Source organism: Blastococcus sp. SYSU DS0533, from assembly GCF_054050775.1.
This window is the reverse complement of record NZ_JBJGZZ010000006.1, coordinates 170,008-216,409: the sequence shown is the minus strand read 5'-3', so window position 1 is coordinate 216,409 and position 46,402 is coordinate 170,008. Positions and strand designations below refer to the sequence as shown.

Annotated in this window: 49 protein-coding genes and 1 tRNA gene (1 of these 50 cut by a window edge); 12 read left to right on the top strand and 38 right to left on the bottom strand. The window is 74.4% G+C overall.

The genetic code is table 11. From position 1 onward, the window contains the following. Positions 1 to 110 precede the first annotated feature (110 nt). The gene (locus ACI79W_RS10480; protein ID WP_456562014.1) at positions 111 to 713 is read left to right on the top strand and encodes a Rho termination factor N-terminal domain-containing protein; all 603 of its coding nucleotides are present in this window, start codon (positions 111 to 113) and stop codon (positions 711 to 713) included. A 57-nt stretch (positions 714 to 770) separates the two neighbouring features. Here the strand turns inward: ACI79W_RS10480 and ku are convergent, their stop codons facing one another. The 5 genes from ku to ACI79W_RS10455 form a co-directional block, all read right to left on the bottom strand. After that, complete coding sequence (ku, locus tag ACI79W_RS10475) at positions 771 to 1,769, bottom strand: non-homologous end joining protein Ku (RefSeq protein WP_456562013.1); 999 nt, start codon at positions 1,767 to 1,769, stop codon at positions 771 to 773. Between the two features lie 50 nt (positions 1,770 to 1,819). After that, positions 1,820 to 2,671 (bottom strand): hypothetical protein, encoded by an 852-nt coding sequence (locus tag ACI79W_RS10470; RefSeq protein ID WP_456562012.1) that lies wholly within the window; start codon positions 2,669 to 2,671, stop codon positions 1,820 to 1,822. A 74-nt stretch (positions 2,672 to 2,745) separates the two neighbouring features. Further along, complete coding sequence (locus tag ACI79W_RS10465; protein ID WP_456562011.1) at positions 2,746 to 3,165, bottom strand: hypothetical protein; 420 nt, start codon at positions 3,163 to 3,165, stop codon at positions 2,746 to 2,748. Between the two features lie 11 nt (positions 3,166 to 3,176). Further along, the gene (locus ACI79W_RS10460) at positions 3,177 to 3,983 is read right to left on the bottom strand and encodes a TIGR02587 family membrane protein (protein ID WP_456562010.1); all 807 of its coding nucleotides are present in this window, start codon (positions 3,981 to 3,983) and stop codon (positions 3,177 to 3,179) included. Next, positions 3,980 to 5,233 (bottom strand): cation:proton antiporter, encoded by a 1,254-nt coding sequence (locus ACI79W_RS10455; protein ID WP_456562009.1) that lies wholly within the window; start codon positions 5,231 to 5,233, stop codon positions 3,980 to 3,982. Before ACI79W_RS10455 ends, ACI79W_RS10460 begins: the two co-directional genes overlap by 4 nt. 559 nt (positions 5,234 to 5,792) lie before the next feature. Between ACI79W_RS10455 and ACI79W_RS10450 the strand changes: the two genes are divergently transcribed. Both ACI79W_RS10450 and ACI79W_RS10445 read left to right on the top strand, forming a co-directional pair. Further along, positions 5,793 to 7,295, top strand: coding sequence for a phosphatase PAP2 family protein (locus tag ACI79W_RS10450; protein WP_456562008.1), 1,503 nt, complete (start codon positions 5,793 to 5,795; stop codon positions 7,293 to 7,295). Between the two features lie 9 nt (positions 7,296 to 7,304). Further along, positions 7,305 to 8,189, top strand: coding sequence for an alpha/beta fold hydrolase (locus ACI79W_RS10445; RefSeq protein ID WP_456562007.1), 885 nt, complete (start codon positions 7,305 to 7,307; stop codon positions 8,187 to 8,189). A gap of 4 nt (positions 8,190 to 8,193) precedes the next feature. Here ACI79W_RS10445 and ACI79W_RS10440 read toward each other — a convergent pair whose 3' ends face one another. From ACI79W_RS10440 to ACI79W_RS10420, 5 genes are all read right to left on the bottom strand, one after another. Then, complete coding sequence (locus ACI79W_RS10440) at positions 8,194 to 9,813, bottom strand: molybdopterin-dependent oxidoreductase (protein WP_456562006.1); 1,620 nt, start codon at positions 9,811 to 9,813, stop codon at positions 8,194 to 8,196. A 134-nt stretch (positions 9,814 to 9,947) separates the two neighbouring features. Then, a complete protein-coding gene (locus ACI79W_RS10435) occupies positions 9,948 to 11,165 on the bottom strand; it encodes a phospholipase D-like domain-containing protein (RefSeq protein WP_456562005.1) in 1,218 nt (405 codons plus the stop codon). A 5-nt stretch (positions 11,166 to 11,170) separates the two neighbouring features. Continuing rightward, positions 11,171 to 11,353: a hypothetical protein gene (locus ACI79W_RS10430; RefSeq protein WP_456562004.1), complete on the bottom strand. Its 183-nt coding sequence runs from the start codon at positions 11,351 to 11,353 to the stop codon at positions 11,171 to 11,173. A gap of 116 nt (positions 11,354 to 11,469) precedes the next feature. Then, positions 11,470 to 12,720: a cytochrome P450 gene (locus ACI79W_RS10425; RefSeq protein WP_456562003.1), complete on the bottom strand. Its 1,251-nt coding sequence runs from the start codon at positions 12,718 to 12,720 to the stop codon at positions 11,470 to 11,472. Between the two features lie 32 nt (positions 12,721 to 12,752). Continuing rightward, on the bottom strand, positions 12,753 to 13,052 hold the full coding sequence (locus ACI79W_RS10420; protein WP_456562002.1) for a hypothetical protein: 300 nt from the start codon (positions 13,050 to 13,052) through the stop codon (positions 12,753 to 12,755). A gap of 1,066 nt (positions 13,053 to 14,118) precedes the next feature. Between ACI79W_RS10420 and ACI79W_RS10415 the strand changes: the two genes are divergently transcribed. Continuing rightward, positions 14,119 to 15,177: an AI-2E family transporter gene (locus ACI79W_RS10415; protein ID WP_456562001.1), complete on the top strand. Its 1,059-nt coding sequence runs from the start codon at positions 14,119 to 14,121 to the stop codon at positions 15,175 to 15,177. Between the two features lie 5 nt (positions 15,178 to 15,182). Here ACI79W_RS10415 and ACI79W_RS10410 read toward each other — a convergent pair whose 3' ends face one another. Next, a complete protein-coding gene (locus ACI79W_RS10410; RefSeq protein ID WP_456562000.1) occupies positions 15,183 to 15,824 on the bottom strand; it encodes a hypothetical protein in 642 nt (213 codons plus the stop codon). A 142-nt stretch (positions 15,825 to 15,966) separates the two neighbouring features. On the opposite strand from ACI79W_RS10410, the gene ACI79W_RS10405 reads away from it, so the two are divergent. Both ACI79W_RS10405 and ACI79W_RS10400 read left to right on the top strand, forming a co-directional pair. After that, on the top strand, positions 15,967 to 16,302 hold the full coding sequence (locus ACI79W_RS10405) for a hypothetical protein (protein WP_456561999.1): 336 nt from the start codon (positions 15,967 to 15,969) through the stop codon (positions 16,300 to 16,302). A 57-nt stretch (positions 16,303 to 16,359) separates the two neighbouring features. Next, positions 16,360 to 17,637, top strand: a complete 1,278-nt coding sequence (locus ACI79W_RS10400; RefSeq protein ID WP_456561998.1) for a class I SAM-dependent methyltransferase — start codon at positions 16,360 to 16,362, stop codon at positions 17,635 to 17,637. Here ACI79W_RS10400 and ACI79W_RS10395 read toward each other — a convergent pair. Then, entirely contained in the window at positions 17,634 to 19,322 is a 1,689-nt protein-coding gene (locus tag ACI79W_RS10395; protein WP_456561997.1) for a flavin monoamine oxidase family protein, read from the bottom strand. The genes ACI79W_RS10400 and ACI79W_RS10395 overlap by 4 nt on opposite strands. Before the next feature lie 71 nt (positions 19,323 to 19,393). Then, the gene (locus tag ACI79W_RS10390; protein WP_456561996.1) at positions 19,394 to 19,765 is read right to left on the bottom strand and encodes a nuclear transport factor 2 family protein; all 372 of its coding nucleotides are present in this window, start codon (positions 19,763 to 19,765) and stop codon (positions 19,394 to 19,396) included. Positions 19,766 to 19,862: 97 nt separating this feature from the next. Here ACI79W_RS10390 and ACI79W_RS10385 point away from each other — a divergent pair, with 97 nt between their 5' ends. Next, a complete protein-coding gene (locus tag ACI79W_RS10385; protein WP_456561995.1) occupies positions 19,863 to 20,258 on the top strand; it encodes an MmcQ/YjbR family DNA-binding protein in 396 nt (131 codons plus the stop codon). A 91-nt stretch (positions 20,259 to 20,349) separates the two neighbouring features. Here the strand turns inward: ACI79W_RS10385 and ACI79W_RS10380 are convergent. Then, positions 20,350 to 20,422, bottom strand: a tRNA-Asn gene (locus ACI79W_RS10380). 139 nt (positions 20,423 to 20,561) lie between these two features. On the opposite strand from ACI79W_RS10380, the gene ACI79W_RS10375 reads away from it, so the two are divergent. Next, positions 20,562 to 20,771 (top strand): hypothetical protein, encoded by a 210-nt coding sequence (locus ACI79W_RS10375; RefSeq protein ID WP_236829519.1) that lies wholly within the window; start codon positions 20,562 to 20,564, stop codon positions 20,769 to 20,771. A 13-nt stretch (positions 20,772 to 20,784) separates the two neighbouring features. Here the strand turns inward: ACI79W_RS10375 and ACI79W_RS10370 are convergent, their stop codons facing one another. The 4 genes from ACI79W_RS10370 to ACI79W_RS10355 are packed head-to-tail and all read right to left on the bottom strand — an operon-like array spanning position 20,785 to position 24,369. After that, positions 20,785 to 21,339 carry a hypothetical protein gene (locus tag ACI79W_RS10370; RefSeq protein WP_456561994.1) on the bottom strand — a complete coding sequence of 185 codons (555 nt, stop codon included), beginning with the start codon at positions 21,337 to 21,339 and terminating at the stop codon, positions 20,785 to 20,787. Further along, the gene (dnaG, locus tag ACI79W_RS10365) at positions 21,336 to 23,225 is read right to left on the bottom strand and encodes a DNA primase (RefSeq protein ID WP_456561993.1); all 1,890 of its coding nucleotides are present in this window, start codon (positions 23,223 to 23,225) and stop codon (positions 21,336 to 21,338) included. Before dnaG ends, ACI79W_RS10370 begins: the two co-directional genes overlap by 4 nt. Further along, on the bottom strand, positions 23,225 to 23,734 hold the full coding sequence (locus ACI79W_RS10360; protein WP_456561992.1) for a hypothetical protein: 510 nt from the start codon (positions 23,732 to 23,734) through the stop codon (positions 23,225 to 23,227). The genes dnaG and ACI79W_RS10360 overlap by 1 nt, the downstream gene beginning before the upstream one ends. Positions 23,735 to 23,745: 11 nt before the next feature. After that, positions 23,746 to 24,369: a YdcF family protein gene (locus ACI79W_RS10355; protein ID WP_456561991.1), complete on the bottom strand. Its 624-nt coding sequence runs from the start codon at positions 24,367 to 24,369 to the stop codon at positions 23,746 to 23,748. A 165-nt stretch (positions 24,370 to 24,534) separates the two neighbouring features. Here ACI79W_RS10355 and aztD point away from each other — a divergent pair, with 165 nt between their 5' ends. Then, positions 24,535 to 25,839, top strand: a complete 1,305-nt coding sequence (gene aztD / locus ACI79W_RS10350) for a zinc metallochaperone AztD (RefSeq protein WP_456561990.1) — start codon at positions 24,535 to 24,537, stop codon at positions 25,837 to 25,839. Further along, complete coding sequence (locus ACI79W_RS10345) at positions 25,836 to 26,708, top strand: metal ABC transporter substrate-binding protein (RefSeq protein ID WP_456561989.1); 873 nt, start codon at positions 25,836 to 25,838, stop codon at positions 26,706 to 26,708. Before aztD ends, ACI79W_RS10345 begins: the two co-directional genes overlap by 4 nt. Before the next feature lie 53 nt (positions 26,709 to 26,761). On the opposite strand, the gene ppdK is transcribed toward ACI79W_RS10345, so the two are convergent. The 3 genes from ppdK to dusB form a co-directional block, all read right to left on the bottom strand. Continuing rightward, positions 26,762 to 29,461, bottom strand: coding sequence for a pyruvate, phosphate dikinase (gene ppdK, locus ACI79W_RS10340; RefSeq protein WP_456561988.1), 2,700 nt, complete (start codon positions 29,459 to 29,461; stop codon positions 26,762 to 26,764). A 147-nt stretch (positions 29,462 to 29,608) separates the two neighbouring features. Then, the gene (locus tag ACI79W_RS10335) at positions 29,609 to 30,049 is read right to left on the bottom strand and encodes an Rv0361 family membrane protein (protein WP_456561987.1); all 441 of its coding nucleotides are present in this window, start codon (positions 30,047 to 30,049) and stop codon (positions 29,609 to 29,611) included. Beyond that, positions 30,046 to 31,206, bottom strand: a complete 1,161-nt coding sequence (gene dusB, locus ACI79W_RS10330; RefSeq protein WP_456561986.1) for a tRNA dihydrouridine synthase DusB — start codon at positions 31,204 to 31,206, stop codon at positions 30,046 to 30,048. The genes ACI79W_RS10335 and dusB overlap by 4 nt, the downstream gene beginning before the upstream one ends. 350 nt (positions 31,207 to 31,556) lie before the next feature. On the opposite strand from dusB, the gene ACI79W_RS10325 reads away from it, so the two are divergent. Next, positions 31,557 to 32,453: a type IV toxin-antitoxin system AbiEi family antitoxin domain-containing protein gene (locus ACI79W_RS10325; RefSeq protein WP_456561985.1), complete on the top strand. Its 897-nt coding sequence runs from the start codon at positions 31,557 to 31,559 to the stop codon at positions 32,451 to 32,453. A gap of 104 nt (positions 32,454 to 32,557) precedes the next feature. Here ACI79W_RS10325 and ACI79W_RS10320 read toward each other — a convergent pair whose 3' ends face one another. The 8 genes from ACI79W_RS10320 to ACI79W_RS10285 all read right to left on the bottom strand — a co-directional run bounded on the left by ACI79W_RS10320 (position 32,558) and on the right by ACI79W_RS10285 (position 37,983). Further along, positions 32,558 to 33,955 (bottom strand): glycine--tRNA ligase, encoded by a 1,398-nt coding sequence (locus ACI79W_RS10320; protein ID WP_456561984.1) that lies wholly within the window; start codon positions 33,953 to 33,955, stop codon positions 32,558 to 32,560. 73 nt (positions 33,956 to 34,028) lie between these two features. Further along, on the bottom strand, positions 34,029 to 34,169 hold the full coding sequence (locus tag ACI79W_RS10315) for a hypothetical protein (protein ID WP_456561983.1): 141 nt from the start codon (positions 34,167 to 34,169) through the stop codon (positions 34,029 to 34,031). Positions 34,170 to 34,191: 22 nt separating this feature from the next. Next, complete coding sequence (locus ACI79W_RS10310; RefSeq protein WP_456561982.1) at positions 34,192 to 34,467, bottom strand: antibiotic biosynthesis monooxygenase family protein; 276 nt, start codon at positions 34,465 to 34,467, stop codon at positions 34,192 to 34,194. 73 nt (positions 34,468 to 34,540) lie between these two features. Continuing rightward, positions 34,541 to 35,182 (bottom strand): hypothetical protein, encoded by a 642-nt coding sequence (locus ACI79W_RS10305; RefSeq protein WP_456561981.1) that lies wholly within the window; start codon positions 35,180 to 35,182, stop codon positions 34,541 to 34,543. 77 nt (positions 35,183 to 35,259) lie between these two features. Then, positions 35,260 to 36,024 (bottom strand): isoprenyl transferase, encoded by a 765-nt coding sequence (locus ACI79W_RS10300; RefSeq protein ID WP_456561980.1) that lies wholly within the window; start codon positions 36,022 to 36,024, stop codon positions 35,260 to 35,262. After that, positions 36,014 to 36,802, bottom strand: a complete 789-nt coding sequence (gene recO, locus ACI79W_RS10295; RefSeq protein ID WP_456561979.1) for a DNA repair protein RecO — start codon at positions 36,800 to 36,802, stop codon at positions 36,014 to 36,016. Before recO ends, ACI79W_RS10300 begins: the two co-directional genes overlap by 11 nt. Position 36,803: 1 nt before the next feature. Beyond that, positions 36,804 to 37,718, bottom strand: coding sequence for a GTPase Era (gene era, locus ACI79W_RS10290; RefSeq protein WP_456561978.1), 915 nt, complete (start codon positions 37,716 to 37,718; stop codon positions 36,804 to 36,806). Between the two features lie 67 nt (positions 37,719 to 37,785). After that, on the bottom strand, positions 37,786 to 37,983 hold the full coding sequence (locus tag ACI79W_RS10285) for a hypothetical protein (protein ID WP_456561977.1): 198 nt from the start codon (positions 37,981 to 37,983) through the stop codon (positions 37,786 to 37,788). A 130-nt stretch (positions 37,984 to 38,113) separates the two neighbouring features. Between ACI79W_RS10285 and ACI79W_RS10280 the strand changes: the two genes are divergently transcribed. Beyond that, complete coding sequence (locus ACI79W_RS10280) at positions 38,114 to 38,701, top strand: hypothetical protein (RefSeq protein WP_456561976.1); 588 nt, start codon at positions 38,114 to 38,116, stop codon at positions 38,699 to 38,701. Here the strand turns inward: ACI79W_RS10280 and ACI79W_RS10275 are convergent. The 9 genes from ACI79W_RS10275 to ACI79W_RS10235 all read right to left on the bottom strand — a co-directional run. Then, positions 38,698 to 39,030 carry a cytidine deaminase gene (locus ACI79W_RS10275; RefSeq protein ID WP_456561975.1) on the bottom strand — a complete coding sequence of 111 codons (333 nt, stop codon included), beginning with the start codon at positions 39,028 to 39,030 and terminating at the stop codon, positions 38,698 to 38,700. The two genes, ACI79W_RS10280 and ACI79W_RS10275, sit on opposite strands and share 4 nt — an antisense overlap. A 6-nt stretch (positions 39,031 to 39,036) precedes the next feature. Continuing rightward, positions 39,037 to 40,395: a hemolysin family protein gene (locus ACI79W_RS10270; RefSeq protein WP_456561974.1), complete on the bottom strand. Its 1,359-nt coding sequence runs from the start codon at positions 40,393 to 40,395 to the stop codon at positions 39,037 to 39,039. Continuing rightward, positions 40,392 to 40,898 carry an rRNA maturation RNase YbeY gene (gene ybeY / locus ACI79W_RS10265; protein WP_456561973.1) on the bottom strand — a complete coding sequence of 169 codons (507 nt, stop codon included), beginning with the start codon at positions 40,896 to 40,898 and terminating at the stop codon, positions 40,392 to 40,394. The genes ACI79W_RS10270 and ybeY overlap by 4 nt, the downstream gene beginning before the upstream one ends. Before the next feature lie 5 nt (positions 40,899 to 40,903). Continuing rightward, positions 40,904 to 42,046: a PhoH family protein gene (locus tag ACI79W_RS10260; protein ID WP_456561972.1), complete on the bottom strand. Its 1,143-nt coding sequence runs from the start codon at positions 42,044 to 42,046 to the stop codon at positions 40,904 to 40,906. A gap of 109 nt (positions 42,047 to 42,155) precedes the next feature. Further along, the gene (locus ACI79W_RS10255) at positions 42,156 to 42,977 is read right to left on the bottom strand and encodes an enoyl-CoA hydratase/isomerase family protein (protein WP_456561971.1); all 822 of its coding nucleotides are present in this window, start codon (positions 42,975 to 42,977) and stop codon (positions 42,156 to 42,158) included. 49 nt (positions 42,978 to 43,026) lie between these two features. After that, the gene (locus ACI79W_RS10250) at positions 43,027 to 43,386 is read right to left on the bottom strand and encodes a histidine triad nucleotide-binding protein (RefSeq protein ID WP_456561970.1); all 360 of its coding nucleotides are present in this window, start codon (positions 43,384 to 43,386) and stop codon (positions 43,027 to 43,029) included. 91 nt (positions 43,387 to 43,477) lie between these two features. Next, positions 43,478 to 44,200 (bottom strand): ABC transporter ATP-binding protein, encoded by a 723-nt coding sequence (locus ACI79W_RS10245; RefSeq protein WP_456561969.1) that lies wholly within the window; start codon positions 44,198 to 44,200, stop codon positions 43,478 to 43,480. After that, positions 44,197 to 46,014, bottom strand: a complete 1,818-nt coding sequence (locus ACI79W_RS10240) for a branched-chain amino acid ABC transporter ATP-binding protein/permease (protein ID WP_456561968.1) — start codon at positions 46,012 to 46,014, stop codon at positions 44,197 to 44,199. The genes ACI79W_RS10245 and ACI79W_RS10240 overlap by 4 nt, the downstream gene beginning before the upstream one ends. Then, positions 46,014 to 46,402: the 3' portion of a branched-chain amino acid ABC transporter permease gene (locus ACI79W_RS10235; RefSeq protein WP_456561967.1), read on the bottom strand. It continues 487 nt past the right edge of the window; 389 of the gene's 876 nt are visible here — the last part of the coding sequence; its start codon lies off the right edge, out of view; the stop codon is at positions 46,014 to 46,016. Before ACI79W_RS10235 ends, ACI79W_RS10240 begins: the two co-directional genes overlap by 1 nt.

Sequence of the window (46,402 nt, the reverse complement as noted above, 5' to 3'; positions counted from 1 at the left end):
GCGGGGCGGCACCGTGCACGGTGCCGCCCCGCCAGCTCCCGCGCGTGCGGCGCGCACCTTCGGGTACGGCCCGGGTCGATGCCTGCACCGATCCCGGAGGAGGACCACGCATGACGAACGAGACTCCGAACAAGCCTGACCTGAGCGAGACCGAGCTCCGCGAGATGAAGGTCGACGAGCTGCGCGAGCGCGCCAAGGACGACGGCATCGAGGGCACCTCGTCCATGAAGAAGGAGGAGCTCGTCGACGCGGTCTCCGAGGCCCACCAGGAGGGCCGCGACTCCGGCGGCGGCGGCGGGGACGAGGGCGAGGCCGGTGCCCCGGGCGACCGCGGACCCGACGACGGCCACCTGCGCACCGGCGACCAGACGTCGCGGTCCCTGAAGTACTCGCAGGAGGTCACCTCGCTGGAGGAGGACCCCGAGCGCCCCGGCCGCAGCCTGGCCACCTCCAGCCACGAGGTGATCCGGCGCTGGGCCGAGGAGCGCGGCGGCGTCCCGGCCACCGTCGAGGGCACCGAGCACGGCGACCACCTCGGCGTGCTCCGCTTCGACTTCGGCGGCGAGAACGAGAACCTGCGCCACGTCAGCTGGGACGAGTGGTTCGCGACCTTCGATCACCGGAAGCTGAACTTCCTCTACCAGGAGGAGCGCAAGGACGGGAACCAGAGCACCTTCTTCCGGCTGGAGAGCCCGGACCGCGAGGACGCCTGACCGCACGTACCGGGTCGTCCTCGCCCCAGGGCGACGGCGACCCGGTGCAGGCCGGGCTCAGGAGGCCTTGCCCGACCCCAGGCGGGCGTCGGCCACGGCGCCGGCGAGCTCGTCGCGGGTCATCCTCGACCGGCCCGAGACGTCGAGCTCCTGCGCCATGTCGTACAGCTCCTTCTTCGACCTGCCCTCCAGGTCCTCCTCCGGCGAGCGCCCGCCCCGACGGTGCGCCTTGCGCGTCCGCAGCCCGGCGTCGCCCCCGGAGTTGCCCGGCCGGTGCTTCCCGGCGGACTCCACGCTGGCGCGCAGCGCCGACATCAGGTCGACGACGTTGGACGCGGTCTCGGGCGCCCCCTGGGTGACCACCTCCTCGCCGCGGCGCTTGGCCTCGATCAGCTCCTCGACCCGGTCGCGGTAGGTGTCGCGGTAGTTGGTCGGGTCCCACGCGGTCGTCATCGAGTCGATCAGCGAGACCGCCATGTCGAGGTCGCGCGACGCGAACGAGTGCCGCACGGGCAGCTGCTCGATCTCCTCGAGGGGGTCGCGCACCTCGTCGGCGAAGTACATCGTCTCCAGCGTGAGCACGTCGCCCTGCGGGCGGACGGCGGCCAGGTACTGCTTGGACCGCATCACGAAGGTGGCGATGGCCACCCGGCCGGCCCGCTCCATGGCCTGGAGCAGCAGCGCGTACGCCCGCTGCGCCTGCTCGTCCTGCGGGGCGAGGTAGTAGGTCCGGTCGTAGTAGATGGGGTCGATCTCGGCGACGTCGACGAAGTCGGAGATGTCGATGACCCGCGACCGTCCCGGCTCGATCTCCTCGAGCTCCTCGGGGGTGACGATGACGTACCGGCCGTCGCCGATGTCCTCGCCCTTCACGATGTCCTCGTAGTCGACCTCCTCGCCGGTGTCCTCGTTGATCCGCCGGTAGCGGATGCGCGACGAGGTGCCCCGCTCGAACTGGTTGAAGTGCACGGACTTGTCCTCGGTCGCCGAGTACAGGCCCACGGGGACGTTGACCAGCCCGAACGCCAGCGCTCCGGTCCAGATGGCTCGTGCCACGGCTCCTCCTCGCGACTGCTCCGGCAGGGGTACCCCGGCGCCCGCGTCCGTCACCCCGATCCGGCGGCGGGGTCCTCCTCGTCACGCTCCGCGGCCAGCCGGTCGACCCGTGCGCGGGCGCGGTCGCGGACCTCGCCGGCCCGGCGCGCCCGTCGTTCGCCGGCGTCCCGGCGCCGCTGCGCCGAGCGGAGCTCCTCGCCCGACGACGCGGCCTCCCGCTCGGCCTCGCGGAGCTGCTCGGCCAGCTCGTCGACCCGCGCGCGAGCGCGCTCGCGGCGGGCACCTGCCTGCTCGACCCGCTCCCGGTCGGCGCGCGCCTCCTCCTCTGCCTCGGCCGCGGCCGCCTCGGCCTCCCCGAGGTCGCGGCACGCCTTCGCCAGCGCATCCGGCCCCGTGCGCCGGCGCGCCGGCCGCTGCACCTGCGTGCCGGCCGCCGCGGCGCGCGGGGCCCCGCCGTCGCCGACGTCGGCGACCGCGCCCTCGACACCGACCCGGGCGAGGCCGTGGTGCGACAGCGGTGTCAGGAGGCGACCGGAGAGCACCGCCTGCCCGGCGGCCTCGTCGGCGATCGCCGCCCGGAGCGTGTCCTGCACCTGGCCTGCGACGGCGTCGCTCACCGGGTGGCCGAGCTCGTGGGCCAGCGAGCGTGCCTGCCGGGTCAGCGCCGCCACCACCCGGTGGCGCTGCTGGGAGAGCTCCCGGAGCTCGTCGCCGTCGAGGTCGCCCTGGGCCTCACGCAGCGCCGCCCCGAGCTCGACCAGCTGGCTGACCTGCGCGGGCTCCTGGCGGACCAGGGTGTTCACCACCCAGGCGGCGGTAGTCGGCTTGCGGAGCCCGCCGATCGCGCGGGCCAGCTCGCGGTCGCCGGCCGCACGGGCCTCCTTCCGCCGGGTCTCCCGCACCTCGACGAAGTCCCCTGGCGGAACCCCGTAGAGCTCGTCGGCGACGTCGGCGAGCCTGGGCGTGGGCGAGCGGGTCAGGGCGCGACGTACCCCGCCGGGCGGACCTCGAGCCGGCCGTCGCGCGGGTCCTCGGAGAACAGGAGGGCACCGCTGTGCCGGCTGTTCGGCGGGAGGTAGGGGACCGACGTCGAGGCCTGCTCGACCTCGCTGCCGTCGCGGGTGAGGCTGCCCGAGACCTGCACCTGCTCGGCCGTCCGGCCACCGCTGTTCGTGACCTCGAAGTGGACCGCGTAGCCGTCCCCGGCCGCACCGATCGAGCCGACGCTGACCGAGAGCACCGGGTCGGACTCCCGGACGGCCACGGCCTGGTAGGTGAGGAAGCCGAGGAGCAGCACGACGAGGAGGCCGCCGAGTGCTCCCAGCGCGTACTCGCCGGGGGTCGTGCTCTCCTGGTCGTCATCGTGCCGGTCGTCGGTGTGCTGGTCGTCGTCCACGTCGTCCTCCGTCACAGGATGAGCCGGGCTGCCGCCGCGCCGATGCTCGCCGGGAGCGCGAGCACCACGGTCTCGTTGACCGCCATGGCGAGGGCGGTGCCGTCGAATCGACCGAAGGTCCAGAGCAGGTAGGCCGAGATGGCGAGTGCGGCGACGTACCCCACGACGGTCAGGGTGAGGAACGACCGGACGAACCCGTTGGTGGACCTCTCCTGCCCGCCGAACCCCAGCGAGTACACGAAGCCGTGCATGAGCACGAGGCTGAGCACGGCCAGCAGCGCGATGTTGACCGTGCCGGCCTCGGCCGCGAGGAGCACGACCTCCTCGGTGGGCGCGATGTTCGCCGCGAAGACCACCGATCCGGCGGCCATCAGGAACAGCTCGTGGCCGTACCCCGAGATCCGGGGCCGCCGGCTGCCCTGCCCCAGCTGGCTCCGCGCGTACGAGGCCCCGATGGCGGCCGGCAGCGTCTCGATCGCCACCACCGACACCGCGGCACGCCAGTCCATCAGCGGGTCCACCACGCCCAGCACCGCCAGGACGACGGTCGCGGCGACGACGGCGGCCAGGACGGCGACCCCCGCGTCGGCCAGGTACCCGCCGGCACCGACCCCACCGGGCCCGGCCCCGAAGGCCCGGGAGAGCCCGATCACCAGCATCACCGCGGTCACGACCAGCAGGGCCAGCCGGTACCGCTCCACGCTGTGCGCCAGCCGCCAGAACTCCATCGTCATGAGGAGGGGCAGCGCGAACAGCAGCGAGCCCGCGAAGGCCCGGCCGACGCCCTTGGCGAGCTCGACGCTGCCGGTGCCGCTCACCCCGCACCGGTCTCGGTGCGGCCGGTGCGGGTCGCGGTCGTCCTGCGGGAGGGCTCGTCCCCCGGCGCGCCGGGGAGGTCCGGCTCCGGCCGCCCCTCTGCCCGGGCGAACGCGTGGGCGATCGGGACGTCGGTCGACGAGTGCGCCAGGATCGAGGCGAAGATGACCAGCGCCACCAGGTGGAACATGGCGTCCGCGCCGGGCACCCCGGCGTCGAGGATGAGCAGCCCGTAGACCACCGAGGCGAAGCCCTTGGGCCCGAACCAGGCCGCGGCGGCCTTCTGCGGGCCGGGCAACCCGCTGCGCAGCAGGGCCAGCATGATCGCCACCGGGCGGGCGAGCACCAGCGCCAGCACGGCGAACAGGTACCCGGTGAGCGGGATCTCGCCCAGGAACGCCGGGGAGATCAGCGCCCCGAAGACCAGGATCGCGGCCAGCTTGAGCAGTTCGGTGACGAGTTCCCCGAACTCGGCGAAGGACTCCTCCACGTCGGGCGCGAAGGTCGCGATGGTGATGCCGGCGGTGAAGGCGGCGAGGAACAGGTTGGCGTGGGTCAGGTCGGCCAGCCCCAGGACGACCAGGCCGATCGACAGCCCGCCCAGGGAGGCGTACAGCGGGGTCGCGGAGGTGAACCGGCTCCGGATGAGCAGGATCGCCACGGCCGGGACGGCGAAGCCGAGCGCCACGCCGAGGGCGAGCTCACCGGCGAGCGACCCGTAGTCGACCTGGTCCTGCGACAGCACCGACAGCAGCACCAGGACGACCGGGAGGGCCAGGCCGTCGTTGAGGCCGCTCTCCACGTTCAGCAGCGACCGCAGCCGACCGGGCACCTCGGGGCGCCCCACGATGGCGGAGGCGAAGACCGGGTCGGTGGGGGCGAGGACCGCACCGACGAGCATGGCCTGGATCCAGGGCAGGCCGGCGACGTAGTGCGCCAGCACTGCGGTGACAGCGAACGTGAGCGGCATGCCGAGCACGAGGGCCCGGCCCGGCAGGCGCCAGGCGCGGCGGAGGTCCGAGAAGCCCACCCGCATGCCGTCGGTGTAGAGCACCGAGAACAGGGCCAGCTCGGCCAGCCCCACGACGATCTCGTCACCCGGCTGCAGGGTGAGGACCCCCGTGACGCCGTCCCCGAGCACGAAGCCGGCGAGCAGGAAGAGCACCGCGGTGGACAGCACCGTGCGGTGCGCCAGGCCGGAGAAGAGCACGCCGGCGAAGAGCAGCACCGAGAAGGCGAGGAGGAGGTCCACCGGTCTGCCCTACCCCGTCGCACGCGATCGAGCCCGTTACGTTCCCCGGACGGAACCGCCGGTCGGCAGCCGATCGCGGTTGCGGGTGCCGCCGGTGGCAACCCCACCCGCATGCCGGCCACCTCCGCAGACGACAGCTCGGGTAGCGCGCCCGTCGCCGACGGCCCCGCCGTGGTGCACCTCGACGACGAGGCCGCCACCGACGAGGGGGTCGCAGGGGCGAGGGCGGCCGCGCTCGCGCGGGCGCGCCGCGCCGGCCTCGCCGATCGTGCCCGGCTTCGTGGTGACGACCGGGACCGTGGAGCGGCTCGCCGCCGGTTCGCCCCTTCCCGACGACGCGCGCGCCGCCTGGCGGGACCTCTCCGAGGAGGGCGGCACGCCCTGGTGGTGCGCAGCAGCTCGACGGTGGAGGACCTCGGCGACTCCTCCATGGCCGGGCGCTCCGGATCGCCACGGTGACCCCGGAGGACGCTGCCGCCCGCTGAGCCACCGGCAGCCGTCACCGGATCGTCAGCTGCCGGCTGGTGTGCCCGTGCACCGGCGGGTACCCGGAACGGGCATGAGCCGGGGGGACGAGCGCGCCGACGTCGACGCCGACCGCAGCACCACCGGGCTGGGACGCTTCGGGCTGCGGACCGTCCTCGGCCTGGTCGCCCTGCTCGCCGGTGCGGTCCCCTTCCTGCTCCTCCTCCTCCTGGTGCAGCGGGAGTGGTCGCCGCTGGCGGCGCTCGACGGTGAGGTCGCGGCAGGGCTGAACGAGGCGGCGGCCGGTTCCCCCGCGGCGGTGCGCGTGCTGCAGGCCGTCACCGACCTGGGCGGCGCACCCGCCTCGATCCTGCTCTTCACGCTCACGACGGTCTTCCTGCTCATCCGGGGGCAGCGGCGGCTGGCGGCGTTCACCGCGGTCACCGGTCTCTCGCTGCCCGTGCTGGTGCCGGTGACCAAGGCGCTGGTCGACCGCGCCCGCCCGGTGGTGGCCGATCCCGTCTCCGACCTGCCCTCGAACGCGAGCTTCCCCAGCGGGCACGCGACCGTCTCCCTGGTCACCTTCGGCGTGCTGGCGCTGCTGGTGCTGCCGGCGGTCCGCCGGGGGCTGCGGCCCTGGGTGGTCACCGCCGCCCTCCTCGTCGCCCTGGCCGTCGGCTTCACCCGGCTGGCCCTCGGCGTCCACTTCGTCACCGACGTCCTCGCGGGCTACGCGCTGGGCGCCGGGATCCTCGCGGTGACGACGGCGGCCTTCCGCGCCTGGCAGCACGACCGCGACCTGCCGGACGAGCCGATGGACCCGCTGGACGTCGACACCCGGGACGCGCCGCAGCTGGCGCCGGCCGGTCAGCCGGCGTTGCCGGCGGGACGTCGCACGGTCGTCCGGCTCCTGGTCGCGGCCGCGGCCCTCTCCGCCGTGCTCGTCGCGCTCGGGCTGCTCGTCACCGGCGTGCTGGGTGGCACCGCGCTCGGCCGGTTCGACCGCTCCGTGGTGGAGTCGTTCGTCGAGGCGCGCTCGCCGGCGCTCACCGACGCCACCGCCGTCGTGGAGCGCCTCTCGGGCACCGCGATGGTGATCGCGGTGCCGCTGACCCTCGCGGTCCTCGCTCTCGCGATCACCGGGAGCTGGCGGCCGGTGGCCTTCGTCCTGGTCACCGTCGCCGGTGAGCTCGGCACCTACTTCGTCGTCTCGCGCACCGTCGACCGCGCCCGGCCCGCCGTCGCCGACCTCACCGCCGGCCTGCCCACGGCCGCCAGCTGGCCCTCGGGGCACGTCGCGGCGGCCGCCGCCCTCTACGGGGCGCTGAGCGCGCTCGTCATCAGCCTGGCCCGGGGCCGCCGGCGGTGGGCGGTGCTGGCCGTGCCCGTCCTCGTCGTCCCGGCGGTGGCCCTCTCCCGCATCTACACCGCTGCCCACTACCCGACCGACGTCCTCGCCGGAGCCGCCCTCGGCACGGTGTGGGTCCTGGTCTGCGCCCGGTACCTCCTGCCCGGGGTCGCGGTGCTGCGCCGACCGGCGCTCGCGGGGGTGCGACCGTCACCACATCGACACAGCAGCGGTCGGGCGGCTGGGTAGGGGCCCGCCATGACCGACGTGACCTCCTTCGACGGCACCCGCCTGGCCCTCTACTCGTGGGGGGACGAGGACGCTCCCCTGGTCGTCCTCGTGCACGGGCTGGGGATGTCGGCGGACTCCTGGGGAGAGGTGCCGCGGCGGCTCGCCGAGCACTTCCGGGTGGTCGCCTACGACCTGCGCGGGCACGCGCAGTCCGGCGACGCGCGGTCCGGGAGCTACGGCCTCGCGTCGCATGCCGCAGACCTCGGCGCGGTCCTCGGCGCCGTCGTGCCGCGGGGCGGCTCCGCGGTCGTCGTGGGGCACAGCCTCGGCGGGGCCGTGCTCCTGCGGCACGTCGACGGCGGCGCGGACGACCGCATCGCCGGAGCGGTCTTCATCGGCTCCGGTGGCGCAGGGGTGACGGCGCCGGGGTTCCCCGGGCGCCACCTGCCGGGCTGGGCGCGGGCCCGGCTGGGCTCCATCTGGTTCGCGCTGCTGCGCACCGGCGCCCGGTGGGGCAGGCGGCTCCGGCCGGTCCGCGCGGTCTCCGATCGCGGCATCCGGCACTTCGCCTTCGCGCCGGGTGAGCCGCACGAGGCCGTGGCGCGCATGCGGGACGATTTCCTCTCCACCCGACCGCTGGCCATGGCCGGTACGGCCCTGGGTGCGCTGAGAGAGGACGGCGTCGCACGGGCGCGCTCCCTCACGGTCCCCACGCTGCTCGTGCACGGCGACCGTGACCCGGAGGTGCCGAACGCGGAGATCCACCGGCTCCTGTCCGCCCTGCCCGACGGGGAGCTGGTGCAGGTCCCCGGGGCAGGTCACATGCTGCCGCTGACCGACCCCGACGTGGTGGTCGAGCAGGTGTCGCGTTGGGTCGGCCGGTTCGGGGGAGACCAGGACGCCGTCGCCTGATGCCTCAGTCCTGGACGAGGACCTCGACCACCGGGTGGCCGGACGCGCCGTCGGGCGCCACCGGCGCGCGCTCGTCGGTCTGCACCTCGCCGAGCCCGTCGGTCGCCCGTGCGGTGATCACGTGCCGGCCGGGCGCCGCGTCCCAGGGCAGGTACCACTGGCGCCAACAGTCGACGTCGAGCGACTCGGCGAGCTCCGCCTCCTGCCACGGGCCGTCGTCGATGCGCACCTCGACCCGCTCGATCCCCCGCGTCGGCGCCCAGGCGACCCCGGCGATCGGCCGCCGCGCGGCGGGGACGGTGCTGCCGGACCTCGGGACGTCGATGCGGGCCTGCGTCTTGATCGGCCCCTCCTTGGCCCAGCCGCGCGGGATCCAGTAGCCGTCGACGTCCCAACCGGTGAGCTCGATCGTCGAGAGCCACTTCGTCGCCGAGACGTAGCCGTAGAGGCCGGGTACCACGAGCCGGGCCGGGAAGCCGTGCTCGGCCGGCAACGGCTCCCCGTTCATGGCCACCGCCACCATCGCCTCCTCGACGTCGAGCGCGGTGATCGTGGGAAAGCCCGCGGTGAAGCCGTCGACGGAGCGGCCGATCAGCTGGGTGGCACCCTCCTGCAGGCCGGCGCGTTCCAGCAGCGCGCGCAGCGGGACCCCCTGCCAGCGGGCGTTGCCGACGAGGTCGCCGCCCACCTCGTCGGAGACGCAGACGAGGGTGACGTCCGCCTCGATCTGCGGCAGCTCCAGGAGCTCGGCGTAGGTGAGGGTGAACGGGTCGTCGACCATCCCACGCACCTCCAGCTGCCAGCCGTCGGGGTCGACGGTCGGCACGCGCAGCGCCGTGTCGATCCGGTAGAACTCCGCGTTCGGGGTGAACAGCGGGGTGAGGCCGGGGATCTCCAGGTCCGCACCGTCGGGCACGGGCCCTGCCTGCCGCACCGGGACCGGCAGCCGGATGGCGGCCCGCAGCCCGTCGAGCCGCTCCCGGCCGGACAGCAGGTAGCCGCCGACACCGGCGAGCACGCCCAGCACGGTGGCCCCGCCGGTCACGGCCAGGAACCGCCGCCGGTCCAGCTCGCTGAGCGCGGGCACCGTCCCGGGCTCGGCCGGGTCGGCGGGGGCCGGGGCGCCCCCGCCCGCCAGGACCGCCCGGCGGGGCAGGAGGACGACGAGGAGACCCAGCACCGCGATGCCGGTGGCGGCCCCGACCAGCCCGACCGGCACGGTCGGGAAGACGGGGTTGCGGTCGTCGGCGAGGGCGGCGACGACGCCGAGCGTGGCGAACAGGGCGATCCCGCCCGCGGCCGGGACGACCCGGCGCCGGGCGAGCACGCCGAGCGCGGCCCCGATCAGCGCGGAGACGACCAGGACGCCGCCGAGGAGGACCGGCTTGTCCGCGGCACCCAGCGTCGCGATCGCCCACTGCTCGAGCCAGCCGGGCACGCTGTCGATGACCGCGTCCCCCACGGCGATGACCAGTGAGGGTGCCCCGGGGACCAGCCCGGCGACGAGTTCGGCCATCCCGAGGCCGGCGGACACCGCGGCCACCCCGGCCAGCGCCGCGCTGCCCCGCCGCAGCGGGTGGGCCCATCGCTCCCGCGCACCTGCCGACTGCGTCGTCTCCGCCACGTCGGACCCGTGACCCACCCGCGCAGGCGGGACACCGGCCCGGCGGGGATCGACGCAGGATCGTCATGCGCTGCTCAGGGAGTCCCGGCCTCGTCGTCCGGGGGAAGGCCGCAACCGGGCCACCCACGGCCGCCTCACGGCCGGCGCCCGGCCAGCCCGGCGGCCCCCAGGCCCCGGAGGGGACGCCCCACCACGTCCGCGGCCACCTCCAGCACCCGCCTGGCGGGGCTGCGGTGCCGCCACCGGCCGGCGTCCACCCGCTCGCTGAGCGCCAGGTCGTCGGCGAAGTGGCGGTCCAGCACCCCCACGACCGCGGGGTCGTCGAGCACCAGGCCCACCTGCTCGTTGAGCGCCAGCGACCGGGTGTCGACGTTCGTCGTCCCGACCAGGGCGACGGCGCCGTCGACGGAGACGACCTTGGCGTGGAGGAGCGAGGGCTGGTACCGCCAGATCTCGACGCCGGCGTCGAGCAGCGGCTGGAAGTCCAGCTCCGCCTGCAGGTGCACCGAGGGTCGCTCCACGTGCGGTCCGCTGACGAGCACCCGCACGCACACCCCGCGGCGGGCGGTGTCGCCGAGGAGCTGGCGCAGCCACCGGGGCAGCCGGATGTACGGCGTGGTGATCCGGACGTCCTCGCGCGCGGCGTGCAGGAGCGCGGAGATGGCGACGGCCGCCTCGCTCCAGCCCGGCTGCGACGACGTCCGGAGGACCTGGACGGCGGTCGCGCCCGCCGCCGGCAGCGCGGGGAACTCGTCGGCTGCAGCCAGCAACCCGCCTGGCAGGCGGACCTGCGCCTGCATCCAGGCGGACACGAAGGCCGCGCGGAGGCCCGCGACGGCCGGGCCCCGCACGCGGAAGGCGGTGTCCCGCCATTCACCGGGCCGCCGCCCGTCCCCGGTCCAGGCGGAGTCGATGCCCGTTCCCCCGGTGAACCCGACCTCCTCGTCGCACACGAGCACCCGGCGGTGCGTGCGCATGTTCCAGACGGTGGCCCGGAAGCTGTGCATCGGCCGGTAGAAGAAGACGGTGCACCCTGCCGCGCGCAGGGCCCGGAGGTCCTCCCGGTCCATGTGCTTGGCCCCGTAGCCGTCGAGCAGGATCCTGACGCGCACCCCCTCCCGTGCCCGCCCGGCGAGGGCTCCGGCGACCTCGTGGCTGATCTCCCCACCCCGCCAGGAGAACCAGAGGAGGTCGACGCTGCGCCGTGCGGCGGCGATCGCTCCCAGCACCGCCGGGAAGGTCTCGTCCCCGTTCCTCAGGACGTCGACCCGGTTGCCCTCGGTGAAGGGCACGCCCACCAGGGACTCGACCACCCGCCGGGTGGGGACGCCGTCGGTCGGATGAGCGGCCACCCCGGTCATCCCGCGCACCGGGTCCCGGCGACGCCGGCGCCGCCCTCCTCCAGCAGCACGTCGCCGTGCGCATCCCGGTGCCGGCGGGCGGTGGCCGGCCGGCCGGGCCCGGCCCCGGCGCTCTCGTCCACGGGCGGGGCGACCGTCGGGGTCGTCCGCTCCTCCACCACCACCTGTCCTGCGGGCACAGGGGCTCCTCTCGCTCACGTGCGGCCCGGTGCACGGCTATCCCGGCCCGGCCGGGGGAAACGACCCGGTGCGCCGCCGTCACCGGTTCGACACGGAGCACCGCGGCCGGCGCGGCTCAGGCCATGGGCCGGACCACGGTCAGGCGCATCCCGCTGGCCGGGCCCGCCGGCATCCGTGACAGGTCGACGCTCAGGTCCTGCAGGGGGAGCTCGTAGGTCATGGCCGTGGTGAGCAGCCGCACCGCGCGCTCGACGACGGAGATGGTGAGCCACTCCCCCGCACAGCGGTGCCCCGCGTCGAACTCCCCGCCCCCCTGCGGCACGAAGCTGTACGGGCCCCCGTTCCAGGTGGCGAACCGCTCGGGCCGGAAGGCGGCCGGCTCGTCCCACAACCGGCGGTCGTGGTTGGTGGCGTAGACGTCGAGGAGGAACCAGGCACCTCGCTCGAAGCGGCGGCCGCGCCAGTCGAACGGTTGCAGCACCCGGCCGCCCACGGCGGGGAAGAAGGGGTGGTAGCGGCGGACCTCCTGCACGAACCAGCGGCGGTACTCCCCGTCGGCGGCGGCGCGGGCCCGGGCCTCGGGGTGCTGGGCGAGCGCCAGGGCGGCGAAGACGACGTACCGCGCCACCGCCACCGTGGGGCGGAGCACGTTGATCAGCTCCACCCGCGCGACCTCCGGGTCCAGCAGCCGTCCCTCCTCGTCGCGGTGCGAGGCGATCACGCCCGCCGCCCGGCCCTCCTCCACCGGCAGCGCACCGCTGCGGATCCGATCGACCACCTCACCGGCCCAGCGCTCGGCCCGGTGCCTCTGGACCTGCCCGCAGAGGTTCCGCGGTCCCACCGCCCCGGCGCCCGCCACCATCGCGGCGAGCTGCCGGGTGCGCTCGCCCACCTCGGCCGGTGCCAGGGGGATCCCGGCCCACGCGCACACGGCCCGGCAGAGCACCTCGTGGACGGCGTCGAGCAGGACGACGTCCCCCGCGCCGGTCCACCGCGCGATCCCGTCCCGCCACTCCTCCTCCACCAGGTCGGTCAGCTCGCCCAGCGCGGCGGGGGTCATGAGCGACAGGAACATGCCCTTGCGGTGCCGGTGCGCCTGCCCGTCCAGCATCTGCACGCTGCCGAGGTCCTGCAGGAGCGTCAGCACCGTCGGTGGCAGCGCGCGGCGGCGGGTCATCCGGTCCGGTTCGTACAGCAGTCGCGCCGCCTCCTCGCCGTAGGCCACGACGGCCGGCCGGAGCATCAGGCGGGTCTCGAAGACATCGGTCCCCGTCGCCTGGAAGCGGTGGGTGCCGAACGCGTACCCCTCCCGGAGGAGGGCGAGGCTGCTGTCCGCAGCACCCAGGCGGGGGATGTCGTCGATCATGGGTGCGCTCCTCTCTCCTGACGACCGTGCCGCTACCGGCATCGCGCCCGGACGGCGGCCGGCGGGAGGTGACCCGCCGGGACGCGCGCGGCGGCCGCGGTGCGCAGCCGCTCGTCCAGCAGGTGGTCGACCATCCGCGACCTGCAGTCGATGGTCACGACCAGGGTGGCCTCGAGGTCGGCGAGCTCCTCCTGCCGCCGCCGGACCCCGGCGAGCTCCCGTGCCGCGTCGCTCCGGATGCGGTGGCAGGAGCGGAGGTCGTCGTCGACGGCGGCGAGGCTCCGGGGCAGCGGCGCGGCCGCGGTCGGGCGGGAGAGGACGGGCTGGGACACGGCGACCTCCGGGTGCGGGTGGGCGGCGGCCAGGGCGGCGGTGGCCGGTCCGCCGGGTGTGCCCGCCCGAGCGGCGCTCAGCGCGGCGCCCACCGTCCTGACACGGATCTGCAAGAGGACCGCAACAGAACGGCGGGCGGCCGCGACACGAGCGGCCGCGACGCAGAGGGGGAGGCACATGAGCACGAACGCCGCACGCACCAGACCACCGGCCGGCAGCGGGCGGGTCGCACCGCGACCGCCCTGGCCGCCGCCGTGCCCCGCATGGGCGGGCTGGCCGCCTGCAGCGACGACTCGGCTGCCCCCGAGGCCGGTGACGTCAGCGCCGACGACCTGCAGCAGGTCGAGGAGCAGCTGGCCGGCCTCGACGAGCGCGTGGGTGCGCTGGAGGAGGGGATGGGCGCGGACTCCGGCGGCGGTGACCGGATCGGTGCCGACGACGACACGGCCGCGATCTTCGAGGACGCCCAGTCCTTCGTCGGCCAGGAGGTCAGCGTCAGCGCAGAGATCTCGGAGCTGGTGACGACGACCGACGTCGGCAGCGCCTTCCGGAGCGCCGGCGAGCCGGGCGAGCCGATCGCCGTCGTCTCCGCCTCCCGGGCCGCGGAGATGGACGCCAACGACGTCGTCCAGGTCACCGGCACCGTGGTCCAGGTGCAGCGGGACACCTTCGAGCAGGACTTCGGCATCGCCGCCGACGAGCTGTTCGAGGACGCCGACGCGTGGTTCCAGGAGGAGGAGGGCTCGGCCGCCATCTCGGCCGACAGCATCGAGGTGCTGCAGAACAGGGCCGGAACGACTGACCCGCGCAGCGCCGGGCGGTGGTGGGGCACCGGTTCCCCCGGTGGTCCCCCACTGCCCCGTGCGGCTCGCCCGGCCGGTCGCGCCGCAGTGGCCCAGGATCGGGCGTACCCCTGGCCGCGCTGCGGCCCTCGATCTCCACGACCGGAGGAGCGACTGTGCGGACGGGACGGCGGCGGTGAGCTGGTGGTCGAGACGGGCGCCGGAGGACGGCGTGCCGTCCGCGGGAACCGCCGCGGCGCCACCCGGCGGTCAGCCGGTGCCCGTGCCCGTGGTTCCGGCCGCACCGGCCTGGGCGGTGCGGACACTCGTGGTCAGCGCCGCCCTCCTGGCGCTCGCCGCGACCGGCTGGCTGCTGTTCTGGATCCTGCTGCGGCTGCCGCTCGTCACGGTGACCGTCGCCGTCGCCCTGCTGCTGACCGCGATCGTCCAGCCGGTCACCCGGTGGCTGTCCAAGGGGCTCCCCCGGGCGCTCGCGGCGCTGCTGTCGGTGCTCCTGCTGTTCGGCGTCCTGGTGGGCGTCGGCTTCCTCGTGGGCTTCCGCGCCGCGGACCAGCTGCGCAACCTCACCCGCCCGCTGGCCGCCGGGATCGACCGCATCCGCGTCTGGCTGATCGAGGGCCCGCTGCGCCTGGACCCGCAGCAGGTGACCGAGGCGCGCAACGCAGTGGTGGACCGCATCTTCCGGCTCGCGCCCGACCCGACGGCCGCGGCCGGCATGGCGCTGTACCTGCTGGCCGCCGTCGTCCTGGTGGCCTTCCTGACGTTCTTCCTGCTCAAGGACGGCGCGTCGATGTGGGCCTGGGTCCTGCGGCTGACGCCCGACCGGCGGCGCGAGCAGGTCGACGGCGCCGGCCGGACGGCGTGGACGACGCTGTCGCAGTACGTCCGGGGCGTCATCATCGTGGCGCTCATCGACGCGGCCGGCATCGGCGCCGCGCTGCTGGTGCTCGGGGTGCCGCTGTGGCCCTCGCTCACGCTGCTGACCTTCCTCGGCGCCTTCGTCCCCCTGTTCGGCGCGACGGTGAGCGGGGTGGTGGCCGTCCTCGTCACCCTGGTGACCAACGGGCTGACCGACGCGATCGTCGTGCTGGTCGCCGTCCTGGTCGTGCAGCAGGTCGAGGGCAACATCCTCCAGCCGATCATCGTCGGCCGCGCCCTGCGGCTGCACCCGGTCGTCATCCTCGTCGCGGTGACCGCCGGCTCGATGCTCTGGGGCCTGGCCGGTGCGCTGCTCGCGGTCCCGCTCGTGGCGGTGGCCTACCGGGTGCTGGTCCACCTGCGCGAGCACCCGGTGGCGCGTCCGGGCGCCGCCGTCCGGTAGCGCGCTCAGCCCGAGGCCTGCTGCACGACCTCGATCTCGCGGGCCGCGACCGCGACGTTCCCGGCGAGAGCGGCGAACAGAACCTCCGGGTCCTCGGCCAGCACGTCGGCGGAGATCCCGAAGTCCGCCTCGAAGGAGCTGCGCTCGACGCGCTCGACCGGGCCGGTCACCCGGAGGACGTCGCCCACGTCGAGCTCGCCGGGCGGCGTCACGGTGATCACCCCGACGGTGCTCCCCGTCCCGTCCCCGAGGCGGAACGCGGCTCCCACCTCCGAGACGGAGACCAGGCTGACGACCTCGGCGGTCACGGTCACGTCCTCACCGACGAGGAAGCCGGGGTCCTCGAACAGGCCGGCGGGGTCGTCGAGCGGTGAGGGGTCCTCGTCCGGGGGCGGCTGCCCGCCGGTCGGCGGTGCGTCCGGCGTGGGGGTGGCGGGCCCGGCCGACGGCACCGGCCGCTCCTCCAGCGCCTCGACGCGGTCCCGCAGCGCGTCCAGCTCGTCGGCGAGCGCCGCCACCTCCTGCGCCGTCGGGCCGGTGGCTCCGCTCCCGCACGCGGTCACGCCCACGACCCCGAGGGCCACGGCGACGGCGACCCGACCCGCTCGGGCCCCGCTGCCCGCACGCGTCCGCCGCTGGGCGCGCATGTCCCTCCTCCGCTCGGCCGGGGCTCCCGCCCCCCAGCGTGGGCCCCTCGCGCACCGGGGGCAAACCGGTGGAGGTCACGGTCAGGACACCGGCCGGTGCGCCTGGCCGGCCGGGCGCCCGGCCGCAGTTACCGTCCCCGGCGTGCTCCCGCCCGACCCCGCGGACACCGCCGCCTGCGCGACCTGCGGCCGGCCCTGGGCGGACGTGGACGGCGGCCGGGGCTGGCTCCACCTGGAGGTCACCCGCTCCGACGACGTCGACGGGCTCCGCTTCCTGGATGCCGACTTCTGCACCCAGCAGCACGCCGCCCAGTGGCTCGCCCGGCCGCTGCCGGACCCGGTGCCCACGGCACCCCCCGCGACGACCTGGGACGACCGGCTCGCCACGGCCTGGGTGACCCTGCTGGTCCTGCTCGTGGCCGCACTGACCGGGCTGGGCGTCTGGACGGCCGGCCGCTTCCTCCTCGACGTGCTCTGAGACACCGACGGCGCACCCCCTCCCGGTGGGGGCGGTCGTTCTGCCAGGGTCGGGCGCATGGCGACGCGGGGAGCGAGCGGATTGGTCGACGAGCTGGCCAGGACCCTGCTGGGCGCCCCGCTCCCCCTGTCGGTGCGCTGCTGGGACGGGTCGGAGTCCGTCGTCGACGGCGCCCCGACCCTGGTGGTGCGGAACCGGCGGGCGCTGCGCCGCCTGGTGTTCGCGCCCGGGGAGCTGGGGCTCGCCCGGGCGTACGTCAGCGGCGACCTCGACGTCGAGGGGGACCTGTACGCGGCGCTGAGCTTCCCCGACGAGCTGCCGTCCCGCCCCGACCTGCGGCTGGACCGGCGGACCCTGGCCCGGCTGGCCGGCCCCCTGCTGCGGCTCGGGGTGCTCGGGCCGCCACCCGCGCCGCCGGCCGAGGAGGCCCGGCTGCGCGGGCTCCGCCACTCGCTGCGCCGCGACCGGAGCGCGATCAGCCACCACTACGACGTCGGGAACGACTTCTACCGGCTGCTGCTGGGCCCCTCGCTGGTCTACAGCTGCGCGTACTTCCCCGGGCCGGCTGCCTCCCTGGAGGAGGCGCAGGAGGCCAAGCTCGACCTGGTCTGCCGCAAGCTCGGCCTGGAGCCGGGGATGCGGCTGCTCGACGTCGGCTGCGGCTGGGGGTCGCTGGCCCTCCACGCGGCGTCGCGGTACGGCGTCTCGGTCGTGGGGGTGACCATCTCCGCGGCCCAGGCCGAGCTGGCCCGCCGGCGCATCGCCGACGCCGGGCTCGCCGACCGCGTCGAGATCCGGTTGCAGGACTACCGCGAGGTCGCCGACGGCCCCTTCGACGCGATCGCGTCGGTCGGGATGGCCGAGCACGTGGGCCACGCCCAGTTGCCCGCCTACGCCGCCCGGCTGCACGCGCTGCTGGCCCCCGGTGGGCGGCTGCTCAACCACGCGATCGCGCGGGGGCCCGCTGCCGGCCCCGACCGCCCCGACCCGGGGTCGTTCCTCACCCGGTACGTCCTCCCCGACGGCGAGCTGCAGCCCGTGGCCACCCACGTCCGGGTGCTCGAGGAGGCGGGTCTCGAGGTCGTCGACGTGGAGGCGCTGCGCCCGCACTACGCGCTCACCTGCCGGGCGTGGGTCCGCAACCTCGAGGCACGCTGGGAGGAGGCGGTCCGGTCGTCCTCGCCGGGGCGGGCGCGGGTGTGGCGGCTCTACCTGGCGGGGTCGGCGCTGGCCTTCGAGCGGCACCGGGTGGGTGTCAACCAGGTGCTCGCGGTGCGGCCGGGCGGTGCGGACCGGCTGCCGCTGCGCCGCCCGGACTGGAGCCGTTCGGGCTAGTCCGGCAGCGCGACGGGACCGATCTCGGCGAACACGTCGCCGGGGCCCGGGTTCTCGGGGTGGGTGCCGCCGCCGAAGTGCCGCATGATGCCCCACACCGCGTTGAGCGACGTCTGCACCGCGCCCTCCACCCAGGCCGGTGTCCACGAGACGTCGTCGCCGGCCAGGAAGATGCCCCGGTGCTCCGGCGGGAAGTCGTCCTGCACGAAGTGCGCGTACATCCGGTGGTTGTAGCGGTAGTGCCCCGGCAGTGCGCCCTTGAAGGCGCCGAGGAAGTGCGCGTCGGCCTCCCAGGAGACGGTGATCGGATCACCGATGATGTGCCGCGCGATGTCCAGGTCGGGGTAGATCTTCTTCAGCGCGCCCAGCGCCAGGCGCACGCGCTGGTCCACCGGGTACGGGAGCATCTTCAGCGCGTCGCTCATCCACGAGTACGTCAGGCAGATGACGCCGGGCTTGTCGTCGCCGTGGTCGAACAGGTACGTGCCGCGGGTGAGCCGGTCCGTGAGCGTCATGCTCATGACGTCGCGGCCGGTCGCCGGGTCCCTGTCCTTCCAGAACGGCCGGTCGACCATCACGAAGGTCTTCGACGACTGCATGTACCGGGTGCGGTCCAGCGCCGTCCACATCTTCTGGGCGAACAGGTCCTCGTCGCAGTCGATCGTCGTCGTCAGCAACCAGCTCTGGCAGGTGACCAGCACCGCCGGGTAGCGGGCGGTGTGCCCCCAGGCGTCCGTGACGGCGAAGCTGCCGTCGGCGGCGCGGGCGATCGCGGCGACACCCGCGCGCGGCCCGCCGGAGTGCAACTTGGCGAGCGTGGTCCCCGCCGGCCAGTGCGCGGGCGCATCCGGGGCGTGGTTCCACAGCCCCCACGGCACCTGCTCCACCCCGCCGACGACGAAGCGCTGGTCCTCGTCGCAGTTGGTCATCACGACGCGGAAGATCTCGAGCATCGAGTTCGGGAAGTCCGAGTCCCACCCGCCGGTGCCGAACCCCACCTGGCCGAAGACCTCGCGGTGGTGGAACGACAGCCGCGAGAACGCCTCCGAGCTCGCGATGAAGTCGTAGAAGGTGCGGTCGTCCCAGAGCGGCACCAGCTCGTCCCACAGCGACTTCAGCGTCGTGACGTCGCGTGCCCGGATCGCGTCCTGGATCTCGGCGAACCGCACGGTCCCCAGGGCGTCCGCCCACGCCGCCGCGACCTCCCGGAACAGCGGCGGCAGGGCGTCCGAGGACTCCGCGTAGTGGGTCTCGCCCTCGATGTCGATGACCGTGCTGCCCGACGCCGGCGTGAGCGGGTTGGGGAAGGGTCTGGTCTCCAGGCCGAGCAGGTCGACGTAGCGGTAGAAGGCGGTCGACGACACGGGGAACCGCATACCGCCCAGCTCGGCGACGATCTCCGGCGGCGCCCCCTCGAAGCGGGCCGACCGCAGCCGGCCACCCATCTGGGAGGCCTCGTAGAGGACCGGCCTGAGGCCCAGCTGCATCAGCTCGTAGGCGGCGACCAGGCCGGAGATGCCCGCGCCCACGATGGCGACCTCCTCGCCGTGGCGCTCCGGCGGGATCGCGCCCAGGCCCGAGGGGTGGGTGATCCAGTCGTCGAAGGCGAACGGGAAATCCGGGCCGAAGATCGTGACCGGACGCCGGTCGTCCTGTGCGATCTCGGGATCGGGACCGATCGTCATCGCGCCTCTCTCCTCCTGGCCTGCGGCGACTGCCCGCCGCACCCTACGGGGCCGGCCGGTGCCGGCCCGGCTCACGCGAGCAGGGCCGCCATCCGCTCGCGGAGGGCGGTCGCGGCCGAGTAGGGGCGGACCATCACGGTCAGCTCGGTGAGCACGCCGTCGCGGCCGCGCAGGATGTCCACCCCCTGGAGGGCGCGGTCGCCGACCCGGGTGTCGAAGGCGAGGACGTGCCCGCCGTCGCCCGCGTACGAGGCGGTGTAGCGGAACTCCTCGAACACCGACATCACGCCGGTGAGGATCGCGCGCAGCGGCCCGGTACCGCGGTAGGGCTCGTGCACGATCGGCGACAGGAAGACGCAGTCGTCGCTGAACAGCCGCACCGCCGCGTCGACGTCGCGGTTCTCGACGGCCGCCCGGAAGGCGGCGTAGGGGTCGGTCGGCACGGTCGTCCCTTCCTCCACGGTCTCTGCGGTCGTGCGGGCTCCGGCACCACCGCACGGCACCCTCCCACCCGCGCCCCGTCGGGACCACACTGCGGGAGTGGCCACCTGGGAGGACGTACGGCGGCTCGTCGCCGCGCTGCCGGGCACCGACGAGCACCCGTCGTACGGCGGGCACCCGTCGTGGCGGGTGCACGGCAAGGGTTTCGTGTGGGCGCGGCCGCTGCGGGGAGCGGAACGGGCCGCGCTCGGCAACGCAGCACCGGGTGAGGACGAGCCGCTGCTGGGGGTGCGCGTGGCCGACCAGGGCGAGAAGGCCGCACTGCTCGCCGCAGCGCCCGACGTCTTCCTCACCACCCCGCACTTCGACGGGTACGCCGTCGTCCTGGTGCGCCTCGAGCGGGTTCCGGATGCCGAGCTCGCCGAGCTGGTGGAGGACGCGTGGCGCGCGCGTGCGCCCCGGCGGCTGGCCGCGGAGTTCGACGGCCACGGCTGACCTGCTGGGCCCGGCCGTCGGCCGGCGCGCAACAGTCGCCCCCGGGGACGACGAAGGCCCGCGACCGGAGCGGTCACGGGCCTGGCGGGAGCTCCCCCGATTGGACTCGAACCAATAACCCTGCGATTAACAGTCGCATGCTCTGCCAATTGAGCTACGGGGGATCAGCGGGCGCGACCCGCTGGCGCCGACGAGACTACCCCACGTCCCGAGCGCTCCCGAGGGCGGCTCGCGGACCGCGGCGCGATGCTCGCCACAGGTACCGTGTCCGCTGTTCACCGCCCGAACACCTGGAGGTCACCCGTGGCCAAGCTGTCGTTCCTCGCCGGATTCGGCGCCGGCTACGTGCTGGGGTCGCGGGCCGGCCGCGAGCGCTACGAGCAGATCCGCCGCGCCTGGGAGCACGCCAAGGACGACCCGCGCCTGCAGAGCCTCGCGGGCATCGCGCAGGCCAAGGCCGACGACGCCGTCTCGACGCTCAAGTCCCAGCTGGGCAGCGAGCCGCAGCGCTGAGCCGCCGGCCGGTTCAGTCCGGCTGCTCGGCGGCGAGCGCCTCGGTGAGCTTGCGCCGCGCGATGTCGCGGGCCACCGGGTCGTCGCGGTCGGCGTCGTCGTCGAAGACGACGGTCCACTCGCGGGCCGCCTGACCCGGGACCCGCCGTGCCACCAGCAGCAGCCCGCCGCGGTCGGGGAGCGGGCTGCGCCGGCTGGTCACGATGGTCTGGTCGACGCGCCGGCGGACGGTCGCCGGGAGGTCGCCTGCGTCGGTGAGCACGTGCCGCACGGCGGGCAGCCGGGCCTGCACGCCCGGCTCCACCTCGGTCAGCGGCGTCACGGTGAACGACCCGCCGCCGTCGGAGGTCGACGCCCAGCGGGCGTGCCCGACCTCGTGCCACGGGAGCACCGCGGCGTCGGCGCCCGGGCCGGCCGTCCGCAGGCCGCGGGAGGTGGCCACCAGCCACCCGGCGCCGCGGGCGAGGACGCCCCAGGCGAGCACCCGCTCGTCGGGGTCGGTCACCGCGGCCCGGACCTCCTCGGGTGGCCGCGCGAACCGGCGCCGGAGGCTCTTCACCAGGCTCACGAGGCGATCCCGCCCATCGCACGCTCGCGCAGCGACCGCGCCTGCTGCTCCAGCGCGACCAGCTGCCCGAACACCTTGGTGTACTCCTCGGCCTGCTCCACCGGGTTCATCCGCTGCAGCCGACCCTTGAGCGCGGCGACCTGCCGCACGGTGGCCATCTCCTGGAGCCGGGCGAGGATCGCGTTCACGTAGGCGGGGTCGCACTCACCAGTGACCGAGCGCATCGGCTCGACCGCCAGCGCGGTCAGCAGCGCGCGGGCGCTCTCCCGATCGCAGTGCGCGGCCACCTGGTCCAGCCACGCCGGCCCGGTCACCGTCACGCCGCCGGCACCGCCCGCCCCGGCCACGGCCGCGGCGACGGCGGCGTAGTCGGGGTCGGTGTAGGCGCCCGGCGGGACGGCGTCGAACGCGGGCCCCGCGTACTCGGGAGCCTGGAGCGCGGCCTTGACCGCCTCCCGCTCGACGGCGACCGCGGCGTCGTCAGGGGTGCGCTTGGGGGCGCGCGGGCGGCCCCGCGAGGGCGGCCCTCCCCCGTCGCCGGTGAGCCGGCGCACCCGCTCCAGCACCTCGGCCTCGTCGGTGTTGCCGATCATCCCGGCGAGCTCCCGGGCGTAGGCGGGACGCAGCGCGTGGTCCTTGATGCCGGCGACCAGGGGTGCGGTCTTCTCCAGCGCGGCGACCCGTCCCTCGACGGTGTCGAGGTCGTAGCCGGCCAGCGTGGTGCGCAGCACGAAGGCGATCAGCGGCGTGCGCCGGGCGACCAGGTCCCGAACGGCGGCGTCGCCCTGCTCCTGCCGCAGCTCGCACGGGTCGCGCCCCTCGGACTCGACCGCGACGAACGTCTGCCCGACGAAGCGCTGGTCCTCGGCGAAGGTCTTCATCGCCGCCGCCTGGCCGGCCGCGTCGCCGTCGAAGGTGTAGACCACCTCGCCGCGGAACTCGTCCTGGTCCATGAGCAGCCGGCGCAGCACCCCGATGTGCTCGGCACCGAAGGCGGTGCCGCAGGAGGCCACCGCCGTCGTCACCCCGGCCAGGTGGCAGGCCATCACGTCGGTGTAGCCCTCGACGACGACCGCCTGGTGCCGCCGGGCGATGTCGCGCTTGGCGCGGTCGATGCCGTAGAGCACCGAGCTCTTCTTGTAGAGCGGCGTCTCCGGGGTGTTGAGGTACTTGGGGCCCGGGTCGTCGTCCATGAGCTTGCGGGCGCCGAACCCGATGACGTCGCCGGTGATGTCGCGGATCGGCCACACCAGCCGGCGGTGGAACCGGTCGATCAGCGTGCCGCGGGAGGACTCCTTCGCCAGGCCCGCCGTCACGAGCTCGGCCTGGGTGAAGCCCTTGGCCCGCAGGTGGCGGGTCAGCCCGTCCCAGCCGCCGGGGGCGTAGCCGCAGCCGAAGTCCAGCGCGGCCTGGCGGTCGAAGGCGCGGTCGGCGAGGAACTGGCGGGCGGGTGCGGCCTCCGGACTGCCCAGCTGCTCGGCGTAGAAGGCGGCCGCGGCGGTGTTGGCGGCGACCAACCGCGCGCGCTGGCCCACCGAGGCGCGGTCGGGGCCGGCGGTCGGCCGCCCGCCGTCGTCCTCGTACTTCAGCTCGATGTTCGCGCGGCCGGCGAGCAGCTCGACGGCCTCGGTGAACGACAGGTGGTCGATCTGCTGGACGAACGAGATGACGTCGCCGCCTACCCCGCAACCGAAGCAGTGGAAGAGGTTTCTCGACGGCGTGACCTGGAACGACGGGGTCTTCTCGTCGTGGAAGGGGCACAGGCCCTTCAGGCTGCCGCCGCCGGCGCGCTTGAGCTGCAGGTGCTCGCCGACGACCTCGTCGATCTTGCTGCGCTCGCGCACCAGCGCGATGTCCGCGGCGCGGATGCGCCCCCGGCCGGCCATCAGCTGCTCCCCCCGACCACGGCCACCCCGACCGCGCCTGCCACCACGGCCGTGTTGCGACGGGAGAGCACCAGCTCCACCCACAGCAGGAAGACCTGGTGGTGCAGCGGCAGGGACCCCTCGGCGTGGAGGGTCGGCCGCGGTGACCAGCCACCGGTCGTCCCGGTCCCGGCGACGGGCCGGCCCCCGGCGGTGTAGCGGTGGGTGCCCTTCCACATCGAGGCGGTCACCCGCTCGACGACGACGCCCTCGAGGTCGAACTCCCACGTGCCCTTCCAGACCGAGGTCTGCCGCGCCCGCAGCCGGGCCGTGCCGGCGGGGTCGACCTCCCAGCGGCCGATGAGCACGCTCTTCTCCTTGGTGAAGACCCAGGACCGGTCGCCGACCTGGGCGGTCGCCGCCTCGCGCCAGTTCTCCGCCCGCAGGCCCGCCACGACCGCGCCGTCCGACAGGACGGGCACCACGCCCCTCCCCGCGCCGGCGGTGCCGGCCTTGCCCAGTTCGAGCACCGCGTCCTCCCTCAGCCGATACCGGGTGCGCCGGCGACGCTCTCCCCGGTCACGCGGTAGAGCAGGTAGGCAGCAGTCTCCCGCAGGATGTAGCGGACCTGGGTGGCGCGGGTCTGCACGGCCGGGCCCTGGCGGGTCGGGGAGCTCTCGGCCTCCATCCCGGCGTCCTCGGCCATGCGCTCGGCCCGCATCGCGTGCCAGGGGTCGGTGACCAGGACGGCCCGCTCCCAGCCCCGCTCGGCGGACGCCGCGCCGACCACCCGCATGCTCTCCAGGGTGTCCACGCCCTCCGGCACGGCGAGCAGCGCCTCCGCGGGCACCCCGGCGGCGGCCAGGTAGTCGCGGCCGGCCTCGGCCTCGGTGAACTGGTCGCCGGCGGCCCTGCCGCCGACGGTGACGATCACGGGCGCGACGCCCTGCTCGTAGAGCGCCAGCGCGTGCTCCAGCCGCGCCTCGAAGATCGACGACGGCACGCCGTTGTACTGGGCGGACCCGAGCACCACGATCGCGTCGGACTGCGGCCGGGCGTCCTGCCGGGCCGTCCACCAGATGGCGAGGGCGGTCGAGGCCACGAAGAGCACGGCGGCCAGCACACCGGCCCCGAACACCCGCGCCAGCAGACTCCGCACACCCACCCGTCATGGGTACCACGCGGGGCCGACGTCCTGCGCCTCCCCGGCACCGTGCGCCACGCCACCCGGCGGACCCACCCGGGTGCCGGCTTCCCGCCCCCGTCGATGAGAATGATTATCGATCCGGTTAGGGTCCCGACGTCCCGTCCACTCCGCGAAGGAGCACCCGTGCGCCCCCTGGCCACCCTCCGAACGACCGTCCTCGCGGCGGTCGTCCCCCTCGCCGCCGTCACCGGCTGCGCGTCGACCGACTCCGGCGGCACCGCCGCGCCGGCCGCGGAGACGACGCCCGCCGCCGCCCAACCCACCGAGGTGGGAGCCAGCAAGCCGCGCCTGGCCGTCACCTACGACGGCGGGCTGCTGGTGGTGGACGCCACCACCCTGGAGGTGCTCTCCGACGAGTCCCTCGAGGGCTTCAACCGCCTCAACCCCGCCGGCGACGGCCGCCACTTCCTCGTCTCCACGCGGGGCGGGTTCCGCCTCCTCGACGGCGGCGCGTGGGCCGAGCCGCACGGCGACTACGCGCACTACTACACCGTCGACCCCCAGCTGACCGACGTGCTCTTCGAGGCGGCGCAGCCGGGGCACGTGGTGGCCCACGCCGGTCGCACCGTCCTCTTCGACGACGGCACCGGCGAGGTCACCGCCTTCGACAGCGCGCACATCGCCGACGAGGACGTCGAGCTCGACCAGTTCTCCACCCCGGAAGCCCACCACGGCGTCGCCGTCGAGCTCGAGGACGGCACGATGCTGGTCTCCGAGGGAACCGAGGAGTCGCGCAGCGGCGTCCGCATCCTCGACGCCGACGGGGAGGAGGTCGCCGCCCGCGACGACTGCCCCGCCGTGCACGGCGAGACCGTGGCCGCCGACGAGGCGATCGTCATCGGCTGCCAGGACGGCGCCGTGCTGTACACCGGTGGTGAGCTGACCAAGATCCAGAGCCCCGACGAGTACGGCCGCATCGGCAACCAGTTCGGCACCGACGAGTCCCCGATCGTGCTCGGCGACTACGAGCGGAGCGCCGAGAACCGGTCCAGCACCGTCGCGCTGATCGACACCACGACCGCGGAGCTGCGCCTGGTCGACCTCCCCGCGCCCTACTGGTACCGCTCCTTCGGCCGCGGGCCCGACGGCGAGGGGCTGGTGCTCACCTACGACGGCGCCCTGCAGGTGATCGACCCGGTCACCGGCACGATCACCCGCTCCATCCCCGTCACCGGCGCCTGGGAGGAGTCCCAGGACTGGCAGGACCCGCACCCGCAGGTGTTCGTGGTCGACGGCATGGCGTACGTGACCGAGCCCGCCACCCAGCAGGTCCACGCGGTCGACGTCGAGGGCGGCGAGGTGTGGAAGAGCGGCGACCTGGGGGTGACGCCCATCGAGCTCGCGGGGGTCTCGGGTGACGTCGAGGAGCACGCCGCCCACGAGCACGACGGCGAGGAGCACGACGAGCACGACGAGAGCGGCAAGTGAGCGGCGCCGGTGCCGCGCGGAGGGCAGCCCTCGCCGGGCTGCTCCTCTGCGCGGTCCCCGGTTGCGACGGGAGCCCCGCGGGGGCCTCGGGCGAGGCGCTCGACGTCCTCGTCTCCTCCTACCCGCTGGAGTACGTCGCCGAGGAGGTCGGGGGCGATCACGTGGCGGTCGCGAACCTCGTCCCGACCGGCGGCGACAGCCACGGGCTGGAGCCGGCCCCCCGCGACGTCGCGGCGCTGGGCGAGGCGGACCTCGTCGTCCACCTCTCCGGCGGGCTGCAGCCGGGCGTCGACGAGGTCCTGGAGCAGCAGCCCCCGGAGCACCTGGTGGACGCCGCCACCGTGGCCGACCGCGGGCCGGACCCGCACTTCTGGCTCGACCCGCTGCGGCTGGCCGACCTCGGGCGGCAGGTGGCCGACGAGCTGGGGGCGCTCGACCCCGACCACGCGGCGGACTACACCGCGTCGGCCGACCGGCTGGCGGACACCCTCGCCCGTCTGGACCAGGAGTACGCCGAGACCCTGGCACCCTGCCGGGGCGCCACGCTGCTGGCGACCCACGAGGCGTTCGGCTACCTCGCCGACCGGTACGGGTTGCGGCAGGTCGGCGTGGCCGGCCTCGACCCGCACGTCGAGCCGCCGCCGAGCCGGGTGCGGGCCGCGGCCGACGCCGTCCGATCGTCGGGAGCGCGCACGATCTTCTTCGAGACGGCGGCGGGCTCGTCGGTGGCCGAGGTGCTCGCCGCCGACCTGGGGCTGGAGACCGACGTGCTGCACCCCATCGAGCGGGTGACCGCCGAGGAGACCTATCCCGGGCTCATGGCCGCCAACCTGACCGCCCTGCAGCGCGGTCTCGTCTGCAGCGGCTGACCCACGCGCACCCCCGGCCGGTCCCGGCCGGCCGGGGGCTCCGTGTGCCGCTCTCAGGAGCCGGCGCGTTCCGCGCCGAGGGCGGCCCGCCCCGCCTCCAGCCGCGCCACCGGTACCCGGAACGGCGAGCAGGAGACGTAGTCCAGGCCCACCTCGTGGAAGAACTGCACCGAGTCGGGGTCGCCGCCGTGCTCCCCGCAGACGCCGAGCTTGAGGTCCGGCCGCGCCGCCCGGCCGCCCTCGGCGCCGATCCGCACCAGCCGGCCGACGCCGTCGCGGTCCAGGGACTCGAACGGCGAGATGCCGAAGATCCCCTTGTCCAGGTACTGGTGGAAGAACGCGGCCTCGACGTCGTCGCGGGAGAACCCCCACGTCATCTGCGTGAGGTCGTTGGTGCCGAAGCTGAAGAACTCGGCGTGCTCGGCGATCTCACCGGCGGTCAGCGCGGCACGGGGTACCTCGATCATGGTGCCGATCAGCGGGCGCAGGTCGATGCCGCACTCCTCGCACACCTCGGTGAGCACCCGCTCGGCCTCCTCCCGGATGGCCTCCAGCTCCTGCACCGCACCCACCAGCGGGATCATGATCTCCGGGCGCGGGTCGCCGCCGGCCCGCTTCCGCTCGCAGGCGGCCTCGGCGATGGCGCGCACCTGCATGGCGAACAGCCCGGGGACGACCAGGCCCAGCCGCACCCCGCGCAGGCCCAGCATCGGGTTGGACTCGTGCAGCCGCCGGACGGCGGCCAGCAGGCGCAGGCTGCCCTCGTCGGGCTCACCGCGCTCCTCGGCGACCGCCACCCGCACCGAGAGCTCGGTGAGGTCGGGGAGGAACTCGTGCAGCGGCGGGTCGAGCAGCCGGACGGTCACCGGCAGCCCGTCCATCGCCTCGAAGATCTCCAGGAAGTCCTGCCTCTGCAGCGGCTCCAGGGCGTCGAGCGCGGCCTGCCGCTCGTCGTCGCCGTCGGCCAGGATGAGCTTCTCCACCAGCTGCCGCCGGTCGCCCAGGAACATGTGCTCGGTGCGGCACAGCCCGATGCCGCGGGCGCCGAAGCGGCGGGCGCGGGCGGAGTCGATCGGGGTGTCGGCGTTGGTGCGCACGTCCAGCCGCCGCACCTCGTCGGCGTGGGTGAGGATCCGGTGCACGCTGCGCACCAGGTCGCCGGCGTCCTCGGACCCCGGGTCGAGCTCCCCCTCGAAGTAGCGCACCACCTCCGACGGCTCGACCGGTACCTCGCCGAGCCAGACCTTGCCGGTGGAGCCGTCGATGGAGACGACGTCGCCCTCGTTCACCACCGTGCCGCCGGGGGCGGTGAACCGCTTCGCCTTCGTGTCGACCTGCAGCTCCTCGGCGCCGCAGACGCAGGTCTTCCCCATCCCCCGGGCGACGACGGCGGCGTGCGAGGTCTTGCCGCCGCGGCTGGTCAGCACGCCCTCGGCGGCGATCATCCCGGAGAGGTCGTCGGGGTTGGTCTCCCGGCGGACGAGCACGACCTTCTCCCCTCGCTGCGCCCACTCCACCGCCGTCTCCGAGGAGAATACGGCCTTGCCCACCGCGGCACCCGGCGAGGCGTTCATGCCCTGGGTGAGCTGCTGGGCGTCGCCGCCGGAGACGAACCGCGGGAACATCAGCTGCGCCAGCTGGTCGCCGGTCACCCGGCGGACGGCCTCGTCCATGTCGATGAGGCCCTCGTCGACCAGCTGGGTGGCGATGCGGAACGCCGCTCCGGCGGTGCGCTTGCCCACCCGGGTCTGCAGCATCCAGAGCTTGTTGCGCTCGACGGTGAACTCGATGTCGCACAGGTCGCGGTAGTGCTGCTCGAGCCGGCTCATGATGCCCATGAGCTCCTCGTAGGCGCCCGCGTCGATGCGCTCGAGGTCCCGCAGCGGGACGGTGTTGCGGATGCCGGCGACGACGTCCTCGCCCTGGGCGTTCTGCAGGTAGTCGCCGTACACGCCCCCTTCCCCGCTGCCCGGGTCGCGGGTGAACGCCACGCCGGTGCCGGAGTCCATGCCGAGGTTGCCGAAGACCATGGCGACGACGTTGACCGCGGTCCCGGCGTCGCCCGGGATGCGCTCGCGGCGGCGGTAGAGGATCGCCCGCTCGGAGTTCCAGGAGTCGAAGACGGCGTTGATCGCCAGGTCCATCTGCTCGCGCGGGTCCTGCGGGAAGTCGCGGCCGGTGTGCTCGCGGACGATCGCCTTGAACCGGTCGACGACGTCGCGCAGGTGCCCGGCGTCCAGGTCGAGGTCCGACTCGGTGCCCTGCTCCTGCTTCACCGCGTCGAGCGCGTCGTCGAAGAGCTCGCCGTCGATCCCCTGCACGGTCTTGCCGAACATCTGGATGAGCCGGCGGTAGGAGTCCCAGGCGAAGCGCTCGCTGCCCGACTGCTGGGCCAGCCCCTGCACCGAGTCGTCGTTGAGACCGACGTTGAGGACGGTCTCCATCATCCCCGGCATGCTCGCCGCCGCCCCGGACCGGACCGACACCAGCAGCGGGTCGGCCGGGTCGCCCAGGGTCTTGCCCATCGCCTTCTCCAGCGCCGCCAGGTGCTCGCTGACCTGGTCGGCGAGCTCGGGCGGGGTGGCGCCGTGCTCCAGGTAGTGGCGGCAGGCGTCGGTGGTGATGGTGAAGCCGGGCGGCACGGGCAGGCCCAGGTTGGTCATCTCGGCGAGGTTCGCGCCCTTGCCGCCGAGCAGCTCCTTCTGGTCCTTGCTGCCCTCGCTGAAGTCGTAGACCCACTTCACGTCAGCCACCCGCGCACCTCCGCGCCCGCCCGTCGATCCACATGGAGACAATGCCGTGAGGGGCGGACGTCCTAAACGTCTACCCCCGCGGCGTCCGTCGATCGTGGCGTACGGGAGGCGTCGGCGCGAGCCCTGTGCGGCGTGGCGCGGCGGCGGTCAGCCGATCCCGCAGATGCGCGGGCCGTCCTCGTTGACCACGGCGAACTGCGCCGATCCGCCGTCGACCCAGCGGACGGTCACCTGCTGCACCCGGGCACCCTCGCCCGGGTCGTCCTGCACCCCGGCGACCTCGGCCGCACCCGGGCGCAGGTACTCGTCCGCCATACCGGTCACGTCCAGGCGCGCCTGCTCCTCCTCGCACAGCAGCCCGTACGCGGTCTCGGTGTCCCCGTTCGCCAGGGCGGCCAGGAACACCCCGGTGACCTCCTCGGCCTGGTCGGCGGGAGCACCGCGGACCAGGTACAGGACCCCGACCATGGCGAACGCGAGCACGACGGTGCCCGCGAGCAGGCCGATGAGCCAGCCCTGGCGGTTGCGCGGCGTGCCGGTGTGCAGCGGCGCCGGCCCGTCGTCGTAGAGGAAGGGCCCCTGGGTCATCCGCCGCTCGTCTCCAGTTCAGCCCCCGCCGGTGGGCGGGGGTCGTCGCGGTCGGCCAGCCAGCCCTCCGGCAGGGCGACCGGTCGCGGGGTGCTCGTGCGCCCGCGCGGCGCACCGAGGACGGCGGTCGGGTACGGCTGGTCGGGGATGCCGGCCAGCAGCTCGGCGAGCTCGTCGAGGCCGCTCACCATCGCCAGCGCCCGCCGGGTGCCCGACCCGACCGAGAAGCCCTTGAGGTACCAGGCGACGTGCTTGCGGAAGTCGGTGCACCCGTGCAGCTCGCCGTGCTCCGCGGCCAGCAGCTCGGCGTGCCGGTGCATGATCGCCGCCACCTCGCGGAAGCTCGGCAGGGCACGCTCGCTGCGGCCCGCGAAGGCCGCGGCGAGGTCGCCGAACAGCCACGGCCGGCCGAGGCACCCCCGGCCGATGACGACGCCGGCACACCCCGTCTCGGCGACCATGCGCAGCGCGTCGTCGGCCTCCCAGATGTCGCCGTTGCCGAGCACCGGGATGCCGACGGCCTCCACGAGCCGGGCGATGGGCGCCCAGTCAGCGGTGCCGCTGTAGAGCTGGTCGGCGGTGCGGCCGTGCAGCGTGATCGCCGCGGCGCCCTCGTCCTGCGCGATGCGGCCGGCGTCGAGGTAGGTGACGTGGTCGGCGTCGATGCCGATGCGGGTCTTGACCGTGACCGGGACGTCCTTCGCGGCACGCACGGCCGACCGCACGATGTCGCGCAGCAGCACCCGGCGCCAGGGCAGGGCCGAGCCGCCGCCCTTGCGGGTCACCTTGGGCACCGGGCAGCCGAAGTTGAGGTCGATGTGCGCCGGGCGGGTGCCTACGACCCCTTCGTCGACGAGCATCTCGACGGCGCGGCCGACGGTGGTCGGGTCGACGCCGTAGAGCTGGACGGAGAAGGCGTCCTTCTCGTCAGCGGTCGCGCGGATCATCCGCAGCGTCTTCTCGTTGCGCTCGACCAGCGCCCGCGTGGTGATCATCTCGCAGACGTAGAGGCCGGCGCCGAACTCGCGGCAGAGCGTGCGGAACGCCGGGTTGGTGATGCCCGCCATCGGCGCGAGCACGACCGCGGGGTCGACGCTCAGCGCGCCGAGCCGCAGGGGCGGCAGGGCCGTCGTCGTCGGCTCGAGCGTGCTGGTCACGCCACCCAGGGTAGGCGGCGACCCGCGTCACCTCCGCCGCCCGGCGACAGCGGGCGCGGCTGGCCCGCTACCGGGTCGACCCGCGCAGAGCAGGGTGGAGCCTCGGGCACCCGCGGCTCCACCTCGCCGCACGCGGCTGGAGCCGCGCCAGCAGAGCCGCGCCGCCACACGCCCGGCGCCGTCCACAGGGAACCGGGTGACCGAGCCCGGTCGACGCCGGCTCGGGCTCATGCCCACCGCCGAGCTCACCGCGGCCGGCGTCACGAAGGCCGAGATCGCCGGCGCCGTGCGCAGCGGCACCTGGATACTGCTACGACCTGGCATCGGTATCCGCGGTCGACCTCGCCGAGGTGGAACGCACCGGACGACGCCCCGGCCTCGACGCGCTGGCCGTGATCACCCGCCTGGCGCGTCCGTCCGCCGTCCTCAGCGGTGCGACGGCCGGCTGGGTGTGGGGCCTGCCCCGGCCCCGATCGACCACCTCGGTCGTGGAGCTGACGGACCCGCACCGGTGGCGGCGAGGTCAGGGCTGGTTGATGACCCGGGCGGGCCTTCCGGACGACGAGGTGACCGTACGCGGCGCCTACCCGGTCACGACGGTGGCCCGCACCCTGGTCGACGTCGCCCGGGCCTGGTCGGAGGTGCACGCCGTCGCGGCGACGGATGCGGCCCTGCTGCGCGGCCTGACGACCCGCGACGAGGTGCGCCGCGTCCTCGACCGGCAGGTGAACGTGCCGGGGATCCCACGTGCGGTCCGCGCGCTGCACCTCGCCGACGGCCGAGCCGAGTCGTGGCTGGAGACCTCCGGGCGGCTGACGTTCGCCGCGCTCGGGCTACCACCCTTCGTCCCGCAGGTCGAGCTGTGGGTCGGCGGGCGGCTGGTGAAGGTCGTCGACGGCTGGTACCCCGAGGCAGCCCTGGCCGTGGAGTTCGACGGACGGGTCGAGGACGAGCGACCGGCGTTCGGGCGGACCCCGGCCGAGGAGCTCTGGCGGGAGGAGCGTGACGAGGACCTGCTGAGGTCTCTCGGCGTCGCGTTCGTCCGGGTCGCCGCCGACGACCTCTCTGGCGGCCGGCGGGCGCTTGAGCAACAGGTCCGGCGCTCACTCGCCCGCGGGGCCCCCTCGCTGCGCGAGTTCGAGGAGGCGCCCCGGCCGGCGGGCCGGCCGCGCAGGGAGGTAGCGATCGACGACGGCTGGCTGTCCCGGGTCGACGACCGGATCGGCGCCGCCCCGTCACCGGCGTGACCCAGCTGCGGCAAGGCCGAGCCGCGTGCGCACCCGGCTCGACCCCGTCCCGTCCGGCTCGAGCCGGGCGGGACGGGGTCGGTGGGGTGGAGGCTTGCGGCGGCTCAGCAGCCGGGGAGACGCGCCCCCAGGTAGGACTCGACCTGGTCCAGGGCCACGCGCTCCTGGCTCATCGAGTCCCGCTCCCGGACCGTCACGGCCTGGTCCTCCAGGGTGTCGAAGTCGACGGTGAGGCAGAACGGCGTCCCGACCTCGTCCTGACGCCGGTACCGGCGGCCGATGGCACCGGCGTCGTCGAAGTCGACGTTCCAGTTCCGACGCAGCGCGGCCGCCAGGTCGCGGGCCTTGGGCGAGAGGTCGGCGTTGCGGGACAGCGGCAGGACGGCGGCCTTCACCGGGGCCAGCCGCGGGTCCAGCTTGAGCACCGTGCGGGTGTCGACGCCGCCCTTGGCGTTGGGCGCCTCGTCCTCGGTGTAGGCCTCGATGAGGAAGGCCATGAGGGAGCGGGTCAGCCCGGCCGCCGGCTCGATGACGTACGGCGTCCAGCGGGTGTTGCTGGCCTGGTCGAAGTAGGACAGGTCGGTGCCCGAGTGCTGGGTGTGCGTGGACAGGTCGAAGTCGGTGCGGTTGGCGATGCCCTCGAGCTCACCCCACTCCGAGCCCTGGAAGCCGAACCGGTACTCGATGTCGACGGTGCGCTTGGAGTAGTGGGAGAGCTTCTCCTTGGCGTGCTCGTAGTGCCGCAGGTTGTCCGGGTCGATGCCCAGGTCGGTGTACCAGCGGGTGCGCTCGTCGATCCAGTACTGGTGCCACTCCTCGTCGGTGCCGGGCTCGACGAAGAACTCCATCTCCATCTGCTCGAACTCGCGGGTGCGGAAGATGAAGTTGCCGGGGGTGATCTCGTTGCGGAAGGACTTGCCGATCTGGCCGATGCCGAACGGCGGCTTCTTGCGCGCGGCGCCCATGACGTTGGCGAAGTTCACGAAGATGCCCTGCGCGGTCTCCGGGCGCAGGTAGTGCAGCCCGGACTCGTCCTCGACCGGGCCGAGGTAGGTCTTGAGCATCATGTTGAAGTCGCGCGGCTCGGTCCACGCGCCCTTCGTGCCGCAGTTCGGGCAGGTGATGTCGGCCAGCCCGTTCTCCGGTGCCCGGCCCTTCTTGGCCTCGAACTCCTCCTCGAGGTGGTCCGCGCGGAAGCGCTTGTGGCAGCTCTGGCACTCGGTGAGCGGGTCGGTGAAGACGCCGACGTGGCCCGACGCGACCCACGTCTGGCGCGGGAGGATCACCGAGGAGTCCAGGCCGACGATGTCGTCCCGGCTCTGGACGACGGTGCGCCACCACTGCCGCTTGATGTTCTCCTTGAGCTCGACGCCCAGCGGGCCGTAGTCCCAGGCGGAGCGCGTACCGCCGTAGATCTCCCCGGACGGGAACACGAAGCCCCGTCGCTTGCAGAGGTTGACGACCTTGTCGAGGCGGGCGGCGTCGTGCTTGGCGGTGCTCACGGGGAGGGGGCTCCATCCGGCTGGCGGTCGGCGGTTGACCTGCCCACGGTAGTTGGCCGGGAGAGCGCGCCCGTCAGTCGGTGGCCCCGGCAGGCTCCGGGCCGAACAGCAGCGCGAGGGAGGCCCGGACCTCGGCGTGCCGGACGAGGAAGGCCCGATCGTGCAGCCGCTTGCACCGGCGGGCGCACCGGGCGGTGCGGGTGCGGCTGACCACGGCCGACCGTAGGCGCCGACCGTCACTCGGTGAGGTAGGCGCCCGGCTCGTCGAGGGCGTGCACCCAGACCGGCGCACCGGCGATCTTCACCTCGGCCGCCGAGAGCCCCCGCCGGTAGGCCCCGACCCCCTCCCAGCGGGTCACCAGCGCCCACAGCGTGGGGTCGTCGGTGGACCGGCCCAGCTCGCCGCCGCGGAAGCCGGGCCGGGCGCCCAGCGCCGCCAGCAGCCCGGCCACCGCGTCGGTCAGCGCCCCCGCCTGGTCCGCGGTCACCCGCAGCCGCGTCACCGCGAACACCCCGTGCCTCCCCGTCCGGCCGTCGCCGGCTCGCTCCGTCACCGTCCCGGTCCGGGCGGCGTCCCCCCGCCGGTCAGTAGAAGTCGCAGACCGTCCCGTCGGCGTCGACGTGCACGAGCAGGAGGAACGGCTCGCCCTCGTCGAGCTCCAAGGTGAAGGAGGCGATGTCGGTCGCGGACTCCGCGTGGTGCTCGACCCCGTCGAAGGTGCCGCCGGTGAAGCCCTGGCCGCCCAGGGTGCCGGAGTAGAAGTAGTCGCCGAGCACGTACGCCGGGTCCTCGTCGGCCGCCGCGGCGGCGATGGCCGCCTCCTGCACCTCGGCGCAGGAGAAGTCGTACGCGGTGTCGAAGTCACCGCGCCCCATCGCCTCCACCCAGGCCAGCGCGACCTCGCCCGAGCCGGGATACAGCCCCTCGCCCGCCGGCACGGGCCCGTCCACCCGGGCGCCGCCGGTCAGCTGGCCGGTGCCGCCCGCGGGCGACGTCGACGACCGGGCGGGCTGCTCCTGATGCGCGGTGCTCAGGACGGCGCCCTGCTCGGCGCCGAGCCCGTCACCGGCGTCCCCGTCCAGCAGGAAGAGCAGGAGCGTCCCCAGGCCGGCGACCAGCAGGACGGCCGCACCGATCAGCCAGGGCAGCAGCGTCCGCTTCCGCGGGCGCCGAGCGGGCCCACCCGGCGGGCCGGCGCGGTGGCTCGCGGAAGGTGGCTGCGTCATGGCGGTCGCTCAATCTGCTCGGTACCTCGGCGGGCCGGTCGCCCCCCGGATGAGCCGAAACCTACGTGCCGGCGGCGTCAGGCGGAACCGAAGCGGCGCTGCCGGGAGGCGAACTCCTCGCACGCCGCCCAGAGGTGCCGGCGGTCGAAGTCGGGCCAGAGCGTGTCGAGGAAGACGAACTCGGCGTAGGCCGACTGCCACAGCAGGAAGTTGCTGGTCCGGTTCTCCCCCGAGCTGCGCACGAAGAGGTCGACGTCCTCCATGTCGGGCTCGTCGAGGAACCGGGCGACGGTGGACTCGTCGACCCTGTCCGGGTCCAGCCGCCCGGCGGCGACCTCGCGGGCGATCGCGGCCGCGGCGTCGGCGATCTCCGCCCGCCCGCCGTAGTTCACGCACATGGTGAGGGTGAGGACGTCGTTGTCGCGGGTGAGCTCCTCGGCGATCTCGAGCTCCTTGATGACGCTGCGCCACAGCCGCGGCCGGCGCCCCGCCCAGCGGACCCGGACCCCGAGCTCGTGCATCTCGTCGCGGCGCCGGCGGATCACGTCCCGGTTGAACCCCATGAGGAAACGCACCTCCTCGGGGCTGCGCCGCCAGTTCTCCGTGGAGAAGGCGTACGCGCTGATCGCCTTGACGCCCAGCTCGATCGCGCCCTCGACGCAGTCGAACAGCGAGGACTCCCCCGCCTCGTGCCCGGCGGTGCGGGGCAGGCCGCGCTGCTTGGCCCAGCGGCCGTTGCCGTCCATGACCAGCGCGATGTGCCGGGGCACCTTGTCCTCCGGCAGCCGCGGGGGCCGGACGCCGGACGGGTGCGGATTGGGGGCCTTGACCTCACGCCTCATGCAGCAGGCTCATCTCCCGGCGGGGCGCCGACTCGGTGCGGTCCACCAGCGGCAGCGAGCGCAACCCGCGCTCCAGGTGCCACTGCAGCAGCGCGGCGACCAGGCCGCTGCCCTCCCGCCGGTTGGTGCCCTGGCTCGCCTCGGCGCGGGGCCAGTCGCCGGTCAGCAGTGCGTCCAGCAGCTGGATGGTGACCGGGCTGGGCATGGCCGAGCCGGTCGGGCGGCAGGTCGGGCAGACGGTGCCGCCGGCGGGCACGGAGAAGTGCCGGTGCGGGCCGGCCTCGCCGCAGCGGGCGCAGTCGGCCAGCGCCGGCTCCCAGCCGGCCACCGACATCGCCCGCAGCAGGAAGGCGTCGAGCACCAGCGGCGCGGGGTGGGTCCGCTCCCCCAGCGCCCGGAGCGCGCCGACGACGAGGAGGAACAGCCGCAGCGAGGGCTCCTTCTCCTCGGCGGTGAGGCGGTCGGCGGTCTCCAGGACGGCGGTGCCGGCGGTGTAGGCCGGGTAGTCGGCGACGATCTCCTGGCCGTACGCGCGGATCGACTCGACCTGGCTCACGATGTCCAGGTTGCGCCCGGTGTAGAACTGCACGTCGACGTGGGTGAACGGCTCGAGCCGGGCACCGAACTTGCTCTTGGTCCGGCGCACGCCCTTGGCCACCGCGCGCACCTTGCCGTGCCGGCGGGTGAGCACGGTGATGATCCGGTCGGCCTCGCCCAGCTTCTGGGTGCGCAGGACGATGCCCTCGTCCCGGTAGAGCGCCTTGGGGGTGCTGCTCACGTCAGTACCCGAGCCTGTTCAGCTTCTTCGGGTCGTCCTGCCACTCGCCGAGCACGGTGACGTGCAGCTCCAGGTGCACCCGGGCGCCCAGGAGCACCTCCATGCCCTGGCGCGCCTCGGTACCGATCGCCTTGATGACCGAGCCGCCCCGGCCCAGCAGCATCGGCTTCTGGCTGGGCCGCTCGCAGTGCAGCAGCGCGTGCACCTCGACCAGCTCCCGCCCGGCCTGCTTGGGGTCGGGACGGCGGTTCAGCTCCTCGATGGTGACCGCGAGGGAGTGCGGCACCTCCTGGAACACCTTCTCCAGCGCCGCCTCGCGCACCAGCTCGGCCAGCTGCCGCTCGGTGTCCTCGTCGGTGGTCTGCTCCTCCGGGTAGAGCGGCGGGCCCTCCGGCAGCAGGCCGACCAGCAGGTCCTCCAGCAGCTCCACCTGCTCGCCCTTCACCGCGCTGACCGGCACCACCTCGGCCGCCTCGACCAGCCGGCTGGCCGCCACCAGCTGCTCGGCCACGTGCTTCTTCGCGGCGGCGTCGGTCTTGGTGACGACGACGACCACCGGCGCCTTCACCTCCTGCAGCTGGCGGGCGATGAAGCGGTCACCGGTGCCGACGGGCTGGTCGGCCGGGACGCAGAAGACCACCACGTCGACGTCGGCCAGCGTGTCGCGCACGACGTCGTTGAGCCGGCGACCCAGCAGGCTCTTGGGCTTGTGCAGCCCCGGGGTGTCGACCAGCACGACCTGCCCGCCGGGCCGGTGGACGACACCGCGGATGGCGTGCCGCGTGGTCTGCGGCCGGTTGCTGACGATGCCGACCTTCTCGCCGACCATCGCGTTGGTCAGCGTGGTCTTGCCGGCGTTGGGGCGCCCGACCAGGGCGACGAAGCCACTGCGGTAGGGCTGGTCAGGGTCGGTCACACCGGTCAGTCTCCCACCGGCGGCCGACAACGCCGCGCCCCGGCGGGCGACGGCACGGCGGAGGCGGTCAGGACCAGGGCCGGCCGATCCGGTCGCGCCGCCCCGCGTCGAGCCGGCCGAGCGTCCGGGCGCCGGCCAGCACCTCGCGGGCCAGCCTGCGTCCGGCGTCGGCCCAGGAGGCCGCCGGCGCACCACGCCCCCCGGCGGGACCGGCCAGCGCCCGCAGCACCAGGAGGACCAGCAGCAGGAACAGCAGCGTCGTCACGGCTCGACGGTCCCTCACCGCGCCCGTCGGCGGAAGTGGCAGGGACGACGACGTGCGCAACGTTCCCGCCACCGACGCGGCCGTCCTCCCCCGGGGCCGTCCGTGCGCTGCGCCTGGGAGGATCACGCCCGTGGCAGGACGACAGCGGAACAGGGCGCGGCCACCCCGCGCGGCGGCGGACCGCGCCCGGCGGGCGCACGTCGAGCAGGTGCGCGGGCACCGATTCATCGCCGGCTGGGGCCCGAAGCGCACCGCGACCGTCATCCCTGCACCGCTGCGCTACTGGCAGTACCGGCCCGGCGGCCTGTTCGCGGCCGGCGCCGCGGTGCTCGTCGTCGTCCTGTGGCTGGGGCTGTTCGGCTGGCTCGCCGGCTGGCCGGCCGTCCGCGAGGAGCTGCCGCTGGCGGTGGTCGCGGGCGTCGCGGTGTACGTGCTGAACACCCGCCGCGTCACCGTCTCCGACCACGGGCTCTCGTTCGACGTGGCCGGGAGCCGGACCGACCAGGCCGACGTCATCCCCTCGGTGCTGGTGCAGGAGGTGCACGTCGGTCCCGCCCCCGCCGACTGGCCCGAGGCGGACAGGCGCGGTGGGTGGTGGCCCGGGCGCACCCGGGTCGCCGTCCGCCACCTGGGCGACGAGGGCGAGCAGGCGCTCACCGTGTGGGTGCGTGACCCGGCCGCGTTCGCCGACGCCCTCGGCGTGCCGCTGACGCGTTAGGCGGAGGCGCGCAGGGTGCCGTCGGGCCCGGCCAGGTGCACGGGCGCGCCGGCGGTGAGGTCGCGGACGGCGGCCAGGCCGGCGGGCTCCACCGCCTCGGCCGCGGAGACGACGACGGCGGCCTCCAACCCCTCGACCCCGCTGGAGACGGCCGCGGCGACGGCGGCCTGGAGCGCGGTGAGGGTCAACGACGGCAGGGCCACGCTGGCCGCGACGTAGGTGCGGCCGTCGGTGTCGCGGACCGCGGCGCCCTCGGTCGCGCCGGTGCGGGCGCGCGCCGACCGGGCGAGCGTGACGAGCTTCGCGTCCTCGGGGTGCAGGTCAGCCACAGTGGTTCAGCTTTCCACGCCGGCGGGCAGCTCCGCGCGGGTGGCCCCCGACGCCTGCGGCTCGTCGGTGCCCTCCTCGCCGTCCTCGGACGGTTCCGGCAGCCGGCACACCAGCATGGTGTCGATCCGGTTGCGCCGCCCGCCGGTGCTCTCGGCGACCAGGCGCAGGCCGGCGACCTCGGCCGCCGCCCCCTCGATCGGCACGCGGCCCAGCTCGCGGGCGAGCAGGCCGCCGACGGTCTCGACGTCGTCGTCCTCGGGCAGCTCCACCCCGGGGAACAGCTGGGCGAGGTCCTGCACCGGCAGCCGGGCGGTGACCCGCGCCGAGCCGTCCTCGAGCTGCTCGATCTCCGGCCGCTGGAAGGCGTCGTGCTCGTCGGCGATCTCCCCGACGATCTCCTCCAGGATGTCCTCGATGGTGACCAGGCCGGCGAACCCGCCGTACTCGTCGACCACGATCGCGATGTGGATGCGCTGGGCCTGCATGTCCCGCAGCAGCTCGTCGACCGGCTTGGACTCCGGGACGAACGACGGCGGGCGCATCAGCTCCTCGACCTTGGGCCCGGTGCGGTCCTGCGTGTTCTGCGAGCGGCGGACCAGGTCCTTGAGGTAGACGACGCCGACGACGTCGTCCACGTTCTCGCCGATCACCGGGATGCGGCTGAAGCCGCTGCGCAGCGCCAGGGCGAGCGCCTGGCGGACGGTCTTGCCGCGCTCGATCCAGACGACGTCGGTGCGGGGCACCATGACCTCGCGGGCGATCGTGTCGCCCAGCTCGAACACCGAGTGGATCATGTTGCGCTCGCCGGACTCGACGACCCCGCGCTCCTCGGCCATGTCGACCAGCTCGCGCAGCTCCACCTCCGAGGAGAAGGGGCCGTCGCGGAACCCGCGCCCCGGGGTGATCGCGTTGCCGACCAGGATCAGCAGGCTCGCCACGGGGCCGAGCACCCGGCCCAGCAGCCGGATGACGCCGGCGGAGGCGAGCGCCGTGCCGTAGGCGTGCTGGCGGCCGAGCGTGCGCGGCCCGACGCCGATCAGCACGTAGCTGACGACGGTCATCCCGCCGGCGGCGGTGAGGAAGGTCCGCCAGCCGCCGCCCCACAGGTCGTAGAGCAGCACCGTGACCAGCACCGCGGCGACCATCTCGCACAGGATGCGCAGCAGCAGGAGCAGCGCGACGTGCCGCGCCCGCTCGGCGACGACCTCCTCCAGGCCCGCGGCCCGCTTCACGCCGTCGCGGCGCAGCTCCTCGACGCGCGCCTTGGAGACCCGCTGCAGGGCCGACTCCATGGCGCCGAAGACCCCGGCGAGCGGGACCAGGCAGACAGCGACCACGAGCATGGTGATCGCAGCGGAGCTCATCGGGACCCGCTGTCCTTCGCCTGCGCCGGGGCGCCCGTCACCGGCTCGCGCGGAGCCGCCCGCCAGGCGTCGATCAGCTTGCCCTGGAGGCCGAACATCTCCTTCTCCTCCTCGGGCTCCATGTGGTCGTAGCCCAGCAGGTGGAGGACGCCGTGGGTGGCCAGCAGCACCAGCTCGTCGTCCATCGAGTGCCCGGCCGCGCGGGCCTGCCGGACGGCGACGGCGGGGCAGAGCACGATGTCGCCGAGGAGGGCGGGCCCGGGGTCGGGGTCGTCGGGCCGGCCGCTGTCGAACTCGTCCATGGGGAAGGCCAGCACGTCGGTCGGGCCTTTCTCGCCCATCCACCGCTCGTGCAGGCTGCTCATGTAGTCCGGGTCGACGCAGAGCACGGAGAGCTCGGCCATCGGGTTGATCTTCATCTCGCCGAGCACGAAACGGCAGATGCCGGCCAGCTCGGCCTCGTCCACCGCGATCTCGGACTCGTTGGACACCTCGACGGGCACGGTGGTCAGCTCCCCTGCCGGCGCGGCCGGGCGGTGCGGGCCGGCGGCGCGCCGGCGGCCGATCGGGTCGTGGGTGCCTGCCGGGTGGCGTCCCAGCGCTCGTAGGCGTCGACGATGTCGCCGACCAGCCGGTGGCGGACGACGTCGGTGCTGGTCAGGTTCGCGAAGTGCACGTCCTCGATGCCGTCGAGGATCTCGCGGACGATCTTCAGCCCGCTCTGCGCGCCGCCGGGCAGGTCGACCTGCGTGACGTCACCGGTCACCACGATCTTCGACCCGAAGCCGAGCCGGGTGAGGAACATCTTCATCTGCTCGGCGGTGGTGTTCTGCGCCTCGTCGAGGATGACGAACGCGTCGTTCAGGGTCCTACCGCGCATGTACGCCAGCGGCGCGACCTCGATGGTGCCCGACTGCATCAGCCGCGGGATCGACTCCGGGTCGACCATGTCGTGCAGCGCGTCGTACAGCGGCCGCAGGTAGGGGTCGATCTTCTCGCTCAGGGTGCCGGGCAGGTAGCCCAGCCGCTCCCCCGCCTCGACCGCCGGACGAGTCAGGATGATGCGGTTGACCTGCTTGGTGGTCAGCGCCTGCACCGCCTTGGCCATGGCCAGGTAGGTCTTGCCGGTACCGGCCGGGCCGATGCCGAAGACGACGGTGTGCTGGTCGATGGCGTCGACGTAGCGCTTCTGGTTCAGCGTCTTGGGCCGGATGGTGCGTCCGCGGCGGCTGATGATGTCGAGGCTCAGCACGTCGGCGGGGCGCTCGGCGCCCCCTGCCTTGAGCATGCTGATGACCCGGCGCACCGAGTCGGGCCGCAGCACCTGGCCGGTGCCGAGCAGGGCGATCAGCTCGTCGAAGACCCGGACGGCGAAGGCGTTGTCGGCCGGCTGCCCGGTGACGGCGATCTCGTTGCCGCGCACGTGGACGTCGGCGTCGAGCTCGCCCTCCACGAGCCGGAGGAGCTCGTCGCCCGATCCGAGGAGGGCGACCATCGAGACCCCGTCGGGGACGGTGATGGTCGCCCGGACGGGCGCGGTGGACGGTGGAGGCGGACCGGCGAGCGAGCCGTCCGCCGCGGCGGCCTGTGCCGAGGCCTCACGCGACGTGGGCGCTCCGGGCACGGGGACGTTCGGGGAGGTGTCGGGCAAGAACCCTCGACCCTGCCTTCCTGCGACGGCGAGGTGCGGGGATCCGCACCGGTGACCTGCTCGACTCTACCCGCGCGGGGCCACGCGGAACCTGCGTCGCCCGAAGGGGTCAGCGACCGGTGTAGGTCGCCTTGCCGGGCCCGTCGGCCAGGAAGGACGCGACGGCGCCGCGGAGGTCGTCGGTGGCGAACAGCCGGCCGGAGATGTCCGGCACCAGTGCGTCGGCCGCGCGGGCGCCCTCGCGGACGGCGACGGTCGCCAGCCGCTTGGTGGCCGCGTGCGCCACGGTCGGCCCGGCGGCGACCCGGCGTGCGTAGTCCCGCGCCGCCTCGGCGAAGCCCTCGTCGGGCAGCACGCGGTTCACCACGTTCCACCGCTCCAGGACGGCGGCCGGGTAGCGCTCGCCGGTGTAGATCAGCTCCTTGGCGCGGGCGGGGCCGGCTCGCTCGGCGAGCCGCTGGGGGCCGCCCATCGACGGCGTGAGGCCCACGACGATCTCCACGAGGCCGAAGGAGGCCTTCTCGGCGGCCAGCAGGATGTCGCAGGACAGCGCGAGCTCGAAGGCCGCGGTGAGGCAGAGCCCGTGCGCGGCGAAGACGGTCGGGACGGGGAGGTCCTCGAAGGTGTTCGCCACGCGCAGCAGCCGGGTCCACAGCTCGCCGCCGCGCCGGGCCGGCTCCGGCCCCTCGGCGATGTCGCGGAAGTAGGTGACGTCCACCCCGCCGGAGACGACCTTGCCGCGGGCCTCGACGAGCACCGCGCGCGCCCGATCCGCCCGGGCCGGGTCGGTCAGCTCCACGAGCTCGCCGGCCACCTGCTCGACCGCGTCGAACACCGCCGCGTCGAAGAGGTTGAGCGGCGGGTTGTCCAGCACGACGACGGCGACGTCGCCGTCCCGCTCGATCCGGACGGGGGCTGCGGCGTCGGTCATGCGCCCACCCTCTCAAGCCGCGCCGCGACGGGCAGCACGGCCCCGTCGATCAGCCGGGTGGCCAGCCGAGATCGCGGCCGCCCAGCACGTGCAGGTGGACGTGGTCGACCGACTGGCCGGCCTGCGGCCCGGTGTTGGTGACGACGCGGTAGCCGGGTTCGTCGCCGTCGCCGGTGACGAGGCCCTCCCCCGCGGCCACCGCACGGACCCCCGACACGACCTCGCCCAGCAGCACCGGGTCCGCCGTCGCCAGCGCTCCGATGTTGCGGTGGTGCTCCTTCGGGATCACCAGCACGTGCGTCGGCGCCTGGGGGTTGATGTCGCGGAAGGCGAGCACCCGGTCGGTCTCGTGGACGACGTCGGCGGGGATCTCACCGGCGACCATGCGGCAGAACAGGCAGTCGGTCACGCCCCGCACCCTAGAAGGACCCCCGTGCCACCCACCACCCGCTCCACCCGCAGCGGGCCCCTGCACGGGAGCCGTTCCAGCCCGTCGGCCGTCAGGTGCCGCTCTCGACCCCCAGGTAGGCCTGCACGATGCGCTCGTCGGCGAGCAGCTCGGCCGCCGGGCCGGAGTGCACCACCTCACCGCTCTGCAGGACGTACCCGTGCTCGGCGGCGCGCAGGGCGCGGCGGGCGTTCTGCTCCACCAGCACGACCGTGGTGCCCGACGCGCGGATCTCCTCGATGACGCGGAAGACCTCGTCGACGATCTTGGGTGCCAGCCCCATCGAGGGCTCGTCCATGAGCATCACCGTCGGCCCGGCGACCAGGGCGCGCGCGATGGCGAGCATCTGCTGCTCCCCGCCGGAGAGCGCCCCGGCCGGCAGCGATCGCCGCTCGGCCAGCACCGGGAACCGGTCGTACATCGCGTCGACGCGACGCGCGCCGCCGGTGCCCGAGTGCCACGTGCCCATCTGGAGGTTCTCCTCGATGGTGAGCGTGGCGAGGATCTGGCGCCCCTCCGGCACCTGCACCAGCCCGCGGCCGACCAGCTTGTGGGCGGGGGTGCGGGTGATGTCCTGGCCCTCGAACGTGATCCGCCCGCCGGCCGGCCGCAGCATGCCGGAGACGGCGTTGATGACCGAGGACTTGCCCGCGCCGTTCGCCCCGACCAGCGTCACGAGCGACCCTCGCTCGGCCCGGAAGGAGACGTCCCGGACCGCCTCGACCCGGCCGTAGGTCACACGCAGGTCCTCCACGGTGAGGATCGGGTCGCTCATGTCGCATCCCTCGAGGTGTCGGGCGTGTCCAGGGTGCCGGCGGCGCCGGGCCGGAGGTTCGCGACGGCGTCCGGAGGCGCTTCGCCGGCACCGGCGGCGGTGGCGCCGGAGCGGGCTCCCTGCGCAAGCGGGCCGTCACCCGGCTCGTCCTCGGCCGACCCCAGGTAGGCCTCGATGACGGCTGGGTCGGCGGCGACGTCGTCCGGCGCACCGCTGGCGATGACCTCGCCGAAGTTCAGGACGACGACACGGGTGCAGGTCTGCAGGACCATGCCGACGTTGTGCTCGATGAACAGGATGGTGAGCCCGTCCCGCGCGAGCGACCTGATCAGCTCCGACAGCCGGGCTGCCTCGACGTGGTTCATGCCCGCGGCCGGCTCGTCCAGGATCAGCAGGGAGGGATCCGAGGCGAGCGCACGGGCGATCTCGAGCCGGCGCTGGTCGCCGTAGGAGAGCGCCTCCGCCCGGCTGGTGGCGAGCTCGCTCAGCCCCACCCGCTCCAGGCAGCGAGCCGCCTGGCGCAGCGCCGCCCGCTCGTCCCGCCGCGCCGAGGGGAGCCAGAGCAGCCGCCGCAGGAAGGTGGGCCGGCTGACCAGGTGCGCTCCGACGAGCACGTTCTCCAGCGCCGAGAGCCGGTTGAACAGCTTCGAGTGCTGGAAAGTGCGGCTCACCCCGGCCGCCGCGATGCGGTGCACCGGCGTGCTGCCGATCGTCGTCCCGAGCACCGTCGCGCTCCCGGAACTGGGTGGGACCAGCCCGCTGATCATGTTGACCAGCGTGGTCTTGCCGGCGCCGTTGGGGCCGATCAGGCCGACGACCTCGCCGGCGCGGATCTCCAGGTCCACGCCCCGGACGGCGTGCACGCCGCCGTACTCCTTGCCCAGGCCCGCGAGCGTGACCACCGGCTCACCCGCGGCCGGGTGGCGGCGACCGGCGAGGCCGGTGGTGGTGCCGTCGTCGTCACCGGAGGGCATGCGGGTCCGTCGCGGGATCAGGCTGGCGAGGCCCCCGGGAAGGAACAGGATGACGACCAGCAGGAGCAGGCTGGCGAGGAACGGCCGGATCCAGCCGGCCTCCACCCCGACCGCCCGCTGGATCTCCGGGACGATCGTCTGGAACCCGCTGCCCAGCAGCGGGCCCAGGAACATCGTGGAGCCACCGACCACCGCGGTGACCAGGCCCTCGACCGCCGCGGTGAAGTCGAAGTCGTTGGGGGCGATGAGCCGGACGTAGTAGGCGTAGAGGACGCCGTACAACCCGGCGACCGCGCCTGCGGTGATGAACGCGGCAAGCCGGTGGCGCCCCACGTCGATGCCCATCGACCGGGCGGCCAGCTCGTCCTCGCGGATGGCTTCCAGGGCGCGGCCGTACCGGGAACGGCCCATCCGCCAGAACCAGTAGGCCACCAGCGCCAGCGCGGTCCAGGCCATGCCGACGGTGAGGATCCGGGAGACCCCCAGCCCCTGGGCGCCGCCGGTCCACTCCTGGTTGAGGAGGACCACGCGGACCGCCTCGGCGAAGCCGAGGGTCGCGATGGCCAGGAAGACCCCGCGCAGGTGCATGGTCGGCAGGCCGAGGACGACGGCGCCGAGCGCCCCGACCGACATGCCGATCGCCACGGCGATCAGCAGGGCGGGGACGTCACCGACGTCGCCCCCGCTGGGTGCCAGGTAGGCCCCCGAGAAGGCGGCCAGGGATGCGAAGCCGGCCTGGCCGAGGCTCAGCTGCCCGGCGATCAGGACGGCGTAGAAGGAGTAGGCGAATATCGCGCCGAGCGCGATGAAGGTCAGCGTGGTGGCGTACTGGTCCAGCATCAGACCTCACGGACCTTCCGTGCACCGAGCAGCCCCTGCGGGCGCAGCAGCAGGATCACGAACAGCAGGCCGAAGGCGATGACGTTCACCCACGACGAGCCGATGTACTGGACGGCGAAGACCTCCGCCAGGCCCAGCAGCAGCCCGCCGATGAGGGCCCCGGGCAGCGACCCCATGCCTCCCACGATGATGACCGCCAGGCCCTTGAGCTCGATCGCGGCGCCCATGCCCAGCTGGGCGGTGTTCACGTTGATCGCGAACAGCACACCGGCGACCGCGCCGAGCGCCGAGGAGATCGCGAAGGTGACCGCGGTGACCCGGTCGACGTTCACCCCGAGCACCCTCGCCGCCGTCGGGTTCTCCGCGACCGCACGCATCCCCCGGCCCA

Coding starts and splice junctions, on each gene's coding strand:
- ACI79W_RS10480 (WP_456562014.1), top strand. CDS start 111: ATGACGAACGAGACTCCGAACAAGCCTGACCTGAGCGAGACCGAGCTC.
- ACI79W_RS10450 (WP_456562008.1), top strand. CDS start 5,793: ATGAGCCGGGGGGACGAGCGCGCCGACGTCGACGCCGACCGCAGCACC.
- ACI79W_RS10445 (WP_456562007.1), top strand. CDS start 7,305: ATGACCGACGTGACCTCCTTCGACGGCACCCGCCTGGCCCTCTACTCG.
- ACI79W_RS10425 (WP_456562003.1), bottom strand. CDS start 12,720: ATGATCGACGACATCCCCCGCCTGGGTGCTGCGGACAGCAGCCTCGCC.
- ACI79W_RS10410 (WP_456562000.1), bottom strand. CDS start 15,824: ATGCGCGCCCAGCGGCGGACGCGTGCGGGCAGCGGGGCCCGAGCGGGT.
- ACI79W_RS10400 (WP_456561998.1), top strand. CDS start 16,360: ATGGCGACGCGGGGAGCGAGCGGATTGGTCGACGAGCTGGCCAGGACC.
- ACI79W_RS10395 (WP_456561997.1), bottom strand. CDS start 19,322: ATGACGATCGGTCCCGATCCCGAGATCGCACAGGACGACCGGCGTCCG.
- dnaG (WP_456561993.1), bottom strand. CDS start 23,225: ATGGCCGGCCGGGGGCGCATCCGCGCCGCGGACATCGCGCTGGTGCGC.
- ACI79W_RS10335 (WP_456561987.1), bottom strand. CDS start 30,049: ATGACCCAGGGGCCCTTCCTCTACGACGACGGGCCGGCGCCGCTGCAC.
- ACI79W_RS10305 (WP_456561981.1), bottom strand. CDS start 35,182: ATGACGCAGCCACCTTCCGCGAGCCACCGCGCCGGCCCGCCGGGTGGG.
- ACI79W_RS10300 (WP_456561980.1), bottom strand. CDS start 36,024: ATGAGGCGTGAGGTCAAGGCCCCCAATCCGCACCCGTCCGGCGTCCGG.
- ACI79W_RS10270 (WP_456561974.1), bottom strand. CDS start 40,395: ATGAGCTCCGCTGCGATCACCATGCTCGTGGTCGCTGTCTGCCTGGTC.
- ACI79W_RS10255 (WP_456561971.1), bottom strand. CDS start 42,977: ATGACCGACGCCGCAGCCCCCGTCCGGATCGAGCGGGACGGCGACGTC.
- ACI79W_RS10245 (WP_456561969.1), bottom strand. CDS start 44,200: ATGAGCGACCCGATCCTCACCGTGGAGGACCTGCGTGTGACCTACGGC.
- ACI79W_RS10240 (WP_456561968.1), bottom strand. CDS start 46,014: ATGCTGGACCAGTACGCCACCACGCTGACCTTCATCGCGCTCGGCGCG.